The 48955-nt window shown below is 70.7% G+C and carries 49 protein-coding genes, 1 tRNA gene and 1 pseudogene; 24 read left to right on the top strand and 27 right to left on the bottom strand.

The window, feature by feature from the left end; all coding sequences use genetic code 11:
* Positions 1-90: 90 nt before the first annotated feature.
* On the bottom strand, positions 91-1002 hold the full coding sequence (locus tag ACFVYL_RS35485) for an SGNH/GDSL hydrolase family protein (RefSeq protein ID WP_389723614.1): 912 nt from the start codon (positions 1000-1002) through the stop codon (positions 91-93).
* 341 nt (positions 1003-1343) lie between these two features.
* On the opposite strand from ACFVYL_RS35485, the gene ACFVYL_RS35480 reads away from it, so the two are divergent.
* Complete coding sequence (locus tag ACFVYL_RS35480; RefSeq protein WP_389723611.1) at positions 1344-1838, top strand: DUF3145 domain-containing protein; 495 nt, start codon at positions 1344-1346, stop codon at positions 1836-1838.
* A gap of 63 nt (positions 1839-1901) precedes the next feature.
* On the opposite strand, the gene fabF is transcribed toward ACFVYL_RS35480, so the two are convergent.
* The 5 genes from fabF to ACFVYL_RS35455 form a co-directional block, all read right to left on the bottom strand.
* On the bottom strand, positions 1902-3164 hold the full coding sequence (fabF, locus tag ACFVYL_RS35475; protein WP_389723608.1) for a beta-ketoacyl-ACP synthase II: 1263 nt from the start codon (positions 3162-3164) through the stop codon (positions 1902-1904).
* Between the two features lie 70 nt (positions 3165-3234).
* On the bottom strand, positions 3235-3483 hold the full coding sequence (locus tag ACFVYL_RS35470) for an acyl carrier protein (protein ID WP_030777934.1): 249 nt from the start codon (positions 3481-3483) through the stop codon (positions 3235-3237).
* Between the two features lie 99 nt (positions 3484-3582).
* A complete protein-coding gene (locus ACFVYL_RS35465; RefSeq protein WP_389723606.1) occupies positions 3583-4584 on the bottom strand; it encodes a ketoacyl-ACP synthase III in 1002 nt (333 codons plus the stop codon).
* A gap of 25 nt (positions 4585-4609) precedes the next feature.
* Complete coding sequence (locus tag ACFVYL_RS35460; protein ID WP_389723603.1) at positions 4610-5521, bottom strand: ACP S-malonyltransferase; 912 nt, start codon at positions 5519-5521, stop codon at positions 4610-4612.
* Between the two features lie 89 nt (positions 5522-5610).
* Positions 5611-6843 (bottom strand): PucR family transcriptional regulator, encoded by a 1233-nt coding sequence (locus tag ACFVYL_RS35455; RefSeq protein ID WP_389723600.1) that lies wholly within the window; start codon positions 6841-6843, stop codon positions 5611-5613.
* Between the two features lie 70 nt (positions 6844-6913).
* Here ACFVYL_RS35455 and ACFVYL_RS35450 point away from each other — a divergent pair, with 70 nt between their 5' ends.
* Positions 6914-7576 (top strand): pirin family protein, encoded by a 663-nt coding sequence (locus tag ACFVYL_RS35450; RefSeq protein WP_389723597.1) that lies wholly within the window; start codon positions 6914-6916, stop codon positions 7574-7576.
* A gap of 58 nt (positions 7577-7634) precedes the next feature.
* Here ACFVYL_RS35450 and ACFVYL_RS35445 read toward each other — a convergent pair whose 3' ends face one another.
* A complete protein-coding gene (locus ACFVYL_RS35445) occupies positions 7635-8462 on the bottom strand; it encodes a serine hydrolase domain-containing protein (protein WP_389723594.1) in 828 nt (275 codons plus the stop codon).
* 4 nt (positions 8463-8466) lie between these two features.
* A pseudogene (locus tag ACFVYL_RS35440) lies at positions 8467-8649 on the bottom strand (GNAT family N-acetyltransferase); the annotation flags it as partial.
* 88 nt (positions 8650-8737) lie between these two features.
* Between ACFVYL_RS35440 and ACFVYL_RS35435 the strand changes: the two are divergent.
* Positions 8738-9223 (top strand): MerR family transcriptional regulator, encoded by a 486-nt coding sequence (locus tag ACFVYL_RS35435; RefSeq protein WP_389723591.1) that lies wholly within the window; start codon positions 8738-8740, stop codon positions 9221-9223.
* A gap of 97 nt (positions 9224-9320) precedes the next feature.
* Here the strand turns inward: ACFVYL_RS35435 and ACFVYL_RS35430 are convergent, their stop codons facing one another.
* From ACFVYL_RS35430 to ACFVYL_RS35420, 3 genes are all read right to left on the bottom strand, one after another.
* Positions 9321-10223, bottom strand: a complete 903-nt coding sequence (locus tag ACFVYL_RS35430) for a DUF4429 domain-containing protein (RefSeq protein ID WP_389723626.1) — start codon at positions 10221-10223, stop codon at positions 9321-9323.
* A gap of 66 nt (positions 10224-10289) precedes the next feature.
* Complete coding sequence (locus ACFVYL_RS35425; RefSeq protein WP_389723588.1) at positions 10290-11501, bottom strand: alpha/beta hydrolase; 1212 nt, start codon at positions 11499-11501, stop codon at positions 10290-10292.
* A 179-nt stretch (positions 11502-11680) separates the two neighbouring features.
* Positions 11681-12352: a TetR/AcrR family transcriptional regulator gene (locus ACFVYL_RS35420; protein ID WP_389723623.1), complete on the bottom strand. Its 672-nt coding sequence runs from the start codon at positions 12350-12352 to the stop codon at positions 11681-11683.
* Between the two features lie 325 nt (positions 12353-12677).
* Between ACFVYL_RS35420 and ACFVYL_RS35415 the strand changes: the two genes are divergently transcribed.
* Together ACFVYL_RS35415 and ACFVYL_RS35410 are read left to right on the top strand one after the other, a co-directional pair.
* On the top strand, positions 12678-14165 hold the full coding sequence (locus ACFVYL_RS35415; protein WP_389723620.1) for an MFS transporter: 1488 nt from the start codon (positions 12678-12680) through the stop codon (positions 14163-14165).
* 227 nt (positions 14166-14392) lie between these two features.
* On the top strand, positions 14393-14785 hold the full coding sequence (locus tag ACFVYL_RS35410; protein ID WP_389723585.1) for a peptidase inhibitor family I36 protein: 393 nt from the start codon (positions 14393-14395) through the stop codon (positions 14783-14785).
* A gap of 270 nt (positions 14786-15055) precedes the next feature.
* Here the strand turns inward: ACFVYL_RS35410 and aceE are convergent, their stop codons facing one another.
* Entirely contained in the window at positions 15056-17788 is a 2733-nt protein-coding gene (gene aceE, locus ACFVYL_RS35405) for a pyruvate dehydrogenase (acetyl-transferring), homodimeric type (RefSeq protein WP_389723582.1), read from the bottom strand.
* 368 nt (positions 17789-18156) lie between these two features.
* On the opposite strand from aceE, the gene ACFVYL_RS35400 reads away from it, so the two are divergent.
* The 6 genes from ACFVYL_RS35400 (at position 18157) to ACFVYL_RS35375 (ending at position 22817) form a co-directional block, all read left to right on the top strand.
* Positions 18157-18588 (top strand): DUF3052 domain-containing protein, encoded by a 432-nt coding sequence (locus ACFVYL_RS35400; RefSeq protein WP_389723579.1) that lies wholly within the window; start codon positions 18157-18159, stop codon positions 18586-18588.
* 192 nt (positions 18589-18780) lie between these two features.
* Entirely contained in the window at positions 18781-19248 is a 468-nt protein-coding gene (locus tag ACFVYL_RS35395; RefSeq protein WP_389723576.1) for a peroxiredoxin, read from the top strand.
* A 164-nt stretch (positions 19249-19412) separates the two neighbouring features.
* Complete coding sequence (locus ACFVYL_RS35390; RefSeq protein WP_389723573.1) at positions 19413-19988, top strand: TerD family protein; 576 nt, start codon at positions 19413-19415, stop codon at positions 19986-19988.
* A 100-nt stretch (positions 19989-20088) separates the two neighbouring features.
* On the top strand, positions 20089-20664 hold the full coding sequence (locus tag ACFVYL_RS35385) for a TerD family protein (RefSeq protein WP_389723570.1): 576 nt from the start codon (positions 20089-20091) through the stop codon (positions 20662-20664).
* A gap of 64 nt (positions 20665-20728) precedes the next feature.
* Positions 20729-21874: a DUF475 domain-containing protein gene (locus ACFVYL_RS35380; protein ID WP_389723567.1), complete on the top strand. Its 1146-nt coding sequence runs from the start codon at positions 20729-20731 to the stop codon at positions 21872-21874.
* A gap of 202 nt (positions 21875-22076) precedes the next feature.
* Positions 22077-22817, top strand: coding sequence for a Tellurium resistance (locus ACFVYL_RS35375; RefSeq protein ID WP_389723617.1), 741 nt, complete (start codon positions 22077-22079; stop codon positions 22815-22817).
* A 43-nt stretch (positions 22818-22860) separates the two neighbouring features.
* Here the strand turns inward: ACFVYL_RS35375 and ACFVYL_RS35370 are convergent, their stop codons facing one another.
* Positions 22861-23712: a TerD family protein gene (locus tag ACFVYL_RS35370; protein ID WP_389723564.1), complete on the bottom strand. Its 852-nt coding sequence runs from the start codon at positions 23710-23712 to the stop codon at positions 22861-22863.
* A 246-nt stretch (positions 23713-23958) separates the two neighbouring features.
* On the opposite strand from ACFVYL_RS35370, the gene ACFVYL_RS35365 reads away from it, so the two are divergent.
* The 4 genes from ACFVYL_RS35365 to ACFVYL_RS35350 are packed head-to-tail and all read left to right on the top strand — an operon-like array spanning position 23959 to position 28761.
* A complete protein-coding gene (locus ACFVYL_RS35365; protein WP_389723561.1) occupies positions 23959-25176 on the top strand; it encodes an HpcH/HpaI aldolase/citrate lyase family protein in 1218 nt (405 codons plus the stop codon).
* On the top strand, positions 25173-27743 hold the full coding sequence (locus tag ACFVYL_RS35360; RefSeq protein WP_389723558.1) for a phosphoribosyltransferase: 2571 nt from the start codon (positions 25173-25175) through the stop codon (positions 27741-27743). Before ACFVYL_RS35365 ends, ACFVYL_RS35360 begins: the two co-directional genes overlap by 4 nt.
* Positions 27740-28600, top strand: coding sequence for an HAD family hydrolase (locus tag ACFVYL_RS35355; RefSeq protein ID WP_389723555.1), 861 nt, complete (start codon positions 27740-27742; stop codon positions 28598-28600). The genes ACFVYL_RS35360 and ACFVYL_RS35355 overlap by 4 nt, the downstream gene beginning before the upstream one ends.
* Positions 28549-28761 (top strand): zinc ribbon domain-containing protein, encoded by a 213-nt coding sequence (locus tag ACFVYL_RS35350; RefSeq protein WP_389723552.1) that lies wholly within the window; start codon positions 28549-28551, stop codon positions 28759-28761. Before ACFVYL_RS35355 ends, ACFVYL_RS35350 begins: the two co-directional genes overlap by 52 nt.
* Before the next feature lie 170 nt (positions 28762-28931).
* Here the strand turns inward: ACFVYL_RS35350 and ACFVYL_RS35345 are convergent, their stop codons facing one another.
* The 5 genes from ACFVYL_RS35345 to ACFVYL_RS35325 form a co-directional block, all read right to left on the bottom strand.
* Positions 28932-29888, bottom strand: coding sequence for a sugar kinase (locus ACFVYL_RS35345; RefSeq protein ID WP_389723549.1), 957 nt, complete (start codon positions 29886-29888; stop codon positions 28932-28934).
* 38 nt (positions 29889-29926) lie between these two features.
* Complete coding sequence (locus tag ACFVYL_RS35340; RefSeq protein WP_389723546.1) at positions 29927-30571, bottom strand: bifunctional 4-hydroxy-2-oxoglutarate aldolase/2-dehydro-3-deoxy-phosphogluconate aldolase; 645 nt, start codon at positions 30569-30571, stop codon at positions 29927-29929.
* 45 nt (positions 30572-30616) lie between these two features.
* Positions 30617-31192 carry a DUF4383 domain-containing protein gene (locus tag ACFVYL_RS35335; protein ID WP_389723543.1) on the bottom strand — a complete coding sequence of 192 codons (576 nt, stop codon included), beginning with the start codon at positions 31190-31192 and terminating at the stop codon, positions 30617-30619.
* 142 nt (positions 31193-31334) lie between these two features.
* Positions 31335-32840, bottom strand: a complete 1506-nt coding sequence (locus ACFVYL_RS35330; protein ID WP_389723540.1) for a hypothetical protein — start codon at positions 32838-32840, stop codon at positions 31335-31337.
* A 77-nt stretch (positions 32841-32917) separates the two neighbouring features.
* Complete coding sequence (locus ACFVYL_RS35325) at positions 32918-33772, bottom strand: DUF4097 family beta strand repeat-containing protein (protein WP_389723537.1); 855 nt, start codon at positions 33770-33772, stop codon at positions 32918-32920.
* Positions 33773-33950: 178 nt separating this feature from the next.
* Here ACFVYL_RS35325 and ACFVYL_RS35320 point away from each other — a divergent pair.
* The 3 genes from ACFVYL_RS35320 (at position 33951) to ACFVYL_RS35310 (ending at position 35311) form a co-directional block, all read left to right on the top strand.
* A tRNA-Val gene (locus ACFVYL_RS35320) sits at positions 33951-34022 on the top strand.
* A 395-nt stretch (positions 34023-34417) separates the two neighbouring features.
* Positions 34418-34993 (top strand): hypothetical protein, encoded by a 576-nt coding sequence (locus ACFVYL_RS35315; RefSeq protein WP_389723534.1) that lies wholly within the window; start codon positions 34418-34420, stop codon positions 34991-34993.
* A 27-nt stretch (positions 34994-35020) separates the two neighbouring features.
* A complete protein-coding gene (locus ACFVYL_RS35310) occupies positions 35021-35311 on the top strand; it encodes a hypothetical protein (RefSeq protein WP_389723532.1) in 291 nt (96 codons plus the stop codon).
* Here the strand turns inward: ACFVYL_RS35310 and ACFVYL_RS35305 are convergent, their stop codons facing one another.
* On the bottom strand, positions 35312-35545 hold the full coding sequence (locus tag ACFVYL_RS35305; protein ID WP_389723529.1) for a hypothetical protein: 234 nt from the start codon (positions 35543-35545) through the stop codon (positions 35312-35314).
* 222 nt (positions 35546-35767) lie between these two features.
* Here ACFVYL_RS35305 and ACFVYL_RS35300 point away from each other — a divergent pair, with 222 nt between their 5' ends.
* Together ACFVYL_RS35300 and ACFVYL_RS35295 are read left to right on the top strand one after the other, a co-directional pair.
* Complete coding sequence (locus tag ACFVYL_RS35300; RefSeq protein ID WP_389723526.1) at positions 35768-36133, top strand: cupin domain-containing protein; 366 nt, start codon at positions 35768-35770, stop codon at positions 36131-36133.
* Positions 36134-36759: 626 nt separating this feature from the next.
* Positions 36760-37056, top strand: coding sequence for a hypothetical protein (locus ACFVYL_RS35295; RefSeq protein WP_389723523.1), 297 nt, complete (start codon positions 36760-36762; stop codon positions 37054-37056).
* A gap of 776 nt (positions 37057-37832) precedes the next feature.
* On the opposite strand, the gene ACFVYL_RS35290 is transcribed toward ACFVYL_RS35295, so the two are convergent.
* On the bottom strand, positions 37833-38405 hold the full coding sequence (locus ACFVYL_RS35290; protein WP_389723520.1) for a hypothetical protein: 573 nt from the start codon (positions 38403-38405) through the stop codon (positions 37833-37835).
* A gap of 210 nt (positions 38406-38615) precedes the next feature.
* Between ACFVYL_RS35290 and ACFVYL_RS35285 the strand changes: the two genes are divergently transcribed.
* On the top strand, positions 38616-39518 hold the full coding sequence (locus ACFVYL_RS35285; RefSeq protein ID WP_389723517.1) for a minor capsid protein: 903 nt from the start codon (positions 38616-38618) through the stop codon (positions 39516-39518).
* Here the strand turns inward: ACFVYL_RS35285 and ACFVYL_RS35280 are convergent.
* Together ACFVYL_RS35280 and ACFVYL_RS35275 are read right to left on the bottom strand one after the other, a co-directional pair.
* Positions 39485-39790: a hypothetical protein gene (locus ACFVYL_RS35280; protein WP_389723514.1), complete on the bottom strand. Its 306-nt coding sequence runs from the start codon at positions 39788-39790 to the stop codon at positions 39485-39487. The genes ACFVYL_RS35285 and ACFVYL_RS35280 overlap by 34 nt on opposite strands.
* 106 nt (positions 39791-39896) lie before the next feature.
* Complete coding sequence (locus ACFVYL_RS35275) at positions 39897-40256, bottom strand: hypothetical protein (RefSeq protein ID WP_389723511.1); 360 nt, start codon at positions 40254-40256, stop codon at positions 39897-39899.
* 213 nt (positions 40257-40469) lie between these two features.
* Between ACFVYL_RS35275 and ACFVYL_RS35270 the strand changes: the two genes are divergently transcribed.
* Positions 40470-40691: a DUF2277 domain-containing protein gene (locus tag ACFVYL_RS35270; protein WP_389723508.1), complete on the top strand. Its 222-nt coding sequence runs from the start codon at positions 40470-40472 to the stop codon at positions 40689-40691.
* Between the two features lie 210 nt (positions 40692-40901).
* On the opposite strand, the gene ACFVYL_RS35265 is transcribed toward ACFVYL_RS35270, so the two are convergent.
* Positions 40902-41513 carry a DedA family protein gene (locus ACFVYL_RS35265; RefSeq protein ID WP_389723505.1) on the bottom strand — a complete coding sequence of 204 codons (612 nt, stop codon included), beginning with the start codon at positions 41511-41513 and terminating at the stop codon, positions 40902-40904.
* A 247-nt stretch (positions 41514-41760) separates the two neighbouring features.
* On the opposite strand from ACFVYL_RS35265, the gene ACFVYL_RS35260 reads away from it, so the two are divergent.
* Positions 41761-42312: a superoxide dismutase family protein gene (locus ACFVYL_RS35260; protein WP_389723503.1), complete on the top strand. Its 552-nt coding sequence runs from the start codon at positions 41761-41763 to the stop codon at positions 42310-42312.
* A 147-nt stretch (positions 42313-42459) separates the two neighbouring features.
* Here ACFVYL_RS35260 and ACFVYL_RS35255 read toward each other — a convergent pair whose 3' ends face one another.
* The 4 genes from ACFVYL_RS35255 to ACFVYL_RS35240 form a co-directional block, all read right to left on the bottom strand.
* On the bottom strand, positions 42460-42921 hold the full coding sequence (locus ACFVYL_RS35255) for a DoxX family protein (protein ID WP_389723500.1): 462 nt from the start codon (positions 42919-42921) through the stop codon (positions 42460-42462).
* A gap of 79 nt (positions 42922-43000) precedes the next feature.
* Complete coding sequence (locus ACFVYL_RS35250; protein WP_389723497.1) at positions 43001-45019, bottom strand: FAD/NAD(P)-binding protein; 2019 nt, start codon at positions 45017-45019, stop codon at positions 43001-43003.
* Between the two features lie 264 nt (positions 45020-45283).
* The gene (locus tag ACFVYL_RS35245; RefSeq protein ID WP_389723494.1) at positions 45284-46936 is read right to left on the bottom strand and encodes an alkaline phosphatase D family protein; all 1653 of its coding nucleotides are present in this window, start codon (positions 46934-46936) and stop codon (positions 45284-45286) included.
* A 182-nt stretch (positions 46937-47118) separates the two neighbouring features.
* A complete protein-coding gene (locus tag ACFVYL_RS35240; RefSeq protein WP_389723491.1) occupies positions 47119-47772 on the bottom strand; it encodes an HNH endonuclease family protein in 654 nt (217 codons plus the stop codon).
* A gap of 507 nt (positions 47773-48279) precedes the next feature.
* On the opposite strand from ACFVYL_RS35240, the gene ACFVYL_RS35235 reads away from it, so the two are divergent.
* A complete protein-coding gene (locus ACFVYL_RS35235) occupies positions 48280-48858 on the top strand; it encodes a TMEM165/GDT1 family protein (protein ID WP_389723488.1) in 579 nt (192 codons plus the stop codon).
* The last annotated feature ends 97 nt before the right edge of the window (positions 48859-48955 follow it).

Raw genomic sequence — 48955 nt, 5'->3', positions numbered from 1 at the left:
CTGCGCGATCTGGCACAACCGCACCATCGGCGCACCCATCACCCGCTCACTGATCGCCTACGACCACTGAGCCACATCGGAACTACTCATCTAGGCCACGGGCTTCCTCGACGTCACCTGCCGGTAGGCGATCTCGGCCAGCCGCGACTGCCCGTTCTTGCTGGGGTGGAACCAGTCCCAGTGGCTCAACTGGTCGCCGTCGAAGCGGTAGTCGAAGACCGCCCCGCCGTCGTACCGGCACCGCCGGTCCTTGTCGCACACGTCTTCGAGCACCTCGTTGTACGCGACCACGCGCTCCCGCACCGCCGCGCGCCGCTCGGTCGCCTCGGTGTTCAGATCGTCCGGGTCGGCCAGCATCGAGGCGCAGATGCCCAGCTTCCACACCTGCTTGCCCAGCGGATTGGTCCGCCCCTGGGACCAGAGCCGCTTCAGGTCCGGCACGGACGCCACGTACACCTGGGCCTTCGGCAGCTCGCGGCGGAGCGTGCGCATCGCCTCCTGGAAGTCGGCGCGGAATCGCGGGACCGGCGTCATCGAGGCGACCGACGGGCGGCAGGCGTCGTTGGCTCCCGTCATCACGGTCACCAGCTCGGGCCGTTCGGCGGCGGCCTGTTCGATCTGGCCGGTCAGATCCGCCATCCGGGCGCCGGTCTTCGCGTGGTTCCAACTGTGCGAACCGGCCCGCGCCTTCCCGAGCAGCCGCGTCGCCAGGCTGTCGACCTCGGCGTCGGTGCCGGTCGCCCAGGACGCCTCGGGGCAGTCGGAGAGCACCGAGCAGGCGTCGAAGCCACGGGTGATGGAGTCGCCGACCGCGGCAAGGGAGCGGGGCGAGGTGTCCCAGACGGGGGTGGGCGTGGGGGACGGCTTGCCGTGGGCCGGTGGACCGCCCGACGCCGGGGAGTCGTCCCCCTGCGCGTCGCACGCGGTGAGCGCCCCGCCGCACAGAAGGGCCGCCGTCGCGAGAGCGGCCACGGCGCGCGAGCGGTGCCTGCGGCTCTGCATCCCTGCTCCCCTCTGTCGTTCAACGTGACGTCGTGCGCGCGGCCGGGGTTGCGCCCCGCCGGGTGAAAGGTCGGAGTTTCCTGGCCTTCGGACCGACGGTACGTCACACTCCTTGCGCCGCCGCACGGTAGCCTCGGCCCGTAGCCGCCGGGCCACTGCTGTCACGGCGGCGACAGGGCGGGTGGTCCACCCGGTGGCGCACCACCGCACTGGTTCCGCTAAATTACATCACGTCACATCTGTCCCCTTTTCCCAGGTTTATCTAGTATTTGGGGAAAACTGTTCGGCACGGGCGCGAGGCCGCTGGGGAAGGCGAACCTCGACCCACACTGGAGGTCCCGGTGACGACACGTGGAGTTCTGTACGTGCACTCCGCTCCGCGCGCGCTGTGCCCACACGTCGAGTGGGCCGTCGCGGGCGTGCTCGGCGCGCGCGTGAGCCTCGACTGGATCAGGCAGCCCGCGGCGCCGGGCACCTGGAGATCCGAATTCTCCTGGCAGGGCTCGGTGGGCACGGCCTCCAAGCTCGCCTCCGCCCTGCGCGGCTGGGACCTGCTGCGCTTCGAGGTGACGGCGGAGCCCTGCGCGAGCGCCGAGGGCGAGCGGTACAGCGCCACGCCCGAGCTCGGCATCTACCACGCCGTCACCGGCATCCACGGCGACATCCTGATCCCCGAGGACCGGCTCCGTGCCGCGCTGGCCCGCTCACAGCGGGGCGAGAGCGAGCTGGAGGCCGAGCTCGCCAAGCTCCTCGGCAAGCCCTGGGACGACGAGCTGGAGCCCTTCCGGTACGCGGGCGAGGGCGCGCCCGTGCGCTGGCTGCACCAGGTGGTGTGACAGAAGCAGAACGGGAAGGGGCCCCACCGAGCGGTGGGGCCCCTTCGCGTACGTACAGCCGGGTCAGACGGAGCGGAACGCCAGCACGACGTTGTGACCGCCGAAGCCGAACGAGTCGTTCAGCGCCGCGATCCTGCCCTCGGGCAGCGGACGCGCCGTGTCACGGATGACGTCGGCGTCCACCTCGGGGTCGAGGTTCTCGATGTTGATCGTCGGCGGGGCGATGCGGTGCTTCAGCGCGAGGACCGTGGCCACGGTCTCCACGCCGCCCGCGCCGCCGAGCAGGTGACCCGTCATCGACTTGGTGCTGGCGATCGCCATGTGGTCCACGTCGTCGCCGAACGCCTTGCGCAGCGCCTTGATCTCGGCCACGTCACCCTGCGGCGTCGAGGTCGCGTGCGCGTTCACGTGCACGATCTCGGCGGGCTTGAGGTCGGTGGTGTCGATCAGGTTCTGCAGCGCCGCGGCGATGCCGTTGCCGGACGGCTCGGGCTGCGTGATGTGGTGGGCGTCGGCCGAGATGCCCTGGCCGACGGCCTCCGCGTAGATCTTCGCGCCGCGGGCCTTGGCGTGCTCCTCGGACTCGAGGACGATCACGCCGGCGCCCTCGCCGAGCACGAAGCCGTTGCGGTCGGCGTCGTAGGGACGCGAGGCGCCCTGCGGGTCGTCGTTGTTCTTGGACATCGCCATCATGTTGCCGAACGCGACGATCGGCAGCGGGTGGATCGCCGCCTCCGTGCCGCCCGCGACGACGACGTCGGCGCGGCCGGTGCGGATCATCTCGATCGCGTAGCCGATGGCCTCGGCGCCCGAGGCGCAGGCCGACACCGGGGTGTGGACGCCCGCGTGGGCGCCCAGCTCGATGCCGACGTTGGCCGCCGGGGAGTTGGGCATCAGCATCGGCACGGTGTGCGGGGAGACGCGGCGTACGCCCTTCTCCTTGAGCACGTCGTACTGGTCCAGAAGCGTGGTCACGCCGCCGATGCCGGAGGCGATGACCGCGCCGAGGCGGTGCGGGTCCACCGAGGTGTCCTCGCCCGCCTTGGCGGTGTAGCCGGCGTCCGCCCAGGCCTCCTTGGCCGCGATCAGCGCGAACTGCGCCGACCGGTCCAGCTTGCGGGCCTGCGGGCGGGGGATGACCTCGCCCGGTTCCACGGCGATCTGACCGGCGATGCGGACGGGCAGCTCGGCTGCCCAGTCCTGCTCCAGCGCGCTGACGCCGGAGCGGCCCGCGAGCAGGCCCTCCCACGTCGACGCGGCGTCGCCACCCAGCGGTGTGGTTGCGCCGATACCGGTGACGACCACGGTGCGATTGGTCGAGTTCACAGGAAATTTCTCCACGGTGTTGAGGGGATCAACGGCGCCACCGCCGGGTGGCGACTGAGCTCGAGCTCGGTCAGTTCTGGTGCTCGAGGATGTACTTCGTCGCGTCGCCGACCGTCTTGAGGTTCTTGACGTCGTCGTCGGGGATCTTGACGTCGAAGCGCTCTTCGGCGGCGACGACGACCTCGACCATGGACAGCGAGTCGACGTCCAGGTCGTCGGTGAAGGACTTGTCCAGCTGGACGTCCTCGACCGGGATGCCGGCGATCTCGTTCACGATCTCCGCGAGACCGGCGACGATCTCTTCCTGAGTGGCGGCCATGTCGGCGCTCCTTCTTGTGTATCCGGGGGAGGTGGTGCACCCGCCGCGGCAGCGGCGGGTCGGTGCAGCGGTCCGGATCGGATGATCCGGACGTGATGCCTAGGGGAGGGTAACGACCGTGGCGGCGTACACGAGACCCGCCCCGAAGCCGATGACCAGCGCGGTGTCGCCGCTCTTCGCCTCGCCGGTCGCCAGGAGCCGCTCCATTGCGAGCGGGATCGAGGCGGCCGAGGTGTTGCCTGTGGTGCGCACGTCACGGGCGACCGTGACGTGTTCCGGCAGTTTCAGAGTCTTCACCATCGAGTCGATGATCCGCTCGTTGGCCTGGTGCGGAATGAAGACATCCAGGTCGTCCGCGGTGATTCCGGCCGCGTCCAGCGCCTGCTGGGCGACCTTCGCCATCTCGAACACGGCCCAGCGGAAGACCGCCTGGCCTTCCTGCGTAATGGCAGGGAACTTGTCGGGCGTGCCGTTGCGGTACGCCTCCCAGCTCTCGGTCTGCTTGATCGTCTCGGCCTTGTCGCCCTCCGAGCCCCAGACCGTCGGACCGATCCTGGGCTCCTTGGAGGGGCCGACGATCACGGCGCCCGCGCCGTCGCCGAACAGGAACGCCGTCGCGCGGTCGCTCAGGTCGGTGAGGTCGCTGAGCCGCTCCACGCCGATGACGAGCACGTACTCGGCGGAGCCCTCGACGACCATGCCCTTGGCGAGGGTAAGCCCGTAACCGAATCCGGCGCAGCCCGCGGAGATGTCGAACGCGGCGGGCCTGCCCGCGCCGATCTTGTCCGCGATCTCGGTCGCGATGGCCGGGGTCTGCTTGAAGTGCGAGACGGTGGAGACGACCACGGCCCCGATCTGCTCGGGCCTGATGCCGGCGTCGGCGATCGCCTTGCCCGCCGCCTCCACGGACATCGCGGCCACGGTCTCCTCGTCGGAGGCCCAGTGGCGGGTCGCGATGCCGGAGCGGGAGCGGATCCATTCGTCGGACGAGTCGATCGTCTCCAGGATCACCTCGTTCGGTACGACGCGCGTGGGACGGTAGCCGCCGACACCCATGATCCGTGCGTACGGGTGGCCCTGGCCGGCCTTGATCTTCGACATGCGCTACGGCTCCTTGTCGCTTCGGCTAGGAATGCTCGGCGACGAGCGCACGGGCCGCGTCGAGGTCATCGGGGGTCTTCACCGCGAGCGTCTTGACGCCCGGCAGGGCGCGCTTGGCGAGACCGGTCAGCGTGCCACCGGGGCACACCTCGATCAGCGCCGTCACGCCCATCTCCTTGAAGGTCTCCATGCACAGGTCCCAGCGGACCGGGTTGGCGACCTGGCCGACCAGGCGGGCGATCACTTCGGTGCCGTCGGCGACCGGCTCGCCGTCCCGGTTGGAGACGTAGGTCAAGCGCGGGTCGGCGACCGTGAGGCCCTTGGCGGCCTCCTCCAGCGCGGCCACCGCGGGCGCCATGTGCTCGGTGTGGAACGCGCCCGCGACCTTGAGGGCGACGACCTTGCGGACGCCCTCGGGCTTGTCCTCCTGCAGGGCGGCCAGCTGCTCCAGGGTGCCCGCTGCGACGATCTGGCCGGCGCCGTTCACGTTCGCCGGGGTCAGGCCGAGCTTCTCCAGGTGCGGCACGGTGACCTCGGGGGCGCCGCCGAGCAGCGCCGCCATGCCGGTCTCCGTGACGGCGGCGGCATCGGCCATCGCCAGGCCGCGCGTGCGGACGAAGCCGAGTGCGGCGTCCTCGCCGATCACACCGGCGTACGCGGCGGCGGTGATCTCGCCGACGCTGTGTCCGGCGACGGCTCCCGGCGTGATGTCACCGAGTGCCTGGGCGGAGAGCAGACCGGCGGCCACGAGCAGCGGCTGGGCCACGGCGGTGTCGCGGATCGCGTCCGCGTCGGCCTGGGTGCCGTAGTGGGCGAGGTCGAGCCCGATGGCGTCGGACCAGGCGGCGAGGCGGTCAGCGGCGCCGGGGAGGTCGAGCCAGGGGGTCAGGAAGCCGGGCGTCTGAGCGCCTTGGCCGGGAGCGACGAGTACGAGCACTCTTACACTCTCTCTTGTGGACGGCGGGAGCCGCCCGTGGGGACAGGGACGAAGAACAGCTGAGGGAATTGTAGAGTCCCGACAAAACCTTATGACTGAGGATCGGCGTCGGCCAGACGGCCCAGGATGAGCGCGATACGCAGCGTGAAAGCGGAGCGCACATCGGAAGGCGACCAGCCGGTGACGTCAGTCACACGTCGGAGCCGGTAGCGCACGGTATTGGGGTGGACGAAGAGCATCCGGGCCGCGCCTTCGAGGCTGCTCGCCTGTTCCAGGTAGACGCTGAGCGTCTCCAGGAGCGCGGAGCCCGCTTCCTCCAGCGGTCTGTAGATCTCCTCCACCAGCTGGTCGCGGGCCGCCGGGTCCCCGGCCATCGCGCGCTCCGGCAGCAGATCGTCGGCGAGGACGGGCCGCGGGGCGTCCTGCCAGGCCGCGGAGGCCTTGAGTCCGGCGGCCGCGGCCTGCGCGGAGCGGGTGGCGGCGAGCAGGTCCGGGACGATCGGTCCGGCCACCACGGGCCCGGCGGCGTACGGCCCGATCAGCGACTTCGCCACGTGCAGGGGATTGTCGTTGCCGCCCGCGATGACGACCAGACGGTCCCCGAGGACACCGGTCAGGACCTGCAGCTTCGCGTGCCGGGCGGCGCGGCGGATGGCCTCGACGGTGAGCTCGCTGTCGCCGTCGGGTGCGGTGCCGAGGACCACGCAGACGTGGTCGGGGGAGTTCCAGCCGAGGGCGGCGGCGCGGGAGACGGCCCCCTCGTCGGCCTCCCCGGACAGCACCGCGTTGACGACCAGCGACTCCAGGCGGGCGTCCCAGGCACCGCGTGCCTCGGCGGCCTGGGCGTACACCTGCGCGGTGGCGAAGGCGATCTCGCGGGAGTAGACGAGGAGGGCCTCCCTGAGCACCGACTCGTCGCCGGGCGCGGCCACCTCGTCGATGGCGGACTCCATCACCTCGATCGTCGTACGCACCATCTCCACCGTCTGGCGCAGGGTGATCGCCCTGGTCAGCTCGCGGGGCGCGGTGCCGAAGACGTCGGTGGAGATGGCCTGGGGCGCGTCCGGGTGCCGGAACCACTCGGTGAACGCGGCGATGCCGGCCTGGGCGACCAGACCGATCCAGGACCGGTTCTCCGGCGGCATCGCCCGGTACCAGGACAGCGTTTCGTCCATCCGCGCGATGGCCTGCGCCGCGAGGCTCCCGGACGACTTCTCCAGACGCTTCAGGGTCGCGGCGTGGGCCTGGGCGGTCCGGCGGGAGTCCTGACCGGATTCCCGGTGGGACTCCTGGTGGGCTTCGTTCGCTGAGGGTTCGGGCACGGGACAAGACTGCCTTATCGGGGCGGGGACGTGCGGTGCAGGGGCCCGCACAGGCCCTACCGTGGGGTGTGTGATTGACGTACGGCGCTCCGGCGACCGGTACCGCGGCGGGGAGACCGCGGCCGGCATCGAGTCCCGCCATGCCTTCTCCTTCGGCCCCCACTACGACCCCGACAACCTCCGCTTCGGCGCCGTCCTGGCCTGCAACGAAGAGCGCCTCGCGCCCGGCGCGGGCTTCGACGAACACCCGCACAGCCACACCGAGATCGTGACCTGGGTCGTCGAGGGCGAGCTGACCCACCGCGATTCGACGGGGCACGAGTCGCTGGTGCGCCCCGGCGACGTGCAGCACCTGTCTGCCGCGGGCGGGGTCCGCCACATCGAACGCAACGACGGCCCGGCGCCCCTCGTCTTCGTCCAGATGTGGCTGGCCCCCCTCACCCCGGGCGGCGACCCGTCCTACGAGGTGGTCCACGGCATCGCCGACTCCACCCCGTACGCGGTACCCGGCGCGGGGGCGCTGCTGCACGTGCGGCGCCCGGCGGCGGGGGAGCGGCTGGGGCTCCCGGACGCGCCGTTCGTGTTCGTCCATGTGGTGCGCGGTGAACTGGCGCTGGCCGAGGACCGGCTGGGCCCGGGGGACTCGGCGCGGATCAGCGGGGAGGCGGGCCTGGAAGCGGTGGCGCCGGACGCCGCGGAAGTGCTGATCTGGGAGATGGCGAGCGCCCCTTAGGGGCCTGTGTCATGCCCCCGGTCGGCTCAGCGTGCGTGCCGGGCGGCGTTAGGGGTGCCTAGCCGCGCACCTCGGCGAGCACCGCGTCGGTGAACGGGGGCCACACCTCGGCGGCCCACGGCCCGAAGGGCCGGTCGGTGAGCGCGACGCACGCCACGCCCGCGTCCGGGTCGACCCACAGGAACGTCCCCGCCTGTCCGAAGTGCCCGAACGTCCGCGGCGAGGACGAACTCCCCGTCCAGTGCGGCGACTTGGAGTCGCGGATCTCGAAACCGAGCCCCCAGTCGTTCGGGTTCTGGTGTCCGTACCCCGGCAGCACGCCCTTCAGCCCCGGGTACGTCACGGTCATCGCCGCCGCCACGGTCCGCGCGTCGAGCAGCCGCGGAGCCTGCACCTCCGCCGCGAACCGCACCAGGTCGTCGACGGTCGACACCCCGTCCTTGGCGGGCGAGAGCTCACCTTCGAGCGCGGTGGACGTCATCCCCAGCGGTACGAGGACGGCCTGGCGCAGGTACTCGCCGAAGGGGATGTCCGTCGCCTTGGCGATGTGGTCGCCGAGCACCTCGAACCCCGCGTTCGAGTAGAGCCGCCGGGTGCCCGGCGCCGACGTCACCCGGTGCTCGTCGAACGCGAGCCCGCTGGTGTGCGCGAGCAGGTGGCGCACCGTCGAGCCCTCGGGCCCGGCGGGCTCGTCCAGCTCGATCGCCCCTTCCTCGTACGCGACGAGGGCGGCGTAGGCCGCGAGGAGTTTGGTGACCGAGGCGAGGGCGAAACGCCGGTCCGTGGGGCCGTGGGACCCGAGCGACGTGCCGTCCGCGCGGACGACGGCGGCGGCCGCGGTGGGGACCGGCCAGTTCTCGATCAACGCCAGGCTCTGCATGCCCACGAGACTAAGCGCCCTCCAGGTTCAGCCGCATCGAGGGGTCCGGCTTGCGCACGAAGCCGAGCGAGGCGTACAGCGGCTCCGCCTCGGCTGACGCGTTGAGGTCCACGCTGCCCGACCCGCGCTCACGGAACCAGTCGAGCAGCACCTCCATGCACGCCCGCGCATGCCCCCTGCGCCGCCGACCGGGACCGTAGTGACCACGAGCCGGGACGTCTTCCGAATTTCTCCTTGATCCGCTTGCCTGGAGTGCACTCCAGGGTTTTAGCGTGAGGGGCATGACGGTGATGGAGACCAGGACCGCGCAGGGCGGAACCGCAGCCGGACCCACAGCCGGGGCCGAAGCCTGTGCCACGGTGCCGGCGGGGCCCCCGAGTCCGGATGGCCAGGACCACTACACGATCAGCGAGGTCGCGGCCCACACCGGACTGAGCGCCTACACGCTGCGGTGGTACGAGCGGATCGGCCTGATGCCGCACATCGACCGCTCCCATACGGGCCAGCGCCGCTACCGCAACCGCGACCTCGACTGGCTCGCCCTGGTCGGCAAGCTGCGCCTGACCGGGATGCCCGTAGCGGACATGGTCCGCTACGCGGAGCTGGTCCGCGAGGGACAGCACACCTTCCCCGAGCGCCAGGAACTCCTTGAACGGACCCGGCGCGACGTCCGCAGCCGCATCGCGGAGCTGCAGGACACCCTCGCCGTCCTCGACTACAAGATCGACACGTATGCGGGCGCCCGCAAGGTGTCGGAGAGGCCCTGACGATGACGGACGCGGAGAGGGCGAAGGTACGGCTCGGCACCGACGGACCCGGGGCCGGCACCTCGGCGGGCCGTGAGTAGCCCGCGGGCGGCACGGTTCAGAGCTCCGCGAGCAGCTCGGCCTTCTTCATCGTGAACTCGGCGTCCGTGAGCAGGCCCGCCTGGTGCAGCTCGCCCAGATGCCTGATGCGGTCCGCGATGTCCGCCGGATCGCGCCGCACGGCCGGTGCCGCGGACACGCTCGTACCGACACCGCCGGAGCTCAGGGCCGGGCCCGGCCCCGAGGCCCGCACGGCGGCGAGGACCGACGCGGCGAACGGCAGCGACTCGTGGACCGGGCCGTAGCCGAGGCCGAACACCACGGCCGCCGGATCCTGGTCGGCCTGCCCCGGCTGCGCCACGGGGCTCTCGCGGCGCAGCAGCCGCAGATGGCCCTCGAAGACCTCCGGGGAGCGCCACTCGATGCCGCTCAGATCGGTGACGAGGAAGCTCTGGTCGCCTGCCTTCCACTTCGCCGACGAGGCACCCGTCCAGAACCACCGGAAGGAGACCGTCTTGCCGTCGAAGGACGCCTTGCCGTCGTATGCCTTGAACTGCAGGGGCGCCTCGGGCGCCGCCACCAGATAGCGCTCGGCCGGTCCGCCGTCGTCCCCGTCCGAGGAGATCTCCGCCCGCAGCTCGTCCGCGTAGTACTCGGCGAGCGTCTCCCGCTCGGCGGGCAGCACGAGGCGGTACGGGTCGCAGCCTTCCTTGAGCTGGCCCGCCGCGGCCTCCATCAGAGGATCGGCGCCCGGCTTCGGCACGGCATGCAGGACCACGGTCCCGCGTCTCCCGGGGGAGAGCGTCACCGCTGCGATCGCCTCGTGGGGGATGCGCCGCTCGCCGAGAGCCTGGAAGAGCTTCGGCGTGCGGATCCCCCGTTCGAAGCGGATGAGCACGGAGTCGGACTGGAACTCCCAGGCGGCATGAAATCCGGCCAGTACGTCACCCATGCGGCTCATCGTAGGCGGCACGAGCGCCTCCGTCCCTCCTGCGGCGGGCCGCTGTTTCATCGATTTCTACGCGCGTCAGGCCGCTGCCGCGCCGGAAAAACCCTTCCGGCAGGCGTCGTCCTCGTTCGCGCACCGCACTCCGTCGTAGGCGCCGGTGCCGATTTCTGCGAAGTTGCGCAGGCTCTCCGTGCCCGGCTCGAAATAGCCGGTGTGCCCCCGCGCGCCGGCCGCGGACAGCACGCGCGCGCCGAAGCCCGCCGCCACCGGGTCGGCGCCGTGGCCGAGCCCGCCGAATTCCATGTTCGGCACATCCTGGATCCAGTCGTCGCCGTCCCGGGTGGCCCAGATCCGGGCACCCGTGCCCAGCTGCGACGCCGAGTCGGCGCGCATGCCGGGGCTGCCCGCCACCGCGATGTCGGTGACCCGTGGGGGGAGCTTCCGCGCGGCCACACCGCACACCACGGAGCCGTAGCTGTGGCAGTACAGCGCGACCGGAGTGCGGCCGGGCAGGCCGCGCACCATGGAGTCGAGGCGCTTGGACCCCTCCTCGGCGCGCATGGCCGTGGCCGCGTCCACGCCGATGCCGACGGGCGCGGTGTAGTCGGCCCAGGCGATCACGGCGGTACGCGCGCGGGGGCTCACCGAACGCTCCTCGCGGTAGAGCGACTTCGCCATGCCCACCGGCGCCGAGTACTTGCGGAACGTCCGCTCGAACGTCAGCACGTTGGTGTCGACGCCCGGCACGACGACCGAGACGCGGCGGGCCTTGTCGAGGTCTCCGAAGACCTCGGCCATCCGCCCCGAACCCATGGGATCGAAGGCGAACACCTGCCGCCCGGGGCGCATCATGACCCCGAACCGCTTCATCCTGCGTTCGGCCTCCTGCTGCCCCAGCGGGGAGAGGCGTTTGTCGTGCATGCGCTCCCGCTCGACCTTGCGGGCCTGACCCAGAGCGATGTGGTTCGCGCGATAACGCAGGGTGGCGGGCGCGCCGTTCATGTTGCCGACCGCGAGGGGGTAGCGGGCGGCGAGGCGGTTGCGCTGCTGCGTGTCGAGCGAGGCGAAGAAGTGCGCGAGCCGGCCGGCCGGAGCGTCGGTGTCGGGCAGCGCGTGCCCGCCGATGTGCCCGTGCTCCCAGGCGGAGCGCGCGGCTTCCAGAGGCGATGCGTCGCCTCTGTTGTGCCGCACGGCGGTCCACCCGGTGGTCGCCAGCATGACGAACACGACGGCGAGCGCAAGCAGAGCGCGCCAGGCGTTGAGTTGAGGGGAGGAGTCGAAGGAAGTCACTACGGAACACCCTAGGAGAATCGCGATGCCTGACGCGCATCGCGTGAGGCAGATCACGTTTCTTGACGGGTAATTGAGGCAAAGCGGGCACATATTGAATCATTCCGTCACGCTCCGTAGGCGCAAGTCGCACGTGTCGCAGCGGAAGTGACGGTCACTCAGTGTGTACGGCTGGTTGCTCAGCGAGTGGAGTCGTCCTGCGGACCGGACGGTTCCCCCGGTACCGGGCGAGGCTCGCGGGCGCGCCAGTCCTCCGCCAACGCGGGGCCCAAGTGGTCGAGATAGCGCTCCGTGAGCTCGCGGATCGACTCCAGGCTGGCGTCGCCACCCGCGCCCCACAGCCGCCCCGTGGCCCGCATGACACCGCCGAAGGCGGCCACTGCCACGCGCGGGCGCGGGTCGCTGTCCGGGTCGAGCCCCTCGCGCTCCGCGATCACGCGGGTGACCTCGTCCTCCGTCTCGATGGAGCGCCGCAGGTGGACGGCGAGCAGGGAGGGCGTCGACTCGATCATCTGGTAGGTCCGCATGTGGAGTTCGACCGGGACGACCTCCTCGATGGACTGGCCCATCGCCTCCCAGGCGCCGATGACCGCGCCGCGCAGCGCCGTCAGGGGGGCCTCGTGGGCGGGACGCTCGCGCACGGCGCGGACGAACCGTGCCTCCACCATCTCCTGGACCGCGAAGGCGGCTTCCTCCTTGTTGGCGAAGTACCGGAAGAACGTGCGCTGGGAGACGTCGACGGCCTCGGTGATCTCGTCGACGGTGGTCTCCTCGTATCCCTTGGTCGTGAAGAGTTCGAGCGCCGCGCGCAGGAGTGCGTCCCGGGTGCGCTGCTTCTTGCGCTCGCGCAGCCCCGGCCTCGCGGGCCCCGCGGAGAGGCCGTCGGAGACCTCGATCCGCACCGCCGGGGGGTCGGTCACTCGCTGCGTGGTCTTCACGCCGTGGCCCTCTTTCCTGCCGTTTTCCCAGTTCACCATACCTGTGAGCCAGGTGACAGTCACTGACTGGTGAAATGGTTTGTCAACTGTCAGACGCTGTCACTAATCTCGATGCATGACTAGTCAGACCACCGTCGACACGGCGGACAAAGGACCGGAGCCCCTGCCCGTTCCGGCCCTGGCCAAGGGGCTCCGAGGTCACCCCTGGCTGACGCTCTTCGCCGTCGCGATCGGCGTGATGATGGTCGCCCTGGACGGCACGATCGTGGCGATCGCCAACCCGGCGATCCAGAAGGACCTCGGCGCCACGTTCGCCGAGGTGCAGTGGATCACCAACGGCTACTTCCTGGCGCTGGCCGTCGCGCTGATCACCGCGGGCAAGCTGGGCGACCGCTTCGGGCACCGCCAGACCTTCCTCATAGGCGTGGTCGGTTTCGCCGCCGCCTCGGGAGCCATCGGCCTCTCGGACACCATCCCGCTGGTGGTCGCCTTCCGCGTCCTGCAGGGCCTGTTCGGCGCCCTGCTGATGCCCGCCGCGCTCGGCCTGCTGCGCGCCACGTTCCCGGCCGAGAAGCTCAACATGGCCATCGGCATCTGGGGCATGGTCATCGGCGCCTCCACGGCCGGCGGCCCGATCCTCGGCGGCCTCCTCGTCCAGCACGTCAGCTGGCAGTCCGTCTTCTTCATCAACGTGCCGGTCGGCATCATCGCCCTGGTGCTCGGCCTGGTCATCCTCAAGGACCACCGCGCCGAGAACGCGCCGAAGTCCTTCGACGTCATAGGCATCGCGCTGCTCTCGGCGGCCATGTTCTGTCTGGTCTGGGCCCTCATCAAGGCCCCGGAGTGGGGCTGGGGCTCCGGCATGACCTGGGCGTTCATCGGCGCCTCCGTGCTGAGCTTCGTGCTCTTCGCGGCGTGGGAGTCCAAGGTCGCGGAACCGCTCGTCCCGCTGGCCCTGTTCCGCTCCGTGCCGCTGTCCGCCGGTGTGGTCCTGATGGTGCTCATGGCCATCGCCTTCATGGGCGGGCTCTTCTTCGTCACCTTCTACTTGCAGAACGTGCACGGCATGAGCCCCGTGGACAGCGGTCTGCACCTGCTGCCGCTCACCGGCATGATGATCGTCGGCTCGCCGCTCGCGGGCGCGATGATCACCAAGATGGGTCCGCGCATCCCGCTGGCGGGCGGCATGCTGTGCACCGCCGTCGCGATGTACGGCATGTCCACGCTGGAGGCGGGCACGGGCAGCGGCCTCATGTCGATCTGGTTCGCACTCCTCGGCCTCGGCCTCGCCCCGGTGATGGTCGGCGCGACCGAGGTCATCGTGGGCAACGCGCCGATGGAGCTCTCCGGCGTCGCCGGCGGTCTGCAGCAGGCCGCGATGCAGATCGGCGGCAGTCTCGGCACCGCGGTCCTCGGCGCCGTCATGGCCTCGAAGGTCGACAGTGATCTGCCCGACAACTGGGCCGGGGCGAAGCTCCCGCCGCTCAGCGAGGCCCAGCTCGACAAGGCCGCGGAGGCCGTCCAGGTCGGCGTGGCCCCGGTCCCGCCGAAGACCCCGCCGTCGGTCGCCGACCAGATCACCTCGGTCGCGCACGACACCTTCATGTCGGGCATGGGTCTGGCCTGCCTCGTCGCCACCGGAGTCGCCGCGGCCGCCGTCTTCGTGGCGTTCCTGACCAAGCGCGGCGTCAACGCCGAGGCGGGCGCGGGCGTGGGCCACATCTGAGGCGCACGCATCGCCCGGTGGCGCCGGGTCAGGGAAGGCCCCTCAGGGACATCCTGGGGGGCTTTCGCCTATCAGGGTGAGGCACATTCGTACCCCTTCCGACGGCCCGGCCGACGGGTCCACAGTTCACGGAGAAGATCCGCACGAGCACGGCACGGGCGACCGGGCCGCGCCTCATGGGGACAACTGCGCCACATCGCACGGGGGTTGAAGAGATGCGTAGGACCATGCCCACGACCGTCACGGCAGCCGCACTCGCCGCGGTCATCCTGCCGCTCGCAGGTGCCGGGGCCACACACGCCGGGGCCGCACACGCCGGGACCGCCGCCCCGCCGACACTCCGCGGCTGCGGCCCCGGCGAGCTCTGCCTGTGGCAGCGGGCGGAGTTCCGGGGCGTCCGCCAGGTGCACGAACTGGCCGACATCGACATCGAGAGCTGCGTCGCGCTGCCGGAGGGGGGCAGCGCGACGGCTCTCGCCAATCGCACCGGTCGGCCGGTCACCGTGTACCAATCGGCGGAGTGCGCCGAGACGGCCGAGTTCGACACCTACCCGGGAAGCGGCACCTGGGTGCCCGAAACGCCTTACCGCGTACGGGCGTTCAAGGTCTGGGAGAGCTGAACGGGGGTATTCGTGAGGCGAAGCCCGAACCAGCCGGCTCAGGGAGTGAAGAGGGCGGGCTCCGGACACATCACGCGCAAGTGCCCCGGCTCACGCGGCCGTAGGTGGTCGCGGAGCCGGCCGGATCGCGCGGCGCCCGGGACCGTCGGGGTCAACACCGCGACCCCGCCGCGTCACCCGGCGTCCAGATGTTCCCTTCGGGAGTTCTCACGGACGCCGGAGGGCGACGGGCCGAGAAGCCCGTCGCCCTCCGGTACCGAACGGGAACCGCTATGCGTCGCCGCCGGCCGCGCCCGGGTCGGCGGCCATGACGTCGAGGAGCTGGTAGCGGTCGATCGCCTGCTTCAGGACGGAGCGGTCGACCTTGCCCTCACGGGCCAGTTCGGTCAGCACACCGACCACGATCGACTGCGCGTCGATGTGGAAGAACCGACGGGCCGCACCACGCGTGTCGGCGAAGCCGAAGCCGTCCGCGCCGAGTGACTGGTACGTGCCGGGCACCCAGCGGGCGATCTGGTCGGGCACGCTCCGCATCCAGTCGGAGACGGCCACGAACGGGCCCTCGGCGCCGGACAGCTTCCGCGTGACGTACGGGACGCGCTGCTCCTCCTCGGGGTGCAGGAGGTTGTGGCGCTCGACGTCCACGGCCTCGCGGCGCAGCTCGTTCCAGGAGGTCGCCGACCAGACGTCCGCCTTGACGTTCCACTCCGAGGCGAGGATCTGCTGGGCCTCGACCGCCCACGGCACCGCGACGCCGGACGCCATGATCTGGGCCGGGATGGCGCCCTGCTCGCCCGCCTTGAAGCGGTAGATGCCCTTGAGGATGCCCTCGACGTCCACGTCGGCGGGCTCGGCCGGGTGCTGGATGGGCTCGTTGTAGACGGTGAGGTAGTAGAAGACGTCCTCGCTGTCGGGGCCGTACATCCGGCGCAGGCCGTCCTTGACGATGTGCGCGATCTCGTAGCCGAAGGCCGGGTCGTAGGCGACGCAGCCCGGGTTGGTCGAGGCGAGCAGCTGCGAGTGGCCGTCCGCGTGCTGCAGGCCCTCGCCGGTCAGCGTCGTGCGGCCGGCGGTGGCGCCGAGGACGAAACCGCGCGCGAGCTGGTCGGCCATCTGCCAGAACTGGTCGCCGGTGCGCTGGAAACCGAACATCGAGTAGAAGACGTAGACCGGGATCAGCGGCTCGCCGTGCGTGGCGTAGGCCGAACCCGCGGCGATGAGGGACGCCGTGCAGCCCGCCTCGGAGATGCCGTCGTGCAGCATCTGGCCCGTCGGCGACTCCTTGTAGGCGAGGAGCAGGTCGCGGTCCACGGCCTCGTACTGCTGGCCGAGCGGGTTGTAGATCTTCGCACTCGGGAAGAACGCGTCCATGCCGAAGGTGCGGTACTCGTCGGGGGCGATCAGCACGAAACGCTTGCCGATCTCCTTGTCCCGCATGAGGTCCTTCAGGATGCGGACGAACGCCATGGTGGTGGCGATCGACTGCTGGCCCGAGCCCTTCTTCGCGGCCGCGTACGCCTTGTCCTCGGGGAGCGGCAGCGGCTCGGCGCGCACCACGCGGGTCGGGACGTAACCGCCCAGGCTCTTGCGCCGGTCGTGCATGTACTGGATCTCTTCGGAGTCGCGGCCCGGGTGGTAGTACGGCGGGGCGCCGTCCTCCAGCTGCTTGTCCGTGATCGGGATGTGCAGGCGGTCGCGGAAGCCCTTGAGGTCGTCGACCGTCAGCTTCTTCATCTGGTGCGTGGCGTTGCGGCCCTCGAAGTTCGGGCCGAGGGTCCAGCCCTTGACCGTCTGGGCGAGGATCACCGTCGGCTGGCCCTTGTGGGCCTTGGCCGCCGAGAACGCCGCGAAGATCTTCTTGTGGTCGTGACCGCCGCGGCCCAGGTGCAGGATCTGGTCGTCGGTCATGTTCTCGACCATGGCGCGCAGCCGCTGGTCCTCGCCGAAGAAGTGGTCGCGGATGTAGGCGCCGGTCTCCGTGGCGTACGTCTGGAACTGGCCGTCGGGCGTCGTGTTCAGCTTGTTGACCAGGATGCCGTCGCGGTCCTGCGCGAGCAGCGGGTCCCAGCTGCGGTCCCAGACCAGCTTGATGACGTTCCAGCCGGCGCCGCGGAACTGCGACTCCAGCTCCTGGATGATCTTGCCGTTGCCGCGCACCGGGCCGTCCAGGCGCTGCAGGTTGCAGTTGACGACGAAGGTGAGGTTGTCCAGGCCCTCACGGGCGGCGATGGAGAGCTGGCCGAGCGACTCGGGCTCGTCCATCTCGCCGTCGCCGAGGAATGCCCAGACGTGCGACTTGGAGGTGTCGGCGATGGAGCGCGCCTCCATGTAGCGGTTCATCCGCGCCTGGAAGATCGCGCCGAGCGGGCCGAGGCCCATGGAGACCGTCGGGAACTCCCAGAAGTCCGGCATCAGGCGCGGGTGGGGGTACGAGGAGAGGCCGTTGGGCGCCTTGGACTTCTCCTGGCGGAACGCGTCGAGCTGCGGCTCGGAGAGGCGGTCGAGGAGGAAGGCGCGGGCGTAGATACCGGGGGACGCGTGCCCCTGGAAGAAGATCTGGTCGCCGCCGTCGCCCTCGTCCTTGCCGCGGAAGAAGTGGTTGAAGCCCACGTCGTAGAGGGAGGCGGAGGAGGCGAAGGTGGCGATGTGGCCGCCGACGCCGATGCCGGGGCGCTGGGCGCGGGAGACCATCACCGCGGCGTTCCAGCGGGTGGCGTTCAGGACCTTGCGTTCGATTTCCTCGTTGCCGGGGAAGAACGGTTCGTCCTTGGTGGCGATCGTGTTGACGTAGTCCGTACTGCGCATCTCGGGCACGGCGACGCGCTTCTCGCGCGCTCGCTCGATCAGCCGGAGCATCAGATACCGGGCCCGCTCGCGTCCGCGTTCGTCCACCGCGGCGTCGAGCGAGTCGAGCCACTCCTGGGTCTCTTCGGGATCGAAGTCCGGGACCTGACTCGGCAGGCCGCCAATGATGATCGGGTTGCGATCGGATCCGGAAGCCACGCTGTTCCTTCGCTGTCGGGGCTCTCGCCTGGGTTCTGCCTGGCCGTGCACCGCTCCCCATCGTGTACCGCGTGGACGCGTACGTCATGTCTACCGAGAGGTAACCGAGACGTTCATCCGGCGTCCCTGGGGTAGGCTCGGCCCAAATCGCAACGATACGCCCATCCTGTCTAACCGCTTCGCAGAGCCGTTCGGTCTCGAACGGGTGGGGCGGCAGTTGCGGCGACACGGTCGGGAACGTCACCGTTTCGGCGGTCTCGGCGGCCGGGTACTTGCGCGATCCGCCCCGCCCGTGTGGACTACGGCCAACGCCCCGCGCACGCGCGTGGCTGACAGGCATTCCCAAAAACATGATCAGGAGGCAATCCGTGAGCGCGACCGCGGACCACGCGGAGACGAACCTTGCCGTAAGGCTTGGTTTCCAGCCCGACCAGGTGGTCCAGGAGATCGGCTACGACGACGACGTCGACCAGGAGCTCCGCGAGGCCATCGAGGAGGCCACTGGCACAGAGCTCGTCGACGAGGACTACGACGACGTGGCTGACGCCGTGGTGCTCTGGTTCCGTGAGGACGACGGGGACCTGACTGATGCGTTGGTGGATGCCATCGCGTACATGGAGGAGGGCGGCTCGATCCTGCTCCTCACTCCGAAGACCGGTCGCGACGGCTACGTCGAGCCGAGCGAGATCGGCGAGGCGTCGACCACCGCGGGCCTCTCCCAGACCAAGAGCATCAACGCCGGCAAGGACTGGAACGGCAGCCGGCTGATCACCCCCAAGGGAGCCGCGAAGAAGCGCTAGGTCCCAGCGGCCGAGAGAAGCGCCGGGCCCGCGCGGCCCACGCGGCACCAGCCGGAGAAGCACCGTGAGGCCCCCGCCGACGCACCTGTCGGCGGGGGCCTCACGCACGCGTGGGGCGCGGACCGCCGGACGTAGGGTGGACGTCACCCGATCAGCCCCGCCCGAGGGGCTCCGTCGAAGGGATGCGTACTCATGGCGCTCGCTGGAATCGCCACCGGCACCAAGGCCCCGGAATTCGAGCTGAAGGACAACCACGGCCGCACCGTGAAGCTCTCGGACTTCCGCGGCGAGAAGAACGTGGTGCTGCTCTTCTACCCGTTCGCGTTCACCGGCGTGTGCACCGGCGAGCTGTGCGCGCTGCGCGACGAGCTGCCGAAGTTCGTCAACGACGACACGCAGCTGCTTGCCGTCTCCAACGACTCCATCCACACGCTGCGCGTCTTCGCCGAGCAGGAGGGCCTGGAGTACCCGCTGGTCTCCGACTTCTGGCCGCACGGCGAGGTCAGCCGCGCCTACGGCGTCTTCGACGAGGAGAAGGGGTGCGCGGTGCGCGGCACCTTCATCATCGACAAGGAGGCCGTGGTGCGCTGGACCGTCGTCAACGGTCTGCCGGACGCCCGTGACCTGAACGAGTACGTGAAGGCGCTGGAGACCCTGTAGGTCCGCGCCCCCGCGCCCCTGAGATTCCTCGGGGACGACACCCTGAGTTTCTTCAGGTGCAGAGCCTGGGGATGCCGGGAACCGGTCACTAGGATCCACACGTTGATCTGATGGCAACGCAACGCTTGGGGCTCCCCGCCCCTGGACACCAATTGGGAGGATTCGTGGGAGTCAGCCTCAGCAAGGGCGGCAACGTATCGCTGAGCAAGGAGGCACCGGGCCTGACCGCGGTTCTGGTCGGCCTCGGCTGGGACGTCCGCACCACCACCGGTACGGACTTCGACCTCGACGCCAGTGCGATCCTGACGAACGCGGAGGGCAAGGTCAGCAGTGACAGCAACTTCGTGTTCTTCAACAACCTGAAGAGCCCCGACGGCTCCGTCGAGCACACCGGTGACAACACCACCGGTGAGGGCGAGGGCGACGACGAGGCGATCAAGGTCGACCTGGCCGCGGTCCCCGCCGACGTGGAGAAGATCGTCTTCCCGGTCTCCATCTACGACGCGGAGAACCGCCAGCAGTCGTTCGGCCAGGTGCGCAACGCGTTCATCCGCGTCGTGAACCAGGCGGGCGGCGCGGAGATCGCGCGGTACGACCTCTCCGAGGACGCCTCGACGGAGACCGCCATGGTCTTCGGCGAGCTGTACCGCCACGGCGCCGAGTGGAAGTTCCGCGCGGTCGGCCAGGGCTACGCCTCGGGTCTGCGCGGCATCGCGCAGGACTTCGGCGTCAACGTCTGAGCCGGACGCGCTCACCACCTCGTGCCCTCGTGACCAGGGGGCCCGCGTTTCCGGTACCTCGGGAACATCTGCGCATCTCACCTCGGGGAGGACCATCACCATGGGCGTCACGCTCGCCAAGGGAGGCAACGTCTCCCTCTCCAAGGCCGCACCCAATCTCACCCAGGTCCTCGTCGGACTGGGCTGGGACGCGCGGTCCACCACCGGCGCCCCCTTCGACCTCGACGCCAGCGCACTGCTGTGCAACGCGGGCAAGGTGCTCGGCGACGAGTGGTTCGTCTTCTACAACAACCTCAAGAGCCCCGACGAGTCCGTGGAGCACACCGGGGACAACCTCACCGGCGAGGGCGATGGCGACGACGAGTCGCTCCTGATCGACCTCTCCAAGGTGCCGGCCGGCTGCGACAAGATCGTCTTTCCGGTCTCGATCCATGAGGCGGACAACCGGGGGCAGACGTTCGGCCAGGTCAGCAACGCGTTCATCCGTGTCGTGAACCAGGCGGACGGTCAGGAGCTCGCGCGCTACGACCTCAGCGAGGACGCCTCCACGGAGACGGCGATGATCTTCGGTGAGGTGTATCGGTACGGGGGCGAGTGGAAGTTCCGTGCAGTCGGACAGGGGTACGCGTCAGGTCTGCGCGGCATCGCTCTAGACTTCGGGGTCAACGTTTCGTAAAGCCGGGGACCGGCGCGGGGGAGACCGCTAATCGGGAGCCCGTACATACACGATTGGGTAGCCAGTGCTTCTGAAAACCTTCGGCTGGTCGTTCGCGGTGACCGCGCTCGGCCTGGTCGCCGCGGTGCTCTACGGGGGGTGGACGGGCTTCGGCGTCGTGGCGATCCTGTCCATCCTCGAGATCTCGGTGTCCTTCGACAACGCGGTCGTCAACGCCGGAATCCTGAAGAAGATGAATGCCTTCTGGCAGAAGATCTTCCTCACCGTCGGCGTGCTGGTCGCGGTCTTCGGCATGCGGCTCGTCTTCCCGGTCGTGATCGTCGCCATCAGCGCCAAGATCGGCCCGATCGAGGCGGTCCGCCTCGCGCTCGACGACAAGGACAAGTACCAGCAGCTGGTCACCGACGCTCACCCGTCGATCGCCGCCTTCGGTGGCATGTTCCTGTTGATGATCTTCCTGGACTTCATCTTCGAGGACAGGGACATCAAGTGGCTGAGCTGGATCGAGCGCCCGCTCGCCAAGCTCGGCAAGGTCGACATGCTGTCGGTCTGCATCGCGCTCATCGTGCTCATGATCACCGCGATGACCTTCGCCACCCACGCCCACCAGCACGGCGGCATCCATGTGGACAAGGCGCAGACGGTCCTCATCGCCGGTATCGCAGGTCTGATCACCTACCTCGTGGTGGGCGGCCTCTCCGGCTACTTCGAGAACAAGCTGGAGGAGGACGAGGAGCGCGAGCACGAGGAGGAGGAAGAGGCCAAGCGGACCGGCAAGAAGGTTCCCGCCGTGGTGATGGCCGGCAAGGCCGCGTTCTTCATGTTCCTCTACCTCGAGGTCCTGGACGCGTCCTTCTCCTTCGACGGCGTCATCGGCGCCTTCGCGATCACGAACGACATCGTCCTGATGGCGCTCGGCCTCGGTATCGGCGCCATGTACGTCCGGTCCCTCACCGTCTACCTGGTCCGCCAGGGCACCCTCGACGACTACGTCTACCTGGAGCACGGCGCGCACTACGCGATCGGTGCCCTCGCCGTGATCCTCCTGGTCACCATCCAGTACGAGATCCACGAGGTCATCACCGGATCCGTCGGCGTCATCCTGATCGCCTGGTCCTTCATCTCGTCCGTGATCCGCAACAAGCGGATGGCGGCGGCCGAGGGACAGGGCAGCTCGGGAGAGAAGGCCGAGGTCTCCTCGGGGGTCTGACGCTGACTGATTCCCTCGCCGCCCCGTCCGATTCCGGTTCCCGGAGTGTGACGGCGGCCGAGGTGAGGAACGCTCTGTGCGGGGCGGCCGTCGAGGAGAGGTCCTCATGGCCGCCCCGTCGGTATTCGTGGCCGGCACCACCGGCCGCCGTAGCCGGGTCCACCGGTATGCGTACGTGGAACAAGGGCACTTGGGGGCGGGAATGTCCTTCTGGGACGGTCTGTGGCGTGGGCGTTCGATGGACTTCGAATCGGGCAGCGCCGCCACCAACTCCATCGAACTGACCAAACGGCACCCGACGGTCTCGCTCTCCAAGCAGGGCGCGGCCACCGGCAATCTGCGCGTCAACCTCTCCTGGCAGATGCGCACGTCCGACATCATCGGCAAGCCGAGCAACCGCGGCGGCCTGCTGCGGCATCCGCTCAAGCTGTTCCAGCCCGACGTGGTGCAGGCGCACACCCAGGGCGTGGTCAACGTCGACCTCGACATCGGCTGTCTGTACGAGCTGGTGGACGGCGCCAAGGGAGTCGTCCAGCCCCTCGGCAGCTTCTTCGGCAGCCTCAACGCCCCGCCGTACGTGAAGCTCAGCGGCGACGACCGGTTCGGCTCGCCGTCCGGCGAGACGATCTACATCAACCTCGACCACCGCGAGTCCATCAAGCGGCTCCTGGTCTTCGCCTACATCTACGACCAGACGCCGGCCTTCGACCGTACGCACGCGAAGGTCACGCTCTACCCCAGCAACGGACCGCGGATCGAGATCGACCTGGACGAGCGGCAGCCGCAGGCCCGCTCGTGCGCGGTGTTCTCCGTCGAGAACGTCAAGGACGAGCTCGTCGTGCGCCGTGAGGTGAAGTTCGTCTACGGATTCCAGGCCGAGCTCGACCGGCTGTACGGCTGGGGACTCCAGTGGGGCCGGGGGTACAAGTCCAAGGTGGGCTGAGCCGTGCGCCCGCCGCGCGAATCCCCCGCGCCCGCCCGCACCCCTACCGGGGCAGGAACTGCGGTCCCTGCGGGGGCAGCCGGAAGTTCGGGTCCGGCATCGGGGTCACCGGCTGCGGATAGCCGTACGAAGGCTGTGCGACGGGCGCGGGCTGGGCGATCGGGGTGGGCTGGGTGGGCGCCGCCGGAGGGTAGCCGTACGCGGGCTGGGGCGCCGGATGCCGGGGCGGCACGGGCGGGTAGCCGTACGCGGGCCCGGCGGTGGAGGGCGGGGCCGTGGGCTGCTGCGGCGCGGGCTGCTGGGGCGGCAGCGGAAGCGAGGCCGAGGGCGAGGGCTCCGAGGAGGCGGAGTCCGAGTCGTCCACGGAGATGCCGAAGTCGGAGGCGAGGCCCTCCAGACCGTTGGAGTACCCCTCGCCGAGCGCGCGGAACTTCCACCCCTCGCCACGGCGGTAGAGCTCCCCGCAGATCAGCGCCGTCTCCTCGCCGGTCTGCGGAGTGATGTCGAAGTGGGCGAGCGGCTCGCCATCGGCGACGGCGGCGTCGTACAGCAGGATCCGCAGGGCGGGTACGCGCTCGAAGGCCACGCCTTCCGCCGACGCGGCGAGCAGCACGCGGTGCACCGCGGGATCCAGGCCCGCCAGGTCCGTCTGGATCGTGTCGGTCAGCCCTTCGGCGACGCGCTTCTTGCCGAGCCGCCAGACCTTGCCCGCGGGGTGGCGCGGCTGGTTGTAGAAGACGAAGTCCTCGTCGGAGCGCACCCGGCCGTCGCTGCCCAGCAGCAGCGCCGAGGCGTCGACGTCGGGGACGCCCTGCCCGGGGGTCCAGCGGAGCACGGCGCGGACCGCCGTGGCCTCGAGAGGGACGTTCGACCCCTTCAACATCGCGTGCGTCATGCGGTCATCCTGCCTTCCCCCGCAGCGCTTGGACAACGTGGGGGGCTTGGGGCCCCGGCCGCGTCATCAGGCTCCTGACCTGCGAGTGGTGCGAGCGTGCGACGGTGGTGTGGTGAGCATGTGTGACATGGCCGGGTTACCTGAAGTTCATGCCCTGCGGGAACCCCCGGCACCCGTCTCTACGTACTATTACCGGCCACATCCGTACGGCCCACGTCTACGAAACAGGCGACGGCAAGGAGTCACATGCGTCATTTCGGGCACATCGCCCCTGAGGTGCGGCAGCGCCTCTTCCACCGGGAGCCGAGTGCCTTCACCGCCGCCTCCCCGCCGCAGCTGCTCGCGGTGGCCCTCGGGGCCACCCTCTACAGCCCGGCCACCCGCCCCCGCCTCGCCGACGACATCCTGAAACAGGCCGGGCGCGGCGTGGTCTCCATGGTGCTCTGCCTGGAGGACTCCATAGACGACGCCGAGGTCGTCGAGGCCGAGGAGAACCTGGTCCGGCAGTTCGCCGACCTGGCGGCGCGGGACGCGGAGCCGCCGCTGCTCTTCATCCGGGTGCGCACCGCCGAGCAGATACCCGACCTGGTCCGCAGGCTCGGGACCAGCGTCCGGCTGCTCTCCGGGTTCGTCCTGCCCAAGTTCACCGAGGAGCGGGGCGTTCCGTTCCTGGAGGCGCTGGTGGCCGCGGAGGCGGAGCTGACCGAGGACGGCCCGGCCGGCGCCGGCCGACGGCTCTTCGCCATGCCCGTCCTGGAGTCGCCCGAGCTGCTGCACCTGGAGAGCCGGGCCGACACCCTCGCCGGGGTCTCCCGCGCCGTCGGCAAGTACCGCGACCGGGTCCTCGCGCTGCGCCTGGGCGTCACCGACTTCTGCTCGGCGTACGGGCTGCGCAGGCCCCCGGACATGACCGCCTACGACGTGCAGATCGTCGCCTCCGTCATCGCCGACGTGGTGAACGTCCTGGGCAGGGCCGACGGCACCGGATTCACCGTGACAGGGCCGGTGTGGGAGTACTTCCGCGTCCAGGAGCGGATGTTCAAGCCGCAGCTGCGCCGCAGCCCCTTCCTGGAGAGCCGCGCCGACGAACTGCGCCAGGCCCTCATCGAGCACGACATGGACGGCCTGCTCCGCGAGATCGAGCTCGACCGCGCCAACGGCCTGCTCGGCAAGACCTGCATCCACCCCTCCCACGTCCTGCCCGTGCACGCCCTCTCGGTGGTCAGCCACGAGGAGTTCAGCGACGCCGAGGACATCCTGCGCCCCGAGCGGGGCGGCGGCGGGGTCCTGCGCTCCTCGTACACGAACAAGATGAACGAGGTGAAGCCGCACCGCGCCTGGGCCGAGCGGACCCTGCGCCGCGCCGAGGTCTTCGGCGTCGCCAAGGAGGACATCGGCTTCGTGGAGCTGCTCACCGCCGGGATCCCGGCTGATGAACGTCGAGAAGGAACGCAAGGAGCATGACGTACGTGACTGAAGACGTGACACCGGAGACACCGGAGCCGCCGGGGACGTCCGTGTGGTCGGGGAGCTGGGTCGCCGAGCGGCTCGGGGTCGGGCTCGACGGCGACGCGGCGCTGCGCGCCATGCTCGGCCTCGCGCTGCGCCGCAACCCCAAGCGGGCGCACCTCCTGGTGTCGAACGTCCTGGGCAAGCACGTACCGCAGCGCCCCTCGGTCGTGTACGCGGCCGGGCACGGCCTCGGAGTCCGGGTGCGGGACCTGCTCGGCGACGACGAGGCCCGGCGCGCCGTCGTCCTCGGCTACGCGGAGACCGCGACGGGGCTCGGCCACGCGGTCGCCGACGGCCTCGCCCTCGCGCCCTACCTGCACTCCACGCGGCGCCCCGTCCAGGGTGTCGAGCGCGCGGGCGGCTTCGAGGAGTCCCACTCGCACGCCACGTCGCACCTGCTGCTTCCCGAGGACCCGCGGCTGCTCGCCGGCGAAGGACCGCTGGTCCTCGTCGACGACGAGTTCTCCACCGGCAACACCGTCCTGAACACCGTCCGCGCCCTGCACGAGCGCTTCCCGCGCGAGCGGTACGTGATCGTGGCGCTGGTCGACATGCGCTCGCCGGGGGACCGCGGGCGTCTCACTGACTTCGCCCGCGAGATCGGCGCCCGCGTCGACCTCGTCGCGACGGCGTCCGGGACGGTGCGGCTGCCCGAGGGCGTCCTGGCGAAGGGGCAGGCGCTGGTCGCCGAGTACGAGGCGCGCCCCGCGCCCGCCGTGCCGCGGCCCCGCGCCGGGCGCGCCCCCCTCACCCGCGTCGACCTCGGCTGGCCCGCGGGCGTGCCCGACGGCGGGCGGCACGGCTTCACACCCGCGCACCGGACCGCCCTGGACGCGGCGTTGCCGGACATGGCGGCACGGATCGCGAAGGCGCTGCCGGACGGCGCGCGCCGGGTGCTCGTGCTCGGCTTCGAGGAGCTGATGTACGCGCCGCTCGCGCTCGGCGCCGAGCTGGAGCGCGGCACCGGCGCCGAGGTGCGCTTCTCCACCACGACCCGCTCGCCCGTGCTCGCCGTGGACGACCCCGGCTACGCGATCCGCACCCGCCTCGCCTTCCCCGCGCACGACGAGCCCGCCGACGGCCCCGGGACGCGGTACGCCTACAACGTCGCGGGCGGCGGCTTCGACGCGGTCGTCGCGGTCGTGGACTCGGTCGCCGACACCCCGCGACTGCACGCCCCGGACGGCCTGTTGGCGCAGCTTTCCGACCACACCGGGCACGTCCTGCTGGCCGTCGTCCCGTCCTACGTACCGCCGACCGGCGCGACCTGCGTACCGCCGAGCGACACGACCTGCGTACCGCCGAGCGACACGACTTACGTCCCGCCGACCGGCGCGCACGCCCCCGAAAGGCCCTCCATGCTCCCCGAGCCCCTCCGCGGCCCCGCCTTCTCCTCGTACGCGCCCGAAGACGTCGGCTGGCTGCTCCAGGACCTCTCGGACGTGCCGCTCGAAGCGCCCACGGAGGAGCGGGAGGAGGCGATACAGAGCGGTGGCGCGCACTACGCCGAGTCGCTGCCCGTCGAGTACCAGCCCAGCGAGCGCTACCAGGAGCTGTTCCACGCCGCGCTCGGCACGTCCGCCGCCCGCATCGCGCAGGCCGTCGGCACGGTCACCGAGACCGTACTGGCCGAGCGGTCGCCGCGCCCCGTCCTGGTGTCCCTGGCCCGGGCGGGCACCCCGGTCGGCGTCCTCATGCGCCGCTGGGCCGCGCACCGGCACGGTCTCGACCTGCCGCACTACGCGGTGTCGATCGTGCGCGGCCGCGGCATCGACGCCAACGCGCTGCGCTGGCTCGCCGCCCACCACGAGCCCGCCGACGTCGTCTTCGTCGACGGCTGGACCGGCAAGGGCGCCATCACCCGCGAACTGGCCGACGCCGTGCGGGAGTTCGAGGCGTCCGGCGGCCCCGAAGGGTTCAACCCGGAGATCGCCGTGCTCGCCGACCCCGGCTCGTGCGTGCGCACCTACGGCACCCGCGAGGACTTCCTCATCCCCTCCGCCTGCCTCAACTCCACGGTGTCCGGACTGATTTCACGTACCGTGCTCCGCGCCGACCTGGTCGGGCCGGACGACTTCCACGGCGGCAAGTTCTACCGCGAGCTCGCCGGTGCCGACCTGTCCCGCGACTTCGTCGACACGGTCGTGGCCCGCTTCGGCGAGGTCGACGACGCGGTGGACGCGCAGGTCAAGGAGGTGCTCGCCGCGGACAGGGCGCCGACCTGGGAGGGCTGGGCCGCCGTCGAGCGGATCAGCGAGGAGTACGGCATCCACGACGTGAACCTCGTCAAGCCGGGCGTCGGCGAGACGACCCGCGTGCTCCTTCGCCGCGTCCCCTGGAAGATCCTGGCCCGCGCGGGCGCGGGACCCGACCTCGACCACGTGCGGCTGCTCGCCGAGCAGCGGGGCGTGCCCGTCGAGGAGGTGGGTGAACTCCCCTACACCTGCGTGGGGTTGATCCATCCCAAGTACACGCGCGGGGCCACGGGAGCGGACGGCAAGGCGGTGACCTCGAAGTGACGCGGCTCATCGCAAGCGACCTCGACCGCACCCTCATCTACTCCGCCGCCGCACTCGGCCTGACCGTGCCGGACGCGGAAGCGCCGCGCCTGCTCTGCGTCGAGGTGTACGAGGGCAAGCCGCTCTCGTACGTCACCGAGACGGCCGCCGGACTCCTCGACGAGCTGGGCCGCGCCGCCCTGTTCGTACCGACCACGACGCGCACCCGCGAGCAGTACGGGCGCATCCATCTCCCGGGCCCCGCACCGCGGTTCGCGATCTGCGCCAACGGCGGGCACCTGCTCGTCGACGGCGTCTCCGACCCCGACTGGCAGGCGACGGTCGCCCGCGCCCTCGCCGCCGAGTGCGCCTCCCTCGACGAGGTCCGCGCCCACCTGGTGCGTACCGCCGACCCCGCCTGGCTGCTCAAGGAGCGCGTCGCCGAGGACCTCTTCGCGTACCTCGTCGTCGACCGGGCGCTGCTGCCCGACGCGTGGGTCGAGGAGCTCGCCGGCTGGGCCGGGGCGCGCGGCTGGACCGTCTCCCTGCAGGGCCGCAAGCTGTACGCCGTGCCGAAGCCGCTCACCAAGAGCGCGGCGGTACGGGAGGTCGCGCGGCGGACCGGCGCCGAGGAGATCCTCGCCGCGGGCGACTCGCTCCTGGACGCGGATCTGCTGCTCGCCGCGGACCGGTCCTGGCGGCCGGGGCACGGGGAGCTGGCCGATACGGAGTTCACGGCGCGTGGGCTCACGGTGCTGGCGGAGCGGGGGGTCGCGGCGGGGGAGGAGATCGCTCGGGCGTTCCTCGGGGCGGTTAGCCTGAGCGCATGCCTCGATACGAATACCGTTGCCGGTCCTGTGGTGACACCTTTGAACTGAACCGGCCCATGGCGGAGTCCGGTGCGCCCGCGGTGTGCCCTGACGGGCATGAGGACACGGTGAAGCTGTTGTCGGCCGTTGCCGTGGGGGGTTCTGCGGTTGCCCCTCGTGGGGGCGGGGGTGGCGGTGGCGGGTGCTGTGGTGGGGGTTGTTGCGGCTGAGGTCTGTCGCGCGGTTCCCCGCGCCCCTGATGGGGGCCCCGGTCGTGGTCGAGTGCGGATTCGTCGTGGCTTGTCGCGCAGTTCCTCGCGCCCCTGGTGGGGGCCCCGGTCGTGGTCGGGTGCGGGTTGGGTGTGGCTTGTCGCGCAGTTCCCCGCGCCCCTGACAGGCCTTAGCGCACCACCGTGCCCGGGCCCGCTCCCAGTAGGGGCAGTTCCGCCCTGGTGGGTGCGCCCTCCCAGTCGCCGGGGGAGGCCACCGCGAACGCGCCCGTGGTGACGGCGCGGTCCAGGCGGGACGCCACGTTCTCGTCGTCGAGCAGCGCCGACAGATAGCCGGCGACGAACGCGTCGCCCGCGCCCACCGCGTCCACGGCCCGCACCTCGCGCGCGGGGGAGCGCAGTGCGCCGTCGGCGGTGTGGGCGGTGGCGCCGTCCGCCCCGAGCTTGACCACGACCTCACGGACGCCCCGCGCGAGGAGGAACTCCTCCGGGGCGTCGGCGGGCGTCGACTCCGGCAGGCACAGGGGCAGTTCGTCGTCGGAGGCGATGAGGACGTCGACGTACGGCAGCCACTCGCGCAGCTCGGCGGCCGCCTCCTGCCGACTCCACAGCCTGGCGCGGAAGTTGACGTCCAGGCAGACCTGGGTGCCGTGCTCGCGGGCGAGGCGCAGCGCACGCCGGCAGGCCTCGGCCGCCGACGGGCCGAGGGCCGGGGTGATGCCGGTGAGATGCAGGAGGCGCGGCGCCGCGGAGGCGAACGCGGCCTCGACCGCGTCCGGGGCGAGCCGCGAACCCGCCGAGCCCGCGCGGTAGTAGTGCACGCGGGTCACCTCCGGCAGCCGCGGCTCGAAGAGGATCAGCCCCGTCGGGGCGTGTGGGTCACGCGTGGCGGGGGAGACGTCGACGCCTTCCGCGCGCAGCGTCCGCAGGACCAGCTCGCCGGCCTCGTCGTCCCCGACCGCGCCCGCCCAGCGGACGGCGTGGCCGAGGCGGGCCAGGCCGACGGCCACGTTGCTCTCGGCGCCCGCGACGGAGACGTTCATGGTGCCGCCGAGCTTGAGGGGACCGCTGCCGCGCAGGGCGACCATGGTCTCGCCGAGGGTCAGGACGGTGTCGGGCGCGGTCATGGCGGCGCCGGGCCCCTTCATCGCCGTACCGCCCCGGTTCATCGCCCTGCCGCCCCGGCCGTCTCCGTCACCTTCAGGAACTCCGCCGCCCGGGTCCGCAGCGCGGCCAGGTCGCCGCCGTCCGCCGCGTCGCCGGTCAGGGGGGAGCCGACGCCCACCGCGACCGCGCCGAGCGCCAGATACGCCTCGGCGGCCGCCGCGTCCACGCCGCCGACCGGCACGAAGGGGGTGCCGGGGAAGGGAGCGCGCAGCGCCTTGAGATACGCGGGGCCGCCCATCGCCGACGCCGGAAAGATCTTCAGCGCGGTCACCCCCGCCGCCTCGGCCGCGATGACCTCGGTCGGCGTGAGGACACCGCCGAGCACCGGGAGGCCGAGCCGTACCGCCTGGTCGGCGCCCGCGCCGAGCCCCGGCGTGACGATCAGGTCGGCGCCCGCTTCGGCGGCCCGCCGCGCGTCGTCGGCGGTGCGCACCGTGCCCGCGCCGAGCCAGGCGTCCGCCCCCAGCTCGGCCCTCGCACGGCGCAGCACGCCCAGGGCGTCCGCGCTGCTGAGGGAGACCTCGACCAGCGCGATGCCGGACTCCACGAGCGTCATGACCGTACGGAAAGAGGCGTCCGGATCGCTGCCGCGCACGATGGCGACGAGGCGCCGTGCCCGGAGATCCGTGGGGAAGTCACGCATCTCCCCAGATTCGCACAGCGGTACGGACCGACCGGGACCGGGGCTTCAGGGTCTGGTCGCCGCGGATTCCGCCCGGTCCCGGTGGCGCGCCTTCCAGTACGGGTTGTCGTGCGGCAGCCCGCCGCTGACCCGCCCGTACATCCCGAAGGTCATGAGCAGCAGGCCCACGACAAAGCTGAACAGGACGTTCTGCATCCGGAACGCCAGGAAGTTGAAACGGGAGTCGAGCAGGGCCAGATTGACGAAGCCGCTGAGGACGAACAGGACGCCGAGGACCATATTCAGCGTCGAGGCGAGATTGCCGCCGATCACCATCCCGGCGAAGAGCAGCAGTCCGACGGCGATGGACAGGACGCTGAGGGTGCCGTTCGTGCTGAGTCCGGCGACGGTGTCACCGCGGGTGTCGAAGAACCCGATCCTGTCGATGAGACCGAGGACGCCGAACGCCAGCAGGACGAGACCCATGAGGCCCGCGCCCGCGCGGTAGACGCGGCTCAGCCGGTGGTCGACGGGCAGCTCCTCGTCGAGGACGGTGCGCGGCCGACGACGCCTCCGCAGCCCCGGCCCGCCCGGCCCCCGCTTGGTCCCTGGTTTTCCCGGATGAAGTACATGCGTGGCCATGTCCGCCTCCTTGGCGCGCGCGGAGGCCGTACGTCCGTACGTCCGTGTGTCCGTACGCCGTTTTCCGTACGTGACGGTGACTCCAGGGTCCGCCCGGAAAAGAGCGACCGCCAACCGGGCCGCCGATGCGGAGAGCGGGCTCTCAGGCGCCCTGCCCCCGCTCCTCCCGTATCCGCGCGACCACGCGCGCCACGGTCGTGCGGACCGCCTCGGTCTCGGTCAGGAAGTGCCAGTAGTCCGGGTGGCGGCCCTCCAGGGCGGCCACCGCGGAGTCAAGGCGGGCCACGGACTCGTCCAGCGGGCGGGCGTGGCGCGGCTCGGGGGTCTGGCGGCCCGCCATCGCGAGGCGCTGCGCGTCCCGGATCGCGAAACGGGTGCGGTCGATCTCCTGCTGCGGATCCTTCGCCACCGCGTTCAGCCGCTGCAGCCGGTCACCGGCCGCCGAGACCGCCTCGTCCGTGGAGTTCAGCAGCGCCCGGACCGTGGAGAGCAGCGACGTGGCGTCCGGCCAGCGCTGCTCGTCGCGCGCTTGCTGCGCCTCCTTCAGCTTGGTCTCGGCCTGTCGTACGTTCTCCGCGGCCTGGTCGGGAACGCGCTGCAGGTCCTGCCAGCAGGCGGCCGAGAACCGGCGCCGCAGCTCGCTGAGGACCGGCTCGACCTGGCCGCTGCGAGTGGTCAGCGCCTGCGCGCGGGTGCGCAGCGACACCAGGCGCCGGTCGATCTCGGCGGCGCGCTCGGGCAGCCGCTCGGCCTCGGCGCGCACGGCCTCGGCATCGCGCAGCACACGGTCGGCGCGCTGCAGGGTCTCCGGTACGCCGTGCCGGCCCGCGCCCTGGTTGAGTCTGGTCAACTCGGGGCCGAGGGCGGCGAGGCGGGCTGCGAGATCGTCGGCCTTGAGCCCCGCCGCACGCACGGAATCGAGGGCGTTGCTCGCGGCGAGCAGCGTCTGGCGGGCCCGCTCCACCGCGGGGGCGAGCCGGGCCAGCTGCGTCTCCGCCTTGTCGAGCAGCGGGCCGAGGCCCTGCCGGAAACGCTCCAGTTCCTGCTTGGCCTTGCCCAGCTCGTCCTTGGCCTGGGTGAGCTCGGTCCTGGCGCGGGCCGCGACCGACGAGTCCAGGTCGTCGCGGTCGAGGTCGTGGGCGTCCACGGCGCTGATGTACTGGTGGCTGACCTCGTCGATGCGCCGCCCCATCGCCTCGAAGTCCGAGACGGCCCGCTGACCCGCGGGCGAGGAGTCCACGGCGACGATGGTCTCGATGGAGATGCGCAGATCGCGCTGGGCGGTGTCCAGTTCGTAGAAGGCGGCGGCAGCGGCGTCCTTCGCGGCCTGCGCCTCGGCGCGCAGACTCTCGCCGCGGCCGCCGAACCACCGGCGCGTACCGCCGCCCGCGAAGGCGGCCGGGGCGGTGGCGGCGAGCAGCGGCAGGGCGAGGGCGACGGCGCCGGCGAGGGTGAGGAGATCACGCAGAGGGCCGCCGCGGCGTACGCTCCCGCGGGAACGACGGGCGGGCCGGCGCGGAGCGCGAGCCGTGCCCGCCGCGCGGCCCGCGACCGCCGCCGTGCGCTCGGCCGCTGCGCTGTCCGATGATGGCTGTGTATACGGCTGCGTTCTGTCCGGTGTGTACGGCTGCGAAGGTGTCGCCGTCACTATCCCTCTCCCGTACTGTCATCCGCCCTGCCCGGTGTCACATTCTCCCACCGGTTAAGGACGAATACACGGGCCGGTTAGTTCGCGCTGTACACGGAGACGCTGCCGTCGGAGCTGCGGACGTCCACGTGGTGGGCGCTTTCGTCGTCGCGCGGCACCGAAACGTCGACGGAGCCGTCGGAACTCTCGGTCCGTACGTCGTACGCGATGCCGGCCCCGTCCTTCGTGCGGGGCACCGCGATGTCGACGGAGCCGTCCTTGCTCCGCGCCTCGACACGGTCGGGCACGGCGGCCAGCCGGAGCTTCACGGAACCGTCCCTGGTCTCGACGGCCACGCGCCGCGACGTGACCCCGTCCGCGCGGACAGAGCCGTCGGAGCTCCGCAGTTCGAGCGGTCCCGAGGCGCCCTTGACGGCGACGGACCCGTCGGAGCTGCGCAGGCTCAACGGCCCCGCGGAGTCCTCGACCGTGACCGAGCCGTCCTCTGTACGCACCTTCAGCCCGCTCCGGAGCCCGCCCGCGGTGACCTGGCCGTCCTTGTTCTCGACGGAGACGGCGACGCCGCGGGGGACCTCGACGCGGTGCCTGGCCGAGCAGTTGGTGATGACGCCGGAGCACGTCACGCGGAGCGTGAGCCGGTCGCCCGCCATCCTCCACGTCACCTTCGGATCGCTGCCGAGGACGGTCTTCCCGTCGAACCACCGGGTCACCCGCACGCCCTCGGCGCCCTTGGCCGCCGGGACCAGTTCGACAGCGGAGTGACGGGAATCGATGGTCAGCGTCCTGCCCGGCAGCGCGAACGTCCGGTGATCGGGATCGGAGTCGTTCTTCGCGTCGGCCCCGCACCCGCCGACGAGCAGGACGACGGCGACCGTCCCGCCGCCGACGGCGAGTGCGTGGGCGGCGCGCGTACGACGGGTGCGCACGGGCATGGCGGTTTCCCCCTGGAAGTGATCTTGTGCTTCTCGACAGTCAGACTGTACGGAGCCGTCCACCACCGGAGGATCCGGGCCACCACCGGATCCGGGGTGGGGTTAACCCCCGGAATCAACCCCCCGGAACGGGTTTGCGGGGCACTGCCTGCGACAAGGTAGGCTGTCCACTCGTCCCGGGCGCGTAGCTCAGGGGTAGAGCGCCTCCCTTACAAGGAGGATGTCGGCGGTTCGAAACCGTCCGCGCCCACCGGGTCTGACCAGGCAAAAGGCCTCCTGCCAAGATCGGCAGGAGGCCTTTTGTAGATCATTTAGGAGTGATTCAGGAGTCGGCTTCGGGATTTTTTCTCCTGCGAGCACTCCGCAGCGGCCCGCTGCCCGCGCTCCCAACGAGCCTCCAGACAGTCCAGACGGTGCTTCCGCATCTCCGGCGTCACATGCTCGTAGGCGCCCTCAATGTCCTTGGGCACCCACCCCATCGTCAGGTACCGCAAGGCGCGGTCCACGCCGTCGTCCTTCATCCGACCAGCGCGCCAGAAGGCAGCCGCAGGCATTGAACGGGTGACTGGCACACAGGACTTGGCCGCCTCGTCCGCAGCGCCGGGCGTAGCCGCGCAGAGCGTCACGGAGACCAATAGTGGAGCTGTGACCGTCCAAGCCCCCAAGGACGCCACCGGAAATGTGAAGACCACGGCTCCTGACGGCACGGCATTCGGGCTCGGCCTGCCGCAGACCAAGAGCGTCAAGGGCGTGAAGGCGGGCTCCGGGACCATCGTCTACCCCAACGCCGCCGACTCCACCGACGTCGCCGTCCAGCCCACCACGGACGGCGGCGCCCGCACACTGGTGACCCTCAAGGACAAAAACGCTCCCACCGAGCAGCGTTTCGCCCTCCAGATGCCGACCGGGACCCACCTGGCCGCCAACGACAGCGGCGGCTACGACATCTTCCAGGACAGCGGGAAGGGATCCACCGCTCTCAGGGGCACCATCTCTGCACCGTGGGCCAAGGATGCCAACGGTAAGGACGTTGCCACCAGCTACAAGCTGGAAGGCGGCACGCTGGTGCAGAAAATCAACACCAGCAGCACCACGGCCTTCCCTGTGGTCGCCGACCCCCACTACACCTGGGGCATCATCAGCAAGAAGTGCCTGAAGATCAAGAGTTACGGGAAGCCCGGCGAATACTCGGGTAAGCAGGGCGACGGATACTGCCGCTGACCTCCCTGCGACGAAAGGTGCACTTCGATGACGATCCTCTGGCTCGCGCTCATCGCAGTCTTTGTCCTCGTCGAGATCTGGCTGACGAAGCGGAACCATCGCCGGTCCGCATGGCGCACACTCGACGGTGACCGCATTGCCCTGGCCGTCGGCGTGGCATGGTGCGCCATCGCTGTCGCCGTCGCGTGGGCCGATGACAACGACCCCATTGGCGGCCTGCTCTTCGGAGGACTGACAGGCACCATCGTTGCCTGCCTCGTCGCCTCGGCGCGACGCAAGACCGCATACCTGCGAGGCAAGAACAACGCCTCGTACTGATCAAGCCCAAACGCCGTCAGGGCGGGCCGCCCGTCCGTTGTCGAGCACCTCGACAACGTCACCCGCCACGCTGCACGTGACCCAGCTCGACACCCCGAACGCCACGGCCCGGTTCGACCGCGCTTCTGGGGCTTCGGCCACGGCGTCGATGACGGCGAGCACCTCCTCGTGTCCGTCGTCCGGCAGGACATCCATCACCGCGGCGGCCCGGTCCCTCAGCTTCACCCTGTGCATAAGGCCCCCTTGGTACACAGGGGCAGCACGGTAGAGCACGAAGGACGGGAACATGCGTGCCTGTGGATAACGCCACCGCGCACCAGGAAACCCCCAGTGGCGTTCCCCGGTTGAGAGGCAGACGATGGAAGGAAGGGGTCGGCTGGTGATGTCGACCGTGGACCCCGCGGCGGCAACGACTGACTCCAGAGCATGGGCACAGCCCGAATGGAGGAAGTCGTCATGATGGAGGTCAAGACGGTCCAGAAGCCGGACGAGCGGCGAGATTTCCCCCGCGGCCACCTCGAAGCTGTTCATCTCACAGGACTCGACTTCGCCGTGGGCACCTTCGAGCCCGGCTGGCGTTGGTCCGAGTCCGTGGCCCCGCTCGCGGGGACCGAGAGTTGCCAGATCCACCACAACGGCTACGTCGTCGAGGGGCGGATGCACCTTCGCATGGACGATGGAGGCGAAACCGAAGTCGGGCCAGGCGATGTCTTCGTGTGCTCACCCGGTCACGACGCCTGGGTCGTTGGCGACGACTCGGTCGTTCTGTACGACTTCGCGGGAGGCATGGCACAGGATTACGCAAAGGCAGCGGAGGGATAGCTCTCTGACGAGGGAAGCGGTTGCCCCTCCACAGCTGGAAAGCGCCTACGCCGCCTCGTACTTGTGAGCCCGGCCGCCGCGCCCACCTCAGCCACCCGGGGACAACATCGAGCAGCCCTTCCGCGTCAGACAGCCCGGCCCGGCGCAGAGACTCCACGACCCGATCGGAGGGGCACGTGGCCCCGGTCCACGGCTAGAGAGCGTGCGGCCGTCGCTGAGCCCCTCCGGACAGCGGCGGCCGCACAGGCGCGGGGCAATGCTTCCCCCATCTCCTCCGCGCTGGCGTCCTCACGGACCTGGGGGTGCGGGAGCTGGCCCCGGGTCGAGACATGAGGACGTCCAGGCCGGGGCTGCATTCGCTGCAGAGCGTTGCCCCGGCCGCTTAGGGTCTTGCCTCATTGCGGGCCCGGGGGCTGGGGGTCGGGCGCGCTCGCCCTAGCGGCGGGGGTGGGGGCGGCGCACCGGGCGCAGCTGCGGCTACTGGGCCCTCCCGCGATCCCAAGGCACTCATCCCGATCACCTTCGGCATCGTCTTCGGGATCCTCCTGGTCGGCCGCCCCTCCGGGGTCCTCGGCAACGCCACAGGCTTCCTGCGCTGGGGAGGCAACGTCGGAGGCGGGCTCACCATGGGCTTCCTCACCGGGCAGAACGCCACCACCTTCGCGCAAGCCGCCGCCCCCCGGCTCGACGACAAGGGTGCCATCGTCGTCACCGCCCTCGCCGTGGGCCTGTGGCTGGTGCGCAAGAAGGTCCCCAAGCTGCCCAAGGGCAAGTGGAAAAAGGGCGTGTTCATCGGGGTCATGCTGTGCATCTCCACCGGCACAGCCGCGGTCATTGCGCAGGCCGTCGTCGGCGGTGCCAACGACCTCGGCGCGCAGCTCTTCGAGGTCGCGCAGACCGCTGACGTCGGGACACTGGTATGAGCGCCCCGACTACCGTGCAGTGGCTGCGTGCCGCCGAGGACATGCCCACCCGCGACCCGACCGCGTTCCTGACGCCGACCGGCACGCTACCGACTCCCGCAGCTCGCAAGGCGGATGGGTCAAGGACGGGTCACATAAGCCGAAGTAGAAGAAGCTGAGTCCAGGGCCCTGCCGCACCCTCGCCCCGGCAGGCCCCTGGAACTAGTCAGCCAGCTTTTACGAACACCGCTATGGCAGTCGCGGGGACGGCTCTTGGGGATCCTCAGCGCCCTGACTGCTGATCCGTGGAACAGGTCGATATGGACCCAACTTCGGCCGCTGATTCTTCCAGAGATGGCGATGCCACCGCCTGACGCACCACACAGCAAATGTGATCGGCGCAAAGGACAAAATGGTGGGGACTGCTGGCGGCAGCCACAGCCAAAAGGACAACGGCCACACTACAGCGACGACGATGGGGAGCATGACACTGAGGCCGAGCAGAAGTGCCCCCCAGACGTCGTCAACCCGAGACCACCAAGATTTCCCCTGCAAATACGGTTCGAACCGCATCATTATGGAAAGCGCCAGCGTTGTGGCCGGCGCCAGCAGCCATGGGGATGCGGGCATACCGCGATTGCCGAAGAATTCACCGATCAAGGTCGCAGGGATGTACGCCGGAAGCAGGAACATGCCCATATAGACAGCGGCTGACGCTACAGCCCCAAGGTCGTCACCCGAGTCAGCAACCTGCTCGTCAGAGTCATGTTTCACTGCCGCCTTATCCTCTCACCTGACTACAGGCATGCCTCTGCTAGTGCGGGAAGGCCCGTAGAGTTGACTATCAGGTTGGCGATGTCCTCATCGATGTGGCCAGGGTACTTCTTGTGCTTCAGGTATGCCCAAACGGCTTTCGCTACCTTCTTGCCATTCTTGACGATCCTGTACACCTTCGCAATGCCGATTCCATTCTCGGCGGCGAACTTTGCCACTGCGGTCGCGCACTGGAACCAGCCTCGCGTGGCGGGTTTCGCACTGGAACTCTGGTTCAGGAAATCCGCCACCTCCTGGAGCGCTCCCTGATCTCCTGCCTCAACACGCTGGATGAGCGGCTCAGGGATCGAGGCGATGAGGTCCAGCGCCTTCTGGATCGCAGCCTCACCCGCCTCGTCGCTAATGTTGGATAGGTCGAGACGGGGCGTAACGTTTCCGGCACCCTGAACCGTGAGTGCAAGTGTTGATGCGCGCGATTCCTGTGTGTGATCAGTAGCAAAGGCTGGCCCGGAAATCACCGTACCGACCATGGCTGCAGCTACGAAAGCAGCAGTAGCGGCACCGAAACGGCGGCGACGAGTCCAGCGTGACGACATGACGCTCCTTCAAGTCTCAATTTCAGACGCAGGGCGAAGCGTGGACCGGAATGAGATCGATCCAGTTCGTTCAGTCATGACCGGACGCTACTTTGCTTTTCGGGCTAGATAAATCAGAAAAATCCGATACGACGATAGGGTCCCCCTTTCATCTCCCCGTCTCCTGGCGAACTGATCGCTTCATGCGTAGGTGCCTCACGTAGGGGAAATATGGGATGCCTGGCGACCCCGGACCACACCTATTCAGCGGGGCCTTCGCTATTCCCGCCCACGCTGGCGCCGATCGCGATCTTCCTGCACCGCATGCTCGAAGGCCCTGACCGGGCGTACGCGACCACCCCGTACTCGCTCGACGACACCGGCCTGAGCGACGTCACCGACGGGGTGCAGATCCGTATGCGGGCGGGACCGGACCCGCGCGAAGTCCTCGACATGGCCGACGCCGTCCGCGACCTCCTGCACATGCGCGAGGACACGGTCGTCGGCGGTGTCCGGCTCTCGCTGATCTGGCGGCAGTCCCAGGCCCCCACGGGGCGGTACGAGCATGGCCGCGAAGAGCTGACCAGCAACTATTACGCCCGCTCGAACCGGCCGGGCCCCCACATGTACGAGTGGAAGGAGACCGCGTCATGTCGACGCCGACCGAGACCGCTCTTGCGCGCCGCGCCATCCAAGGCGCACCTGCGGTTCTTCGACCGCGACGGGCTGCCCGAGGCATACGTCGGTAAGGCCCTTCCGGACGGGGAGCCGCAGGGAGGCGCGGCGCGCGACCTCGACCAGGTGCAGGTGACGTTCACCGGAACGGGCTCAGCGGTCCCGCCCGACGCCCGGCACCTCGACAGCGTCGCCCGCCACGCCGCACGCGGCCCAGCTCGGCGACCCGAACACCGCGAGCCCCTCGGCCTCGCGCCCGTCCTCGTCCGCGATCCACTGAAGCGTGCGTTCCAGGTCGCCTGGGTGTACGCATTCCAGGAAAGTGCAGCAGGGCGAGGTGGGTCAGTGGAGCGAGGTCGTCCACGCGTGCGGCTCTATGGCGCCGAGCTGCGGCAGTCCCGTCGGATCGTCCGCGTAGCCGGGGGTCAGCGGCCCGAGCCCGGGTGCGTCCTGCGGTAGCGGCGGTCCCAGCGCTCCTGGCGTTCCTTGCGGAGGCGGTAGTCGCGGTAGGTCTTGGGGTAACCACCGCCGCCTCCCGCGCCGCCCGCTCCGCCACTGCCGCCCGCGCCACCGCCCGCGCTCCCCGCGGAGTCGCTCTTCTTGGTGGCCGAGCCGCCCTCGTAGAAGCGGACCAGGTAGAAGGCGAGCGCGGCCGCGGCCAGCCACAGCAGCGGCTGGTCGAAGCCCAGGCCCACGAGGGCCAGGATCGCGACGGCAATCAGGACATTCATGGCTGCGCCTCCGTGACCCGAGGCAGCTCGAAGAGGGCTCGAGAGTGACTCGAAGACGACTCTCGTGCGTGGCTGGTAGCGAGTCAACGCCCGGCCCCTGCGCCTGTCAATGGCTTGCGGGCAGGGAGCCGTCCGGTGTCTCGTGCACGTGTTTGAGCCGGGCCCTGGCGGTGACCGCGTCCGGGCCCGCGATCTGCTCCCAGTAGCTGTGGCAGCTCACGAAGACCGCCAATTCCCGCTCCCGCGCGCGGAGTTCCTCGACCTCGGCCTGTTCGTGCGGGGTCCAGCCGGGGGAGGCGGGGCGTTCCACTTTGCGCCAGCCGCCGGTGTCGCTGAAGCCGTCGAGAGGCTCCACGGACCAGGGCAGCCGTTTGAGCAGCGCCAGGAGCACGGAGCGGACCTGGTGCAGTTCCTCCTGGCCGGCGAGGAGGTCGCTCGGGAAGTCACGGGATGGGGTGGCAGGCACGCCGTAATGGTACTCCTGTTCGAATTGGGTGTGCGAGTGAATGAGACCCGGAGGTGGGGCGGACTTCTGTGAGGGGCTCTACGAGGGGTGGGGGTGGACAGGCATGTGGGTGGGGGTATGCGGGGCCGGGGCCGCCGGTGGCGGGTGGCGGACGGCCCCCCGGCAGACGGCAGACACCCCCGGCGGACGACCCGCCGATGGCAAGCTGGAAGCATGTGCCGAAGCATCAAGACGCTCCGTCCACCCGCCATCCCCGACGACGCCACCGAGGAGGAGATCCGGGCCGCCGCGCTGCAGTACGTGCGCAAGGTCTCCGGGTTCCGCGCCCCGGCCGCGCACAACCGCGAGGTCTTCGACCGCGCCGTCGACGCCGTGGCCGAGGCGACCGCGGAGCTGCTCGCCAAGCTGGAAGTGCGCGGGGCGCGCGCGTCCTAGGCCCTGTCGTCAAACTCGCGTCTGCCTCGCGGCGTCTGGCACGCATGCTCGCCGCGTTGTCGGGCTCATCCCGGTACGCCCAGTACCGGGGTGACCCTCCGCCTTGCGATCGCACGCACCAGACGCCGCGAGGCCGCCCTCCGGGCGAACGACGCGAGCTTGACGACAGGGCCTAGGCGGCGTCCGCCGGGTCGGTCCGTAACCCGCGGATCAGCTCGCCGCGGGCCGCCGCACCAGGAACGCCGCCCCCGCCCCCGCCGCGAACAGCGCGAGCAGTGAGACGCCCGTCGCCAGCCAGGTCGCGCCCAGCCACTGGCCGCCGAAGTAGCCGAGGGCGACGCTGTATCCCGCCCAGGCCACGCCTGCCAGTACGGACCACGGCAGGAACTCGCGCAGCTTGCGATGGGCCGCGCCTGCGCCGAGGGAGACGATCGAGCGTCCGGCGGGGGCGAAGCGTGCGATGACGACGAGGATGCCGCCGCCCCTGGCGAGCGCCGTGCCGAGTCGTTCCTGCGCGCTGGTCAGGCGGCGGGAGCGGGCGATGGCGCGGTCGAGGCGTTCGCCGCCGCGCCAGGCGAGGCGGAAGGCGACCATGTCGCCGAGGACGGAGGCGGTGGCCGCGCAGAGGGTGAGCACCATGATGTCGGGGACCGGGTGCGGGACGGGCCCGGCGCCGGTTCCGGCGGCAGCGGCAGCCGTGGCGGACATGATCACGATGACCCCGCTCGGCAGAACCGGCACGAAGACGTCGAACAGGACGGACAAGGCCACGACCGCGTAGATCCACGGACTGCCGGTCAACGCCCCCACACTCTCAAGCACCGTAACTCCCCGTTACTCCCCGATCGGCAGCGCGGTGCCGCTGTGTAGCGGAGGACGGCATGAGCAGCCTGATGACAGCTGTACAGCGTACGCCGCGGGTGCGGCGGAAGATCCACGGGGGCCTTAGATGTTCCCTACATCACGTTCACCCGGCTGCCTCCCCCGATGCGGTGTACGGCACCGAAGTCCCGTACGAACGAGTCAGTACCCACGCCGTGGGCGAGTGACACGAGGGACGGAGCGGGCGATGGTGGCAGTGATGGTGGCCGGGGCTGTGGCGGCGGCGGTGCTGGCCGCGGGCGGTGGTGCGCCCAGTGGTACGGGGCACCCCGAGGTGCGGACTGAGGCGCGGTTCGCGCCCCCTTCGGCCTTCGTGCCCTCGCCCGCGGTGACGTACGACATGGGGCTGGTGCCGGCGGCGTCCTGGATCGCGGTCGAGCAGCGCGACGAGAAGGGTGGCACGGTCGTCACGCTGCGGGTCAGGGGGATGAAGCCCGGGCACGCGTACGGCGTGCACGTGCACCAGAAGCCGTGCGGCACGGTGCCGGAGGCGGCCGGCGGTCACTACCAGCACCGCGTCGACCCCGTACAGCCGTCGAAGGACCCGGCCTACGTGAACCCGGCGAACGAGGTGTGGCTGGACTTCACCGCCCGGGCGGACGGCTCCGGAGAGGCCGGTGCGCGGCACCGCTGGGGGTTCCGGCCGGGCGAGGCCGCTTCGGTGGTGCTGCACGACGTGCCGGGCGGCGCGGGCGAGCGGGCCGCGTGCTTCACCGTGCCGTTCGAGCCGACGGGTTGAGCGCCCTCCTACGCACGGACCGCGTACGAACGGCGCCCCCTCCCCCCGTATGTGCGAGGAAGAGGCGCCGTCCTGAGCGGAGCCGGTGAGCCGTGGGCCCGTGGGACCCGTGGGACCCGTGGGATCAGGCCACGAAAGCCGTGCGGATCAGGCCGCGACAGCCGTGCCGCGCTTCGTGTCCGCGTCCTCGTCGTCCGTCTCGCTCGTGCCCCGCGAGGGGAAGAGCCGGTCCAGGCCGAACGCGCCGGGGCCGGTGAAGACGATGAGCAGCATCGACCAGCAGAAGATCGCGGCGGCCTCGCCGCCGTTCTCCATGGGCCAGAGGGCCTCCGGCTGGTGGACCTTGAAGTAGGCGTAGGCCATCGAGCCGGACGAGATGAACGCGGCGGCGCGGGTGCCGAGGCCCAGCAGGACCAGGGCGCCGCCGACGAGCTGGATGGCGGCCGCGTACCAGCCGGGCCAGGTGCCGACGGGGATCGTGCCGCCGCCCGCCGCGCCGCCGAGGACGCCGAAGAGCGAGGCGGCGCCGTGGCAGGCGAAGAGCAGGCCGATCACTATGCGGAACAGGCCGAGGGCGTAGGGCTGGGCGGTGTTGAGACGTCCAGTCATGGTGGGGGACTCCTTCGGTTGGGGGACGGTAACCGAGCGGAGGCCCAAGGTTAGGGGCACCTAATCAGTGCTTGCAAGTTCAACATTCGGTCATCCGGAGATTCCGCTTCGGCTCCCTCCCGGGTTCGGACGCCGTCCCGGAGGCCCCCGCGGCGGTGCGCAGCGCGGCCCGCGCCACCGCGTCCGCGTCCGACAGCGTGATCGAGTCGACGCCAGGCCTGGCACCGGCCGCGGTCACCCAGTGGACCCCCTCGGTGGGCACTCCGAACGCGAACCTCCTTGCCTGTGGCCGACCTTGACGGTCGATCAGGCGATAGGGGCGCGGGGTCACATCCACGCCTCCGGTTTCGTAGCCGTCGACCACATGGGGGCGGCATCCGCCGTCCGCGAGGAGCTGTTCGAGGAGTGCGTCGGCGGTGCGGCGCACATCCGGCTCGGGCAGCCGGGCCTCGATCAGCGTGGTCACGCTCACAGTGGAGTCCGGCACGTCGGGGGAGTGCGCGCGGAACGCCCCGCCGTCGGTCCGCACGGCCAGGCGTGGGCCGAGCACCTCCAGGACCCCCGCCTCGATCAGCGCGGCCATCTCCTCAATGCGGCGACGCGGCGGGCCGATCGAGAGGAACGCGTTGAGCGGCGTGTACCAACGGTCCAGGTGGTCGCGGCGCGAGGGGCCCGACAGGCCGCCGTGGTCAACGATGCCGCGGAGCTCGTTGCGCAGGTCGCGCAGGACGTCGAGCGCGGTCTTCAGCGGGCCCGCGACATTGCCGAGCGCGGCCTGCGCGGCGTCCTCGCGCAGCCGGTCGAGGAGCCAGGCGCGGTGCGCGTCAGGGGTGGCGAAGGGGCGGTCCGGGTGCGGGCGCGAGAGCCGGTCCCAGGACCAGCGTTCGGCGTCGCGGACACCGAACTCGGCCAGTACGAGGGCCTCTTGGGGGCTCTGGTGCTCCGTGGCGAGAAACCGCTCCCGGAAGCCGCTCGGATCGCGGTGGGGACGGTCGTCCCGGCCGTGGGCACGGTCGTCCCGGCCGCGGGCGGCGTCGCGCGGCGCGCCGCCCCGGCCCGCGAGCAGCGCCGTGTAGTAGACCGTCTCCACCTCCTTCGCGATCAGCGGCCATATCTCGGCGAGGAAGTCGGGCGCTTCGCCGCTGTCCGCGCGCTTGCGGAAGCGGGCCACGACGTCGGCGGTGAGGACGGCGGGCTCGTGACGCCCGTAGGGGCCCTTCGCGTTGTCGCCGCGCGCCTGGTACGGGACGCCGCGCCGCGACCCGGCGTACAGGCGCGGCTCGTGGCCCGATGGCTCATAGCGCAGGACGCCGTCGGGCGTGCGCAGGTACCGGCCGCCGCGGCCGCTCGTCAGCAGCGCCATGTGGTCGAAGAAGTTGAGGCCGAGGCCGCGCAGCAGCACGCGCTCGCCGGGGGCGATGACGGAGAGGTCGAGGTCGGCGGGGTTGGCGGGCGGGAAGTGGCGCAGGCCGTGCCGGGCCGCATGGTCCGCCAGGTGCAGCTGTTCGTCGTCGCCGGCCGTCGGCAGGTGGCCTTGCGCCAGCACGACCGCGGCGAGCCCGGAGAGTTCGAGTCCGTCGTCCAGTACGAGGGTCTGCAGTCCGTCGGACGTCTCGTCGAGGCGTACGGCGCGTGCCGCGTGGACCTGGACGCGGATCGTGGCGGGGGCGGCGCGCACCGTTTCGGCGAAGACCCACTCCAGGTAGCGGCCGTAGCAGGCGCGGGTCGGGTAGTCGTCGGGCCCGAGCCCCGGTATGTGCCCGTCGGCGGCCCACTCGTACAGGCTCGGGCCCGTGCGTATCGGGCCCGAGCAGTCGACGCTCGCGTCCGTGAAGAGGGTCACCTGCGAGGCGACGGTGTTCATCAGGAGCTCGCCGGACTGCGCCGTCCGCCAGACGCGGCCCGCGCCGGGCGGAGCGGGGTCGACGACATGGACCGTCAGCCGTGTCCCCGGCGGGAGGAGTTCGCCCGCGGACGCGCAGAGCCGTTCGAGCACGCTGGTGCCGCGGGGGCCCGCGCCGACCAGGGCGAGGGCGGGCGCGTCCGGGGCGGACCGGCGCGGCGCGGGTGGGAGCGACGCGGTGACAGGTGCGGACAAAAGCGTGGCTCCCGGGGCGTAGAGGGCGCTGGAAGAGGCGAGTCCGCCTCATCATGCCGTCGGACGCCCCGATGGCGAACCCCGTCCGGAGGACGCGCTTCCGGGTGTGGGGTGCGTCACGCGGGGTTGGTGTGGCCGGTGTGGACGCGGGGTGTGAGGCCTGTGTGGACGCCGTATATGGGGTGGATTTCGTGCCCGCGTGCGCGGGCGCGCGTCACGTCCGTCCGCGTACGGAGTGCACGTCCTGCCCGCCGCTCATCCCGCTCACGACAGCCGTAGCTCCTCCGCCGTCTCCAGGCGCACCGCGCCACCCCGCTCGGCCCGCGCCTGGTCGAGGCGGAGCCGGGACGAACGGCCGCGCAGCGTCAGCGTCATGAGCTGGTTGCCGAACCACGGCCCGCCCGTCCTGTCCCAGTCGATGCCCGCCTCCGTCACCCGGGCGTGCCGCGCGATCCGCCGACCGAGGCCGCGCCCCACCCGGCTCCAGCCGAACCGGAAGCCGAGCTTGATCGAGGCGGGGATCGAGTTGTGGACGGGGGAGCAGGTCAGCTGCAGGACGCGGGCCTCGGGTCCGCCGCCCGCGGGCCAGCTCGGCTCGGCGATGTAGGCGTGGTGGACGTCGCCGGAGAGCACGCACACCGTCGCGGGGGCCCGCGGTCCCGTACCCGCCTCCCCGATCAGTTCGGTGAGCGCCTCGAAGGAGGCGGGGAAGGCGGCCCAGTGCTCCAGGTCCGCCCGTCTGCGCAACGTCTCGCCGAACCGGGCCCAGCGGTCGCCGCGCTCGCCGCGGCACAGCGCGGCGTTCCACCCCTCGGCGTCGTGGATGAGGTGGGGGAGGAGCCAGGGCAGGGAGGTGCCTATGAGGAGGTGGTCGTATCCGCCCGGGTCGGCGAGGACCTGCTCGCGCAGCCAGCGGGCCTCGTCGGGGTCGAGCATGGCGCGCTTGTCCTCCTCCAGGACGCGGGCCGCGCGGGTGTCGAGCATCAGGAGCCGTACGCGCCCGAAGTCCCGCCGGTAACTCCAGCGGACGGAGGTCGTGTCCGCGTCGGCCGCCGAGGCGAAGGCGCGCAGCGCGTCCGTGCCGTCGGGGGTCGCGCACACGGCGGCGTAGACCTCGTCGGTCGCCAGCTTCCCGGGCGGCAGATTGCCGAGGTGCTGATGGACCCAGTACGACATCAGGCCGCTCAGGATGCGCTCGCGCCACCAGGGCGTGGCCCGCATCCCGGCGAGCCAGGCAGCGCTGGTGTTCCAGTCGTCTATCACGTCGTGATCGTCGAAGATCATGCAGCTGGGGACGGTCGAGAGGAGCCAGCGGACCTCCGGGTCGAGCCAGGACTCGTCGTAGAGGCGGGTGTACTCCTCGTAGTCCGCGACCTGGGCGCCCGGCGGCTCGGAGAGGTCCCGGCGGGACGCGAGCCAGCGCTGGGTGGCCTTGGAGGTCTGGTCCGCGTACACCTGGTCGCCCAGGAGGACGAGGACGTCCGGGCGCTCGGTGTCCGGGGCGGCGGCGACGCGGGCGGCGAGGGTGTCCAGGGCGTCAGGACCCACGGGGTCGGCCTCGTCGGAGGGTGGCGCGGCCCAGCGGCAGGAGCCGAAGGTGACGCGCAGCTCGTCGTCGCCGGTCCCCGAGGGCGTACGGATGGTGCTCGCGGGAAACGGCGAGTCGGGCAGCGGCCAGGCGGCGGCCCGCGCGCCCTCGCCGAGCCATACCTCGTACGCCGTCGTCGTGCCCGGGGTCAGGCCGGTGACCGGCACGAGCGCGTAGTGGTGGCCCGCGATCTGGAAGGTGCGGGCCGCGCCGCGCGCACCGTCCGCGCACCGCACCTCGGCGGTGCAGGGCCGGTCAACCTCGACCCAGACGGTCGCCGTGGACCCGTCGACGTACCTCAGCAGTGGACCAAGGCGCAGGCGTGCCACAGGTGATCACCCTCCTCCATCGCCCCGTACGGTACGGAACGACGGAGGTGGGCGGGGTGGTTCCGGGATTTCCCGCCGGGCGCCCGGGAAGTCGGCCGCCTCGGGACCAGCAGCCGCTCAGGGTCCAGGCCTCAGCAGCCGCTCAGGACCGAGGGCTCGGCAGTCCGTTCAGGATCCAGGCCTCAGCAGCTGTTCAGGATCGAGGACAGGGCGCTCTTCTCCTCGGAGTTCACGTTGAGCTTGTAGTGGTACTTCACGTCGACCCACATCCGGGCGTAGTAGCAGTGGTACGACGTGGTGGGCGGCAGCCACTCCGCCGGGTCCTTGTCGCCCTTGGCCTGGTTCACGTTGTCCGTGACGGCGATCAGCTGGGGCCGGGTCAGGTCGTTGGCGAACCCCTGGCGCTGCGCCGTGGTCCAGCCGCTCGCCCCGGACTTCCACGCCTCGGAGAGCGGCACGACGTGGTCGATGTCGAGGTCGGACGCGGCGGTCCAGGTGGCGCCGTCGTAGGCGGACTTCCAGGTCCCGGAGGTGGCGGCGCAGCTGGAGTCCTGCTGGACGTCGGTGCCGTCGCGCTTGAGGACGACCTCGCGGGTGTTGCAGGCGCCGGACTGCGTGATCCAGTGCGGGAACTTGGCGCGGCTGTAGCCGTCGGAGGAGCCCTCGGCCTTGACGGTGAGGCCGCCGAGGTAGGTGCGGGCCGTGGCGGCGCTGACCGGTGCCGGGGGCGCGGCCTGGGCGGGGGCGCCGGTGAGCAGGGCGGTGGCGGACGCCAGGGCGACGGCCGCGGCGGCGAAGGCGGAGCGAGGGTGTCGACGCGCGTAGACGACGGACATGTGAACTCCCTTGAGGTGGGGGGTGGTTGGCCGGTGGGGCGGCCATGGTCGCGGAGCGGGGTTGCCGGTGGATGAGCGGTTGGTGACAGGGTCGCGTCAAATGGGTGCGGACTTCAATAGTTCTGGCGGTGTGTCATGTGCGGGGCAAGGTCCGGACGTTGGTCCCATGTGACCCACGTCGCACCCTCAGGCGCTCCGTGTCGCGCCGGAGAGGGCCAAAAGGCCCTGGCCGGGGGCGGGCGGAGGTCGCGTACCATGGACGGCGCAGAAGGGGAGTAGCTCTTCGCCGGACCGTCGACATACTGCTCAGCTCGTCTGAGCCGGCGCCCGGAGGCAGGCCCTGTGGGGCAGGCCAGCGAGACCTTCGGCAAGCAGTGCCTGGCGCGCGCATCCGCGTGCGTCCGGACGCGCACACCCGTGTGCGTCCATGTGCGCTGCCGTGCCGAGGTGTCGTACGCGAAGCGGTGGAACACTCTCGGTGGGGCAGCCCCGACCGATTGAGGAACCTTGATCAGCTTCAGCGTGACGGCGCTCGTCTTCGGCGTCGTCTTCCTGGCCGAGTTGCCCGACAAGACGGCGCTGGCCGGACTCGTCCTCGGCACGCGCTACCGCGCCTCGTACGTCTTCGTCGGCGTGGCGGCCGCCTTCGCCGTCCACGTGGTGCTCGCCGTCGCGGCGGGCAGCGTCCTGACCCTGCTGCCCCAGCAGCTGGTCCACGCGCTGACGGGCGTCCTCTTCCTCGGCGGCGCGGCGATGCTGCTCCTCAAGGGCGGCGAGGACGACGAAGAGGTCCGCCAGCCCGCGGACCAGAGCTTCTGGAAGGTCTCCGGGGCGGGCTTCATGCTCATCCTGGTCGCCGAGTTCGGCGACCTGACGCAGATCATGACCGCGAACATGGCGGCCCGCTACGACGACCCGCTCTCCGTCGGCCTCGGCGCGGTGCTCGCGCTGTGGGCGGTCGCGGGACTCGGCATCGTCGGCGGAAAGGCGCTGATGAAGCGGGTGCCGTTGGCGCTCATCACGAAGATCGCGGCGCTGCTGATGCTGGGGCTCGGGGTGTGGAGTCTGTACGAGGCGATCGCCTGATCCGGGGGGGTGCCCCTATGACTTTGGTCAAGGGGTTGGGGCGGGTTGAGCTTCGTAGAAGGTGCCGTCGCGGAGCATCGCGAAGAGGACGTCGGCT

This window comes from Streptomyces sp. NPDC058308 (genome assembly GCF_042880275.1).
Taxonomy (GTDB): domain Bacteria; phylum Actinomycetota; class Actinomycetes; order Streptomycetales; family Streptomycetaceae; genus Streptomyces.
Note: the sequence above shows the minus strand (reverse complement) of the source record. Positions and strands in the feature narration are given on the sequence as shown.

Coding starts and splice junctions, on each gene's coding strand:
- ACFVYL_RS35290 (WP_389723520.1), bottom strand. CDS start 38,405: ATGTCGTCACGCTGGACTCGTCGCCGCCGTTTCGGTGCCGCTACTGCT.
- ACFVYL_RS35260 (WP_389723503.1), top strand. CDS start 41,761: ATGGTGGCAGTGATGGTGGCCGGGGCTGTGGCGGCGGCGGTGCTGGCC.
- ACFVYL_RS35280 (WP_389723514.1), bottom strand. CDS start 39,790: ATGAATGTCCTGATTGCCGTCGCGATCCTGGCCCTCGTGGGCCTGGGC.
- ACFVYL_RS35310 (WP_389723532.1), top strand. CDS start 35,021: ATGACGATCCTCTGGCTCGCGCTCATCGCAGTCTTTGTCCTCGTCGAG.
- ACFVYL_RS35485 (WP_389723614.1), bottom strand. CDS start 1,002: ATGCAGAGCCGCAGGCACCGCTCGCGCGCCGTGGCCGCTCTCGCGACG.
- ACFVYL_RS35415 (WP_389723620.1), top strand. CDS start 12,678: ATGATGGTCGCCCTGGACGGCACGATCGTGGCGATCGCCAACCCGGCG.
- ACFVYL_RS35300 (WP_389723526.1), top strand. CDS start 35,768: ATGATGGAGGTCAAGACGGTCCAGAAGCCGGACGAGCGGCGAGATTTC.
- ACFVYL_RS35470 (WP_030777934.1), bottom strand. CDS start 3,483: ATGGCCGCCACTCAGGAAGAGATCGTCGCCGGTCTCGCGGAGATCGTG.
- ACFVYL_RS35240 (WP_389723491.1), bottom strand. CDS start 47,772: ATGTCCGTCGTCTACGCGCGTCGACACCCTCGCTCCGCCTTCGCCGCC.
- ACFVYL_RS35285 (WP_389723517.1), top strand. CDS start 38,616: ATGGGATGCCTGGCGACCCCGGACCACACCTATTCAGCGGGGCCTTCG.
- ACFVYL_RS35335 (WP_389723543.1), bottom strand. CDS start 31,192: ATGGCCACGCATGTACTTCATCCGGGAAAACCAGGGACCAAGCGGGGG.
- ACFVYL_RS35345 (WP_389723549.1), bottom strand. CDS start 29,888: ATGACCGCGCCCGACACCGTCCTGACCCTCGGCGAGACCATGGTCGCC.
- ACFVYL_RS35360 (WP_389723558.1), top strand. CDS start 25,173: ATGACGTACGTGACTGAAGACGTGACACCGGAGACACCGGAGCCGCCG.
- ACFVYL_RS35295 (WP_389723523.1), top strand. CDS start 36,760: ATGGGCTTCCTCACCGGGCAGAACGCCACCACCTTCGCGCAAGCCGCC.
- ACFVYL_RS35465 (WP_389723606.1), bottom strand. CDS start 4,584: ATGTCGAAGATCAAGGCCGGCCAGGGCCACCCGTACGCACGGATCATG.
- ACFVYL_RS35395 (WP_389723576.1), top strand. CDS start 18,781: ATGGCGCTCGCTGGAATCGCCACCGGCACCAAGGCCCCGGAATTCGAG.
- ACFVYL_RS35375 (WP_389723617.1), top strand. CDS start 22,077: ATGTCCTTCTGGGACGGTCTGTGGCGTGGGCGTTCGATGGACTTCGAA.
- ACFVYL_RS35305 (WP_389723529.1), bottom strand. CDS start 35,545: ATGCACAGGGTGAAGCTGAGGGACCGGGCCGCCGCGGTGATGGATGTC.
- ACFVYL_RS35385 (WP_389723570.1), top strand. CDS start 20,089: ATGGGCGTCACGCTCGCCAAGGGAGGCAACGTCTCCCTCTCCAAGGCC.
- ACFVYL_RS35255 (WP_389723500.1), bottom strand. CDS start 42,921: ATGACTGGACGTCTCAACACCGCCCAGCCCTACGCCCTCGGCCTGTTC.
- ACFVYL_RS35365 (WP_389723561.1), top strand. CDS start 23,959: ATGCGTCATTTCGGGCACATCGCCCCTGAGGTGCGGCAGCGCCTCTTC.
- ACFVYL_RS35325 (WP_389723537.1), bottom strand. CDS start 33,772: ATGCCCGTGCGCACCCGTCGTACGCGCGCCGCCCACGCACTCGCCGTC.
- ACFVYL_RS35410 (WP_389723585.1), top strand. CDS start 14,393: ATGCCCACGACCGTCACGGCAGCCGCACTCGCCGCGGTCATCCTGCCG.
- ACFVYL_RS35430 (WP_389723626.1), bottom strand. CDS start 10,223: ATGAGCCGCATGGGTGACGTACTGGCCGGATTTCATGCCGCCTGGGAG.
- ACFVYL_RS35270 (WP_389723508.1), top strand. CDS start 40,470: ATGTGCCGAAGCATCAAGACGCTCCGTCCACCCGCCATCCCCGACGAC.
- ACFVYL_RS35435 (WP_389723591.1), top strand. CDS start 8,738: ATGACGGTGATGGAGACCAGGACCGCGCAGGGCGGAACCGCAGCCGGA.
- ACFVYL_RS35350 (WP_389723552.1), top strand. CDS start 28,549: ATGCCTCGATACGAATACCGTTGCCGGTCCTGTGGTGACACCTTTGAA.
- ACFVYL_RS35370 (WP_389723564.1), bottom strand. CDS start 23,712: ATGACGCACGCGATGTTGAAGGGGTCGAACGTCCCTCTCGAGGCCACG.
- ACFVYL_RS35340 (WP_389723546.1), bottom strand. CDS start 30,571: ATGCGTGACTTCCCCACGGATCTCCGGGCACGGCGCCTCGTCGCCATC.